Annotated in this window: 59 protein-coding genes and 1 pseudogene (1 of these 60 running past the window's edge); 37 read left to right on the forward strand and 23 right to left on the reverse strand. The window is 70.4% G+C overall.

Annotated elements, in window-relative coordinates; genetic code table 11:
• Positions 1–621, forward strand: a 621-nt coding sequence (locus ABT288_RS21405) for a magnesium transporter MgtE N-terminal domain-containing protein (RefSeq protein ID WP_351610021.1), incomplete at its 5' end; no start/stop codon positions are given.
• Positions 618–1,904, forward strand: a complete 1,287-nt coding sequence (locus ABT288_RS21410) for an NRAMP family divalent metal transporter (protein ID WP_351610024.1) — start codon at positions 618–620, stop codon at positions 1,902–1,904. The genes ABT288_RS21405 and ABT288_RS21410, both read left to right, overlap by 4 nt.
• Here the strand turns inward: ABT288_RS21410 and ABT288_RS21415 are convergent, their stop codons facing one another.
• Positions 1,905–2,378: a VOC family protein gene (locus ABT288_RS21415; RefSeq protein WP_351610027.1), complete on the reverse strand. Its 474-nt coding sequence runs from the start codon at positions 2,376–2,378 to the stop codon at positions 1,905–1,907.
• Positions 2,379–2,610: 232 nt separating this feature from the next.
• On the opposite strand from ABT288_RS21415, the gene ABT288_RS21420 reads away from it, so the two are divergent.
• A complete protein-coding gene (locus ABT288_RS21420) occupies positions 2,611–5,286 on the forward strand; it encodes a glycosyl hydrolase (protein WP_351610029.1) in 2,676 nt (891 codons plus the stop codon).
• Positions 5,287–5,439: 153 nt separating this feature from the next.
• Here the strand turns inward: ABT288_RS21420 and ABT288_RS21425 are convergent, their stop codons facing one another.
• The 3 genes from ABT288_RS21425 to ABT288_RS21435 form a co-directional block, all read right to left on the reverse strand.
• Positions 5,440–6,177, reverse strand: coding sequence for a polyprenol monophosphomannose synthase (locus ABT288_RS21425; RefSeq protein ID WP_351610032.1), 738 nt, complete (start codon positions 6,175–6,177; stop codon positions 5,440–5,442).
• Between the two features lie 94 nt (positions 6,178–6,271).
• Positions 6,272–7,036, reverse strand: a complete 765-nt coding sequence (locus tag ABT288_RS21430; RefSeq protein WP_351610034.1) for a hypothetical protein — start codon at positions 7,034–7,036, stop codon at positions 6,272–6,274.
• Positions 7,033–7,344 (reverse strand): PadR family transcriptional regulator, encoded by a 312-nt coding sequence (locus ABT288_RS21435; RefSeq protein WP_351610037.1) that lies wholly within the window; start codon positions 7,342–7,344, stop codon positions 7,033–7,035. The genes ABT288_RS21430 and ABT288_RS21435 overlap by 4 nt, the downstream gene beginning before the upstream one ends.
• Before the next feature lie 81 nt (positions 7,345–7,425).
• On the opposite strand from ABT288_RS21435, the gene ABT288_RS21440 reads away from it, so the two are divergent.
• Genes ABT288_RS21440 through ABT288_RS21450 form a run of 3 tightly spaced genes read left to right on the forward strand, consistent with a single transcriptional unit; the run spans position 7,426 to position 10,194 of the window.
• Positions 7,426–8,451 carry a hypothetical protein gene (locus ABT288_RS21440; RefSeq protein ID WP_351610039.1) on the forward strand — a complete coding sequence of 342 codons (1,026 nt, stop codon included), beginning with the start codon at positions 7,426–7,428 and terminating at the stop codon, positions 8,449–8,451.
• An 11-nt stretch (positions 8,452–8,462) separates the two neighbouring features.
• A complete protein-coding gene (locus ABT288_RS21445; RefSeq protein ID WP_351610190.1) occupies positions 8,463–9,410 on the forward strand; it encodes an ABC transporter ATP-binding protein in 948 nt (315 codons plus the stop codon).
• Positions 9,397–10,194, forward strand: coding sequence for a DUF2705 family protein (locus ABT288_RS21450; RefSeq protein ID WP_351610042.1), 798 nt, complete (start codon positions 9,397–9,399; stop codon positions 10,192–10,194). The genes ABT288_RS21445 and ABT288_RS21450 overlap by 14 nt, the downstream gene beginning before the upstream one ends.
• 58 nt (positions 10,195–10,252) lie before the next feature.
• Here the strand turns inward: ABT288_RS21450 and ABT288_RS21455 are convergent, their stop codons facing one another.
• On the reverse strand, positions 10,253–11,029 hold the full coding sequence (locus ABT288_RS21455; protein ID WP_351610045.1) for a methyltransferase domain-containing protein: 777 nt from the start codon (positions 11,027–11,029) through the stop codon (positions 10,253–10,255).
• A gap of 85 nt (positions 11,030–11,114) precedes the next feature.
• Complete coding sequence (locus ABT288_RS21460; RefSeq protein WP_351610047.1) at positions 11,115–11,621, reverse strand: NUDIX hydrolase; 507 nt, start codon at positions 11,619–11,621, stop codon at positions 11,115–11,117.
• 319 nt (positions 11,622–11,940) lie between these two features.
• Between ABT288_RS21460 and ABT288_RS21465 the strand changes: the two genes are divergently transcribed.
• The 6 genes from ABT288_RS21465 to ABT288_RS21490 all read left to right on the forward strand — a co-directional run bounded on the left by ABT288_RS21465 (position 11,941) and on the right by ABT288_RS21490 (position 17,192).
• Positions 11,941–12,096 carry a hypothetical protein gene (locus ABT288_RS21465; protein WP_351610050.1) on the forward strand — a complete coding sequence of 52 codons (156 nt, stop codon included), beginning with the start codon at positions 11,941–11,943 and terminating at the stop codon, positions 12,094–12,096.
• Positions 12,097–12,560: 464 nt separating this feature from the next.
• Complete coding sequence (locus tag ABT288_RS21470) at positions 12,561–13,754, forward strand: glycosyltransferase 87 family protein (protein ID WP_351610053.1); 1,194 nt, start codon at positions 12,561–12,563, stop codon at positions 13,752–13,754.
• 366 nt (positions 13,755–14,120) lie between these two features.
• On the forward strand, positions 14,121–14,468 hold the full coding sequence (locus ABT288_RS21475; protein ID WP_351610055.1) for a hypothetical protein: 348 nt from the start codon (positions 14,121–14,123) through the stop codon (positions 14,466–14,468).
• 78 nt (positions 14,469–14,546) lie between these two features.
• Positions 14,547–15,299, forward strand: a complete 753-nt coding sequence (locus tag ABT288_RS21480) for an ATP-binding cassette domain-containing protein (RefSeq protein WP_351610058.1) — start codon at positions 14,547–14,549, stop codon at positions 15,297–15,299.
• Positions 15,299–16,561: an ABC transporter permease gene (locus ABT288_RS21485; RefSeq protein WP_351610061.1), complete on the forward strand. Its 1,263-nt coding sequence runs from the start codon at positions 15,299–15,301 to the stop codon at positions 16,559–16,561. Before ABT288_RS21480 ends, ABT288_RS21485 begins: the two co-directional genes overlap by 1 nt.
• Positions 16,554–17,192, forward strand: a complete 639-nt coding sequence (locus tag ABT288_RS21490) for a hypothetical protein (protein ID WP_351610064.1) — start codon at positions 16,554–16,556, stop codon at positions 17,190–17,192. The genes ABT288_RS21485 and ABT288_RS21490 overlap by 8 nt, the downstream gene beginning before the upstream one ends.
• Before the next feature lie 124 nt (positions 17,193–17,316).
• Here ABT288_RS21490 and ABT288_RS21495 read toward each other — a convergent pair whose 3' ends face one another.
• The 3 genes and pseudogenes from ABT288_RS21495 to ABT288_RS21505 form a co-directional block, all read right to left on the reverse strand.
• A complete protein-coding gene (locus ABT288_RS21495; RefSeq protein ID WP_351610067.1) occupies positions 17,317–17,628 on the reverse strand; it encodes a hypothetical protein in 312 nt (103 codons plus the stop codon).
• A gap of 480 nt (positions 17,629–18,108) precedes the next feature.
• Positions 18,109–18,666, reverse strand: a pseudogene (locus tag ABT288_RS21500) (serine hydrolase); the annotation flags it as partial.
• Between the two features lie 171 nt (positions 18,667–18,837).
• The gene (locus ABT288_RS21505) at positions 18,838–19,275 is read right to left on the reverse strand and encodes a hypothetical protein (protein WP_003974483.1); all 438 of its coding nucleotides are present in this window, start codon (positions 19,273–19,275) and stop codon (positions 18,838–18,840) included.
• Between the two features lie 572 nt (positions 19,276–19,847).
• Here ABT288_RS21505 and hemL point away from each other — a divergent pair.
• From hemL to ABT288_RS21545, 8 genes are all read left to right on the forward strand, one after another.
• Positions 19,848–21,164: a glutamate-1-semialdehyde 2,1-aminomutase gene (gene hemL / locus ABT288_RS21510; RefSeq protein WP_351610193.1), complete on the forward strand. Its 1,317-nt coding sequence runs from the start codon at positions 19,848–19,850 to the stop codon at positions 21,162–21,164.
• A 62-nt stretch (positions 21,165–21,226) separates the two neighbouring features.
• On the forward strand, positions 21,227–21,886 hold the full coding sequence (locus ABT288_RS21515) for a histidine phosphatase family protein (RefSeq protein ID WP_351610196.1): 660 nt from the start codon (positions 21,227–21,229) through the stop codon (positions 21,884–21,886).
• A gap of 157 nt (positions 21,887–22,043) precedes the next feature.
• A complete protein-coding gene (locus tag ABT288_RS21520; protein ID WP_351610070.1) occupies positions 22,044–23,312 on the forward strand; it encodes a polysaccharide deacetylase family protein in 1,269 nt (422 codons plus the stop codon).
• 139 nt (positions 23,313–23,451) lie between these two features.
• Positions 23,452–24,042 carry a TlpA family protein disulfide reductase gene (locus ABT288_RS21525; protein WP_351610073.1) on the forward strand — a complete coding sequence of 197 codons (591 nt, stop codon included), beginning with the start codon at positions 23,452–23,454 and terminating at the stop codon, positions 24,040–24,042.
• Between the two features lies 1 nt (position 24,043).
• Positions 24,044–24,814 (forward strand): cytochrome c biogenesis CcdA family protein, encoded by a 771-nt coding sequence (locus ABT288_RS21530; protein WP_351610075.1) that lies wholly within the window; start codon positions 24,044–24,046, stop codon positions 24,812–24,814.
• A 3-nt stretch (positions 24,815–24,817) separates the two neighbouring features.
• Positions 24,818–26,542 (forward strand): cytochrome c biogenesis protein ResB, encoded by a 1,725-nt coding sequence (gene resB, locus ABT288_RS21535; protein WP_351610078.1) that lies wholly within the window; start codon positions 24,818–24,820, stop codon positions 26,540–26,542.
• On the forward strand, positions 26,539–27,639 hold the full coding sequence (ccsB, locus tag ABT288_RS21540) for a c-type cytochrome biogenesis protein CcsB (RefSeq protein WP_351610081.1): 1,101 nt from the start codon (positions 26,539–26,541) through the stop codon (positions 27,637–27,639). Before resB ends, ccsB begins: the two co-directional genes overlap by 4 nt.
• A 25-nt stretch (positions 27,640–27,664) precedes the next feature.
• Positions 27,665–28,126 (forward strand): SRPBCC family protein, encoded by a 462-nt coding sequence (locus tag ABT288_RS21545; protein WP_351610084.1) that lies wholly within the window; start codon positions 27,665–27,667, stop codon positions 28,124–28,126.
• 33 nt (positions 28,127–28,159) lie between these two features.
• Here ABT288_RS21545 and ABT288_RS21550 read toward each other — a convergent pair whose 3' ends face one another.
• From ABT288_RS21550 to ABT288_RS21560, 3 genes are all read right to left on the reverse strand, one after another.
• Positions 28,160–29,575 carry a condensation domain-containing protein gene (locus tag ABT288_RS21550; RefSeq protein ID WP_351610086.1) on the reverse strand — a complete coding sequence of 472 codons (1,416 nt, stop codon included), beginning with the start codon at positions 29,573–29,575 and terminating at the stop codon, positions 28,160–28,162.
• Positions 29,576–29,721: 146 nt separating this feature from the next.
• Positions 29,722–30,687: an isopenicillin N synthase family dioxygenase gene (locus ABT288_RS21555; protein WP_351610089.1), complete on the reverse strand. Its 966-nt coding sequence runs from the start codon at positions 30,685–30,687 to the stop codon at positions 29,722–29,724.
• Positions 30,680–31,129, reverse strand: a complete 450-nt coding sequence (locus ABT288_RS21560) for a nucleoside deaminase (RefSeq protein WP_351610092.1) — start codon at positions 31,127–31,129, stop codon at positions 30,680–30,682. The genes ABT288_RS21555 and ABT288_RS21560 overlap by 8 nt, the downstream gene beginning before the upstream one ends.
• 206 nt (positions 31,130–31,335) lie before the next feature.
• Between ABT288_RS21560 and ABT288_RS21565 the strand changes: the two genes are divergently transcribed.
• The gene (locus ABT288_RS21565) at positions 31,336–33,090 is read left to right on the forward strand and encodes an outer membrane protein assembly factor BamB family protein (RefSeq protein ID WP_351610094.1); all 1,755 of its coding nucleotides are present in this window, start codon (positions 31,336–31,338) and stop codon (positions 33,088–33,090) included.
• 34 nt (positions 33,091–33,124) lie between these two features.
• Here the strand turns inward: ABT288_RS21565 and pqqE are convergent, their stop codons facing one another.
• The 4 genes from pqqE to ABT288_RS21585 form a co-directional block, all read right to left on the reverse strand.
• Complete coding sequence (gene pqqE, locus ABT288_RS21570; protein ID WP_351610096.1) at positions 33,125–34,516, reverse strand: pyrroloquinoline quinone biosynthesis protein PqqE; 1,392 nt, start codon at positions 34,514–34,516, stop codon at positions 33,125–33,127.
• Complete coding sequence (pqqC, locus tag ABT288_RS21575) at positions 34,513–35,202, reverse strand: pyrroloquinoline-quinone synthase PqqC (RefSeq protein ID WP_351610099.1); 690 nt, start codon at positions 35,200–35,202, stop codon at positions 34,513–34,515. The genes pqqE and pqqC overlap by 4 nt, the downstream gene beginning before the upstream one ends.
• A complete protein-coding gene (locus ABT288_RS21580; protein WP_351610100.1) occupies positions 35,187–35,345 on the reverse strand; it encodes a hypothetical protein in 159 nt (52 codons plus the stop codon). The genes pqqC and ABT288_RS21580 overlap by 16 nt, the downstream gene beginning before the upstream one ends.
• Before the next feature lie 467 nt (positions 35,346–35,812).
• Positions 35,813–36,787, reverse strand: a complete 975-nt coding sequence (locus ABT288_RS21585; RefSeq protein WP_351610102.1) for a quinone oxidoreductase family protein — start codon at positions 36,785–36,787, stop codon at positions 35,813–35,815.
• A gap of 55 nt (positions 36,788–36,842) precedes the next feature.
• Between ABT288_RS21585 and ABT288_RS21590 the strand changes: the two genes are divergently transcribed.
• Both ABT288_RS21590 and ABT288_RS21595 read left to right on the forward strand, forming a co-directional pair.
• Entirely contained in the window at positions 36,843–37,220 is a 378-nt protein-coding gene (locus ABT288_RS21590; RefSeq protein ID WP_351610105.1) for an ArsR/SmtB family transcription factor, read from the forward strand.
• A gap of 258 nt (positions 37,221–37,478) precedes the next feature.
• Positions 37,479–38,435: a DMT family transporter gene (locus ABT288_RS21595; protein ID WP_351610108.1), complete on the forward strand. Its 957-nt coding sequence runs from the start codon at positions 37,479–37,481 to the stop codon at positions 38,433–38,435.
• Here the strand turns inward: ABT288_RS21595 and ABT288_RS21600 are convergent.
• Positions 38,323–39,213 carry a LysR family transcriptional regulator gene (locus tag ABT288_RS21600; protein WP_351610110.1) on the reverse strand — a complete coding sequence of 297 codons (891 nt, stop codon included), beginning with the start codon at positions 39,211–39,213 and terminating at the stop codon, positions 38,323–38,325. The genes ABT288_RS21595 and ABT288_RS21600 overlap by 113 nt on opposite strands.
• Complete coding sequence (locus ABT288_RS21605; RefSeq protein ID WP_351610112.1) at positions 39,213–39,503, reverse strand: PLD nuclease N-terminal domain-containing protein; 291 nt, start codon at positions 39,501–39,503, stop codon at positions 39,213–39,215. The genes ABT288_RS21600 and ABT288_RS21605 overlap by 1 nt, the downstream gene beginning before the upstream one ends.
• A 75-nt stretch (positions 39,504–39,578) precedes the next feature.
• On the opposite strand from ABT288_RS21605, the gene ABT288_RS21610 reads away from it, so the two are divergent.
• From ABT288_RS21610 to ABT288_RS21650, 9 genes are all read left to right on the forward strand, one after another.
• Entirely contained in the window at positions 39,579–41,030 is a 1,452-nt protein-coding gene (locus ABT288_RS21610; RefSeq protein ID WP_351610115.1) for a menaquinone biosynthesis decarboxylase, read from the forward strand.
• Complete coding sequence (gene mqnP, locus ABT288_RS21615; RefSeq protein WP_351610118.1) at positions 41,027–41,929, forward strand: menaquinone biosynthesis prenyltransferase MqnP; 903 nt, start codon at positions 41,027–41,029, stop codon at positions 41,927–41,929. Before ABT288_RS21610 ends, mqnP begins: the two co-directional genes overlap by 4 nt.
• A 28-nt stretch (positions 41,930–41,957) precedes the next feature.
• Positions 41,958–42,629, forward strand: coding sequence for a UbiX family flavin prenyltransferase (locus ABT288_RS21620; protein WP_502972791.1), 672 nt, complete (start codon positions 41,958–41,960; stop codon positions 42,627–42,629).
• Positions 42,630–42,697: 68 nt separating this feature from the next.
• Positions 42,698–43,153 (forward strand): Lrp/AsnC family transcriptional regulator, encoded by a 456-nt coding sequence (locus ABT288_RS21625; RefSeq protein WP_351610121.1) that lies wholly within the window; start codon positions 42,698–42,700, stop codon positions 43,151–43,153.
• A gap of 41 nt (positions 43,154–43,194) precedes the next feature.
• Complete coding sequence (gene mqnE / locus ABT288_RS21630; protein WP_351610123.1) at positions 43,195–44,358, forward strand: aminofutalosine synthase MqnE; 1,164 nt, start codon at positions 43,195–43,197, stop codon at positions 44,356–44,358.
• 27 nt (positions 44,359–44,385) lie between these two features.
• The gene (locus tag ABT288_RS21635; protein ID WP_351610126.1) at positions 44,386–45,045 is read left to right on the forward strand and encodes a UdgX family uracil-DNA binding protein; all 660 of its coding nucleotides are present in this window, start codon (positions 44,386–44,388) and stop codon (positions 45,043–45,045) included.
• 16 nt (positions 45,046–45,061) lie between these two features.
• Positions 45,062–45,586 (forward strand): GNAT family N-acetyltransferase, encoded by a 525-nt coding sequence (locus ABT288_RS21640; protein WP_351610128.1) that lies wholly within the window; start codon positions 45,062–45,064, stop codon positions 45,584–45,586.
• Between the two features lie 75 nt (positions 45,587–45,661).
• On the forward strand, positions 45,662–45,970 hold the full coding sequence (locus ABT288_RS21645) for a DUF4229 domain-containing protein (protein ID WP_351610131.1): 309 nt from the start codon (positions 45,662–45,664) through the stop codon (positions 45,968–45,970).
• A 10-nt stretch (positions 45,971–45,980) separates the two neighbouring features.
• Positions 45,981–46,655: a TetR/AcrR family transcriptional regulator gene (locus ABT288_RS21650; protein WP_351610134.1), complete on the forward strand. Its 675-nt coding sequence runs from the start codon at positions 45,981–45,983 to the stop codon at positions 46,653–46,655.
• Between the two features lie 47 nt (positions 46,656–46,702).
• Here the strand turns inward: ABT288_RS21650 and ABT288_RS21655 are convergent, their stop codons facing one another.
• On the reverse strand, positions 46,703–47,515 hold the full coding sequence (locus ABT288_RS21655) for a MaoC/PaaZ C-terminal domain-containing protein (protein WP_351610137.1): 813 nt from the start codon (positions 47,513–47,515) through the stop codon (positions 46,703–46,705).
• Positions 47,516–47,857: 342 nt separating this feature from the next.
• On the opposite strand from ABT288_RS21655, the gene ABT288_RS21660 reads away from it, so the two are divergent.
• A complete protein-coding gene (locus ABT288_RS21660; protein ID WP_502972793.1) occupies positions 47,858–49,729 on the forward strand; it encodes an AMP-dependent synthetase/ligase in 1,872 nt (623 codons plus the stop codon).
• A 137-nt stretch (positions 49,730–49,866) separates the two neighbouring features.
• Positions 49,867–50,778: a LysR family transcriptional regulator gene (locus ABT288_RS21665; protein WP_351610141.1), complete on the forward strand. Its 912-nt coding sequence runs from the start codon at positions 49,867–49,869 to the stop codon at positions 50,776–50,778.
• Positions 50,779–50,804: 26 nt separating this feature from the next.
• On the opposite strand, the gene ABT288_RS21670 is transcribed toward ABT288_RS21665, so the two are convergent.
• The 3 genes from ABT288_RS21670 to ABT288_RS21680 all read right to left on the reverse strand — a co-directional run bounded on the left by ABT288_RS21670 (position 50,805) and on the right by ABT288_RS21680 (position 52,518).
• Positions 50,805–51,455 carry a class I SAM-dependent methyltransferase gene (locus ABT288_RS21670; protein WP_351610143.1) on the reverse strand — a complete coding sequence of 217 codons (651 nt, stop codon included), beginning with the start codon at positions 51,453–51,455 and terminating at the stop codon, positions 50,805–50,807.
• Between the two features lie 62 nt (positions 51,456–51,517).
• Positions 51,518–51,832 (reverse strand): AzlD domain-containing protein, encoded by a 315-nt coding sequence (locus ABT288_RS21675; protein ID WP_351610146.1) that lies wholly within the window; start codon positions 51,830–51,832, stop codon positions 51,518–51,520.
• Positions 51,829–52,518: an AzlC family ABC transporter permease gene (locus tag ABT288_RS21680; protein ID WP_351610148.1), complete on the reverse strand. Its 690-nt coding sequence runs from the start codon at positions 52,516–52,518 to the stop codon at positions 51,829–51,831. Before ABT288_RS21680 ends, ABT288_RS21675 begins: the two co-directional genes overlap by 4 nt.
• A 54-nt stretch (positions 52,519–52,572) precedes the next feature.
• Here ABT288_RS21680 and ABT288_RS21685 point away from each other — a divergent pair, with 54 nt between their 5' ends.
• Positions 52,573–53,163, forward strand: coding sequence for a helix-turn-helix domain-containing protein (locus ABT288_RS21685; protein ID WP_351610150.1), 591 nt, complete (start codon positions 52,573–52,575; stop codon positions 53,161–53,163).
• A gap of 131 nt (positions 53,164–53,294) precedes the next feature.
• On the opposite strand, the gene ABT288_RS21690 is transcribed toward ABT288_RS21685, so the two are convergent.
• Positions 53,295–53,498, reverse strand: coding sequence for a cold-shock protein (locus tag ABT288_RS21690; RefSeq protein ID WP_003992177.1), 204 nt, complete (start codon positions 53,496–53,498; stop codon positions 53,295–53,297).
• Positions 53,499–53,796: 298 nt separating this feature from the next.
• Between ABT288_RS21690 and ABT288_RS21695 the strand changes: the two genes are divergently transcribed.
• Entirely contained in the window at positions 53,797–54,645 is an 849-nt protein-coding gene (locus ABT288_RS21695) for a menaquinone biosynthetic enzyme MqnA/MqnD family protein (protein WP_351610153.1), read from the forward strand.
• A gap of 52 nt (positions 54,646–54,697) precedes the next feature.
• Positions 54,698–54,929, forward strand: partial view of a protein kinase domain-containing protein gene (locus ABT288_RS21700; protein WP_351610154.1) — the beginning only. It continues 1,586 nt past the right edge of the window; 232 of the gene's 1,818 nt are visible here — the first part of the coding sequence; the start codon lies at positions 54,698–54,700; its stop codon lies off the right edge, out of view.

The following is a 54,929-nucleotide window of genomic DNA, read 5'->3' on the forward strand; positions in this document are numbered from 1 at the left end:
GAGATGGAACCGCACGAGCTGGAGAACCTGCTGCGCGAGGCCCAGCCGGAGCACGCCGCCCGCCTCGTCGACGAGATGGAGCCCGACGAGGCCACGGACGCCCTGCGCGACCTCACCCGTGAGGAGCGCGAGGCCCTGCTGGCACGGATGCCGAAGGACGAGGCGGCGGAACTGCGCCGGCTGCTGACCCACCGGGAGGGCACGGCGGGCGGTGCCATGACCACGCTGCTGATCACCGCCCGGCAGGACGAGACCGTCGCCGAGGTACGCGGACGGCTGGCCGAGCAGCACGAGCACCGCACCGAGATCGACGCGGTCACCGTCGTGGACGGCACGGACCGGCTGCTGTGCGACATCCCGCTCTTCGACGTCGCGGTGGCCGAGGACACGACCCCGATCGCCGACCTGGTCGCCTGGCGGGCCCAGTTCGGCCCCCCGGAGACCGTGCAGGCCGACACCTCCGTGGCGGAGGCCGCCGACCACCTGGTGGCGGCCCGCGCCTCCTCACTCCTGGTGGTCGACGACAGCGACCGCCCGATCGGCCGGATCCTGGCCGACGACCTGCTCGACGCGATGCTGCCCGAACGCGGGCGCCTGCACTTCAGGAGGTTCCTGCAGTGACCCGTGACCTCGACACCGCCACCGCGGCCCCGCAGACCCCCGCGCGCCGCACCGGCTGGCGGCGCATCACCGTGATCGCGGCGGTCGCGGGCCCGGGCCTGGTCGCCGCGAACGCCGGCAACGACGCCGCCGGCATCGCCACCTATGCCTCCGCAGGCTCCCAATTCACCTACGGCACCCTCTTCTTCATGGTCCTGGTCACCATCGCCCTGGTGATGGTGCAGGAGATGGCCGTCCGCCTCGGCGCCCACACCGGCAAGGGCCTGGGCGCCCTGATCCGCGAGCAGTTCAGCCTGCGCCTGACCGCACTGGCCGTCTTCTGCCTGCTGCTGGCCAACACGGGCCTGGTCGTGTCGGAGTTCGCCGGCATCGGCGCGGCCTTCGAACTCCTCGGCGTACCGAAGTGGGCGGTCATCCCGCCGGCCGCGGTCCTGCTGTGGGCGCTGGTGCTGTTCGGCTCCTACCACTGGGCCGAACGCATCTTCCTCATCATGTCGTTGGCGTTCTTCGCCTACCCCGTCGCGATGATCCTCGGCCACCCCGACTGGGGCGCGGTCGGCCACCACCTGGTCGTCCCGCACATCGAGCCGAGCAAGGGTTTCATCCTGCTGGCGGTCGCGTTGATCGGTACGACGGTCAGCCCGTACATGCAGTTCTACGCCGCCGCAGGCGTCGTCGACCGAGGCGCCAAGCCCGCCGACTACCCGCTCATCCGCGCCGACGCCATCCTCGGTGCCGTCTTCGCCTGTGTCATCAGCCTGACCATCATCATCGCCACGGCGTCCGCGATCGGCGGCACCGGCCCGCTGGACTCCGCGGCCCAGGCCGCCGAGGCCCTCAAGCCGGTGGCGGGCCAGGGCGCGGAGCTGCTGTTCGCGCTCGGCCTGATGGGCGCCTCCGCTCTCGCGGGCGCCGTCGTCCCGCTCTCGGCCAGCTACGCCATAGGAGAGGCAGCGGGTGTGGAACGCTCGGTCTCCCGCAGCTTCCGTGACGCGCCCTTGTTCCTGGGCCTGTTCACCGCCCAGATCGTGCTCGGCGCCACGGTGGCGATGACCCCGGTCGACGTCATCCAGCTGCTGATCGGCACCCAGGTGCTGCAGGGCCTGATCAGTCCCGTCGTCCTGGTCTACCTCCTGGTGCTGACCAACCGCCGCTCGGTCCTGGGGGCGGCCGCCAACGGGCCGCGCTACCGCATCGCCGCCACCGCCGTGGTCGTCGGCGTCGCCGCCATGTCCACCATCCTGCTCGTCCAGACGGTCCTGGGCTGGTTCGGCCTCGCCTGATCATCGTTCAGCGGGAGAGCCGAAGAGTTCCCGGGCCCGGCGGGCCACCTCGGCCGGCGTCAAATCCTCCAGGTGGGTGAGGAAGACCCAGACGTGGCCGTAGGGGTCCTTCAGTACGGTCGTGCGGTCGCCGTGGAACTGGTCGGCCGGGGGCTGCAGGAGCTCCGCACCGGCCGCGGCCGCCCGGTGCGCGAGCGCATCGACGTCCTCGACGAAGACGTGCAGGCCCACGGTGGTGCCGCCCACGGCGGTCGGTGCGCTGAAGAGGGGGCCCTCGGCGTCGCCCAGCATGATGGTGGCGCCCTGGATGCGGACCTCGGCGTGCACGATGCGTCCGTCCGGGCCGCCGAGGCGGAACAGCTCCTCCGCACCGAATGCCCGGGTGTAGAAGCCGATCGCGTCCGCGGCGCCGTCGACCATGATGTGGGCGACGACGGCGTTGCGGTACGTCTCGGGAACGGCGGTCACGGTCATGGGAACTGCCTCCTTTGCGGCTGATGCCGATGACCATGAACGTAGAAGCTGAACCGCACGTGAGGTCAAGCGTGGGTAAGCGCATGCAGGGAGCGGGAGTTCGGGTTCATGTGAGGCGGAAGGTAAACAACCCGCCATTTTTCCTGTGAGCCCTTTGTGTGGCTGTTGTGGTCACGCCAAGATCCCCCTGCGCCGGGACACCCCCATGCTCCCGTCGCAGGGAGGAGAGGGCATGTTGCCCCCGAAGCACCAGCGACGGTTCATCACCTGTACCGTCGCGGCCGCCGCGTTCGGACTGGTGACCACCCAGTCGTTCGCGGCGTCGAGCGACACCAGGCCCCGGCCCTGGCAGGCAGGCCACCAGGCCGCCATGGGCCGGCAGCACATCAAGGCGGTGCACGCGGGCCATGGCATGTCCGCGTTCGCCGCGGAGGGCGGCGATGACGGCGGCGGTGACGAGGCGGAGAACTCCGCCGAGTCGACGGCCCAGTTCACCGAGGCGCGCACCGCGCCCGGCGTGGTCGCGCCCGGCGCCTACGGGGCGGCCTGGCAGCAGCTGCAGTCGATGAAGCACACGAGCGGCAGCTGGGACCACGTCACCAAGAAGCCTTACAACTCCGACGATCCCCGCTACCGCGATGTGAACTCCAACTCCAGTGGTGGCGCGGGTGACGTGACCGGCCGGATCACCGGGATCGCGGCCGATGACCAGGGCTATGTGTACGCGGGCGGCGCGAACGGCGGGGTCTTCCGCTCCACGACCGGCGGCGGGCAGTGGAAGCCGATCTCCGACAGGCTGCCGTCCCTGTCGACGGGCACCCTGGCCCTCGACCAGCAGCAGCGGCTCTGGTATGCGACGGGCGAGTCCAATACCGGGGCGACGTCGTTCGTGGGGACGGGCGTGTACGTCCTCAAAGACCCGCGTCACGGGCAGTTCCAGCCCGGTGACCGTGTGGGCGGCGCCGAGCTGGAGTCCACCGTCATTCATGCGCTGCGTTTCGCCGGCACCACGGTGTGGGCGGCGACCAGTACCGGTGTCTGGTCGCACTCCACGGCCACCCTGTCCGGGCCGTGGAAGCATGAGTTCGCCCCCAACCCGGACTATCTGCCGGGTGGTGCGAAGGCGGACGACCCCAGTGCGCCGTACAAGAACATCGCCAACGACATCGCCGTCGACCCCAAGGACCCTTCCAAGGTTCTGCTCGCGGTGGGCTGGCGTGGTGGTGACACCTACAACGGGCTGTACGCCAAGCAGGGCGACGGCAGCTGGAAGCCGGTCAGCGGTCTTGGTGACCTGCCGACCAGCAGTGCCGATGTCGGCAACATGACGTTCGCGGCCGCGGCCGACGGCTCGCGTCTGTACGCCATCGACCAGTCGCCGGCGCAGATGGCCGCCAACCCCGACAGCGGGCTCAAGGGCGTGTATGTGTCGAAGAGCGGCTCGCCGTTCGGGCCGTGGACGCTGATCGCGGACTACACCAAGCTGAAGGCGTCCGGGTCCGCGCTGCAGAGCGCGGGTTACATGCCGGGCATCCAGTCCTGGTACAACCAGTTCCTCCAGGTCGACCCGGCCAATGCCGACCATGTCTACCTCGGTCTGGAAGAGGTCTTCGAGACCAAGAACGGCGGCCAGAGCTGGACGACCCCGGGCCCGTACTGGAACTTCCCCTTCCCCTGCTGGAGCATCGACCCGGCCAAGCAGACCGGTGACTGCTCGCCCACCACCCACTCCGACCAGCACGCGGTCGCGATCGGCAGCTACCGGGGCAAGACCTGGGCCTATGTCGGCAACGACGGCGGCATCTACCGGCGCCCGCTGGGCGGCGCCGTCGACTCCGGCGGCCACGCCAAGGACTGGCAGTCCCTGAGCGACGGCACCCTCGACACCCTGCAGTACTACTCGGTGGGTGTGGGTGAGGACCTCACCTATGGTGGCGTCTCGGTGACCGGTGGCCTGCAGGACAACGGCCAGTCGATCCTGCGCGGCCGGGACAAGGTCATGGGCTCGAACTTCGGCGGTGACGGCGGCGACACCATCGCGGATCCCGCCAATGGCTGCAACATCGCCGCCGAGTACGTGTACCTGGACATGTGGGTGACGCAGAACTGCGGCGTGAACGACGGCTCGTGGTCGACGGACCCGTCGAAGGCCACCGAGTACGAGGTCGCCCCGCCCGACAAGGATCAGGGTGGCGCGGGCGCCCGCTTCATCGCGCCGATCGCCGCCGACGCCAAGGACACCAACACCTGGATCGCCGGTGGCCGGCACGTGTGGGTGAACACCAAGGGCTTCGCCATTCGCTCCGGCAAGGAATGGGCGAACGCCTACGACCTCGGCGAGGGCCATGTGGCCACGGCCGTCGCGTCTTCGGGCGGCACCGTGTACGTCGGCTGGTGCGGGCCCTGCAACAACCAGGGCTTCACCCGGGGCATCGCGGTCGGCAACGCCGACGGCACCGGCTGGCACCAGCTCAGCCTCCCGGTCGACGGCACCATCCCGAACCGCTACATCTCCGGCTTCGAAGTCGACCCGGCCGATGCCCAGCACGTCTACGTCGCGGTCAACGGCTTCTCCCGCAGGTGGACCGAGGGCCCCGGCGCGGGCGTGGGCCACGTCTTCGAGTCCAAGGACGGCGGCGCGAGCTGGACGGACATCTCCGCCAACCTGCCCGACGTCCCCGCCGACACGGTCAAGCTCCTCCCGAACGGCGGCCTCGCCCTCGGCACCGACCTGGCCACCTTCTACCGCCCCGCCGGCGCCACCAAGTGGCTCGTCCTGGGCCACAACCTGCCCACCACGGCCGTGATGCAGCTGCGCCTCGGCCCCGACGGCAAGCTGTACGCCGCCACACACGGACGCGGCATCCGCTCCTTCGACGTACGGCACCTCAAAGCCCGTAGGGACTGATCCGGCCTCGTACGCCCCGTCCTGCGACAACGGCCGGTGCGAACCCCGCTCCCGGGGTCGCACCGGCCGTATGCCGTTCGGGATCACTGCACCGGATACGCGGTGCGCTTACCGACGGCGACGACGCGGCCCCGGTTCATGCGCCACGAGGTCTCAGTTCAAGGTGCTGCCGAAGCGGAGCTTCCATGGAGTGAGTGCGGATTCGAGCTGTACGCGCAGGCTCATCTTCGATGTCCCCTGCACGCGTTCCTCGAAGCGGATGGGCACTTCGAGGATGGTCAGCCCCTGTTTGACGGTGCGGTGGTTCATCTCGACCTGGAAGGAGTAGCCGTTGCTGCGGATCGACGGCAGGTCGATCGCTCGCAGTGTCCCGGCCCGCCATGCCTTGAATCCGGCGGTGGCGTCCTTCACGTGCAGCCGCAGGATCGCGTTGACGTAGAGGTTGGCCCAGACGGACAGGGCCTTGCGGTGCCAGGGCCAGTCGGTGGCGGTCGAGCCGCCCGCCACGTAGCGGGACCCGACTACCACGGCGGCGTCCTTCGTCAGGAGGGTGTCGACCATGGCCGGGATCGCCGAGGCCGGATGCGAGAGGTCGGCGTCCATCTGGACCACGACGTCGGCACCCTCGTCCAGCGCACGGGTCATTCCGGCGAGGTAGGCGCGGCCGAGTCCGTCTTTGGCGGTGCGGTGCAGCACGCCGACGGTATCCGGTGACCGGGCGGCGAGGCTGTCGGCGACCTCGCCGGTGCCGTCGGGTGAGTTGTCGTCGACCACGAGCAGATGCAGGTCCGGCACCGGCAGGTCCGCGAGCAGGCCGGCAAGGACGGGCAGGTTGTCCCGCTCGTTGTAGGTCGGCACGACGACAACGACCTTCGGCGGCACGGCGGTCATCGGCAACTCCTGGGTCCGGGGTCAGGGGTGGGGAACGGTTCAGCGGTACCGGCACTCGGCGCTCGCGGAGCGCCGGCACTCCAGTGGCTGGGGCCTATGCCCTCTTCTGCCGTAGGTCGTGGCCGGTGCTGATGGCCATGGCGGCCAGGAGGCCCAGTGCGGTGCTCTCGGCCAGGGAGCCGGGGCTGACGGCGGTGCGGGCGGCGGCGAGGAGGTTCTGGCTCGCCGCGAGCGTCAGTCCGGTGCCGATGCACAGAAGGGCCGCGGACAGCCGGCGTGTGGTCGGCAGGGTGGCGGTGCGGGAGATACGGGCGACGAGGACACACAGGCGGAGTGCGACGAATCCGAGCGTGAGCCAGTAGGAGGTGACCGCGGCGGCCTCGGCGAAGCCTGTGAGGTGTTCGGCCCTGCCGCTCCATGCCGTCAGGCACAGGGCGACGACCGCGGCGGTCGGGGCGGCCAGGGTGCGGACCACCACGGCAGTCAGGCCGCGGAGGGCAGCGCCGTGCATCGGTGGGAGCGGCGCTGCGAGGGCGATGCCCAGCAGGAGCGGGGCGAGCCACAGGCTGTCCGCGGGGTGACGGATGTCGGCCGTGAGAGTGGTGGAGGGTTCGGCCGAGCGCAGCAGCAGGCCGGTGGCCGCGGTGAGCGCGAACAGGGCCACGGTCAGCACACGGCGGGTCTGTCCGCTGGACGTCTCGGGCCAGTCGCCGGGGTGGAGCCACAGCCGCGCGGCCCCCGCGAGGGTGTCGGGCCAGGAGCGGATGCCGGAGGCGGACACCTCGTGTCGGATGTCCTCGCCCCATCGCTCGCGCACGGCCGGTGGGTAGAGCCGGGTCAGGAGCGTGGCCGCGGTCATGCCGGGGTGATCCCGAGCGCGCGCAGGCCGGCGGCGGAGATCCGGGCCATCTGCTGGAGTTGGGCGCGCAGTTGCTCGCGGCCGGCGTCGGTGATCCGCATGGTGCGGTGGCGCTCCTGGGTTCCGGCCGTGTCGTCCGCGGGCTGGATCAGCCCGCGCCCCTCCAGGCGGGACAGCGCGCCGTAGAGGCTGCCGGGGCCGAGTCTGCGGCCGGTGAGTTCCTCGATCGCGGTGTTGATCGCGTATCCGTGCCGCGGGCCGTCCGCGAGGACGGTGAGCACGAGCATCTGGGCGTCGTTGCTGTGCATGGGTCTCCTTGCCTCCGATCCACATACTACGAGCCGCGATACTACTTGTCACGTAGTACGAGGCGCGTACTATGGCGGGCCATGGAAGACGTGAAGGAGGACGGCCGGGCTTCCTCGGCCGTGGTCTGGGCGAGCCTCGGCGCGGCCGGTGTGTTCGAGGCGTTGACGGTGCTGGAGACCCAGGACAAGACGGTCAGGGCGGCAAGCCCGTGGCAGGACGACCCGTACGACGTGGTGGTGTCCCTGGCTCAGTTTGCGGTGCCGATGCCCGCCCTGGTGATCGCGTTACGGCTGCTCGTGTGGCGGGCGCCGGGCGGCGCGGACCGGGTGCGGCAGACGGTGCGTGCGGCGGGGGCGATGGTCACGCTGGTCGGGCTCACGGTGGTGTCCGAGTGGGCCGCGGTCATCGCCAGGACGCCTGCCTCATCCTCGGGGACATGGGCATCGGTGCTGATCGGCGGGCTGGTCGTCAACTCCGTACTCACCATGGCCATTGCGGTGTTGCTCGTGCGAGGCCACCGAGGGCAGGGCTCGGCCGGCCCATGGCGGCATGACTGGCTCGGCGACGCCGTCTTCGTCTGCCGGCGGATTCCCGTACTGCGGCGCTGGGTCGGTCCGGACGCCGCGGACCGGGTGCGCCGCCGGGCGATGACGGTGTTCGTCGCGCTGAGCACGCTGGCCGCGGCGGCCATCACCGGCGCACAGGCCATCGGCGAACGCTGGACGGACCCGCTGCTCATCGCCTGGTTTCTGATCGTCGTGGCGACGTCCAACCTCGCCTTCTGCGTGATCAGCAACGCGGTCGCGGGATTCATCGCCCGGCCGGCGCGCCCCCGGACCCGCCGTATCGCCGAGGCATCGGCCGTCGCCGGATGCGTCGCGATCAGTGCGGCGACGGCGTTCCGCGACGCACTGTGGCCGGTGTTCGGGACGGGATCGCTGACGTCCGTGCCGGCTTTGGCCGCCCTCACACTCGGCGCGGGTCTGGCCACCTCTCTGGTCACGGCCGCGCTCCTGCTCGCCTGCTTCCCGTACGACTCCTCCGGCTCGCGCCGCCGCTTCGGCGCGGTCGCCACCCACCTTCGACGACCGGACAAGCACCGGTGAAAGGCGTGACGATGCACCTGTCCACACCGCAGGAACAGGCAACACCTGCGATCTGCGCCCGCGAGCTGTCCAAACGGTACGGCCGCAGGCAGGCCGTCAGCGGGCTCAGCCTCACCGTGCAAGCCGGCCAGATCTGCGCGCTGCTCGGCCCGAACGGGGCGGGCAAGACCTCCACGATGCGGATGCTGGTCGGCCTGTCGTCCCCGGACACCGGCAGCGCGCGCCTCCTGGGCGAGCCGGTCGGACTGGGCGCGGACGTGCTGCGTCGCGTCGGCGTGCTCATCGACGGCCCGGCGTTCGTGCCGCACCTCACCGGCCGGGCCAACCTGCGGCTCCTGTGGTCGGCGACACGACGGGCATGGCCGCCCCCCGCTCTGGACGACGCCCTGGATCTCGCCGGGCTCGGCGAGGCGCTCGACCGCAAGGTCAAGGGCTATTCGATGGGGATGAAGCAGCGGCTGATGCTGGCCCAGGCCCTGATGCGGAAGCCGGACGTGCTGATCCTGGACGAGCCGGCCAACGGCCTGGACCCCGGCGAGGTCCGGGCCCTGCGCGAGTACCTGGGGGAGCTGGCCCGACGAGGGGCCGCCGTACTCGTCTCCAGCCACCAGCTCGCCGAGGTGCAGCAACTGGCCACCCACGTCGGCGTGATGAACCACGGCCGGCTGATCGCCGCAGGACCGATGGACGAACTGCTCGGCGCCGCCGGCACCTACCGCCTCCAGGTCGACGACACCGAGCAGGCTGCCGCCGTACTGCGCGCACTGCCCGGCGTCGCGACGGTTACGACGCAGCGGGACGAGATGGTCGTCACCGCGCCCGGCGTGCACTCCCGCGACCTGGTACGCGCGCTGGTCACGGAGGGCATCGGCGTCACGTCCGTGCAGCAGGAGAGCAAGTCCCTGGAAGAGGCGTTCCTGACCATGACCGAAGGAGCCGGCGAGCATGCTGCGCGTTGAACTGACCACCCAACTGCTGCGGATCCGCACGCTCGTCGTGCTCGCCTGTCTGGCCGCCGTCCCCGTGCTGTCCGGCTTTTCGTACGCATCCAAGGCGGGGCATCGCAACGGCCGCCAGACCGGCCTGTTCGGCGCCTCCCCCTACTCCGCGCTCAACCACGCCATGGCGAGCATGGCGTTCATCGAACCGCTGCTCCTCCCGATCATGGTGGCCTTGCCGGCCGCCGCGATCGCCTCGTCCGACCGGGAGTGGGGAACCCTGCGCTACCTGTACGTCGCGCCCGTGAGCCGAGCACGCCTGCTGGCGGCCAAGCTCGCAGCGCTGGCCGGTGTGACCGCGATCGCCACCCTGTGTGTGCTGACGGCCGGACTGCTCGCCGGCGTTGCCATCTACGGCTGGCACCCGTTCCACATCGTCGGCGCTCCGAATCTCACCGGCGGCGAGACGGCCACCCGCGTCCTGTCGGCGACCGGCTACTGCCTGCTGTGCATGCTGAGCATCGCAACGATCGCGTTCACCCTGGGACTTCTCCTGCCCCGCGGACTCGAGGCCCTCGGCGCCGTCGTCGCCTTCGTGATCGCAGCCGGCATCCTCAACGGCTCGCACGCCCTGCACGCCGTGCAAATCGTCCTGCCCATGCACTACTGGCGGGACTGGACCCACCTCTTCGACCCCTCAGGGACCGCCCACCTCGGCACCGGCATCGTGGCACAGGTGGCCACGATCACCCTGGCCACCTGCGCCGCCGTCCTCGTGCTCGTCCGACGGGACCCCGCGGCATGACACCCGCTCCGCCCCCGATGCCCGAGCTCCGCGACGAGCACGGCCATGCGACGGGGGACTACGTCTCGGCCACGACGATGTAGAACGTCACCGCCGCGAGAAAGGGGCCCCGCGTGAGATGGCCCAGCCAGGCTTCCGCCGCCCAGTCGCTGAAGTAGCCGGCCTCGACCGCGCGCCGGGTGGTGCGTTCCAGGCCGAGGATCTTGTCCGCGACCTGGACGTCCCGGAAGACAGGTGTGACAGGGATGACCGTGGGCACCCTGAAGCCGCTCTCGGTCGCAAGGCGCGCCAGTTGCCGGCCGATCCCCGCGTTGCGGACGACCCGTTCGGCCACATGTCGGGTGTAGGCACGCGTCAGGTCGCTGTCCGGATGGTCGACGGCCAGGGTTTCCCAGTCGGGCTCGCCCATGACGAGCCGCCCGCCCGGCCGCAGGACCCGGCGGATCTCACCGAGCGCGGCCAGCGGATCGGCGACGTGCTGCAGGACCCGGTCGGTGCGGGCGCGGTCGGCGGTGTGGCCGGGCATCGGCAGGTCGTGGATGTCCGCGTGCCGGACGTCCACCACGGCCTCGCCGGCGGTGCGGGCCCGCGCGGCGTCCACCATGTTCCGGTCGTGGTCGACGCCGACGACAGCGCCGGCCGGGGTGACTGCCCGGGCGAGCGCCTCAAGGTCGGTACCGGGGCCGCAGCCGAGGTCGAGCACCCGGTGTCCGGCACGCAGGTCGAGTTCGTCGAGCATCCGCCGCTTGTAGGAGCGGCCGAGATCGCTCGTGGCGAGCCGGTCGAGATAGCTGACGGGATCGGGCCTGTCCGTCTCGAACGCAGATGATGACATGCGTCCCAGTCAACCAACTGCCCGGCCGACTATACGGGTTGTATCGCGACAAATATGGCTCGGCCGCTCAAACCGTACCGATGCGCTACTCCGGATCAGTGTCTTCGTTGAAATTCCCCAAATGCACAGGGGCTCGATCAAGGCCGACGGCCGACAGCGCATCGGGCAGGAGAGAAGCCATCCTCTTCGGCCGGACGGTCTCCGCAGTGGTGGCGAGTTCCGCTGCCGACCACCAGCGGTGCCCGTAACGAGCCTCCTGCGTCCGGACGTTCATCCGGCGGACCTCATCGGCCGTGACGCGGACAAGGCGGTATTCCTCGTACTGGTCGAAGACACGGCCGTCCACGCTGAAGATCGCCTGCCGGGTCCAGACAACGGGGCCCAGGCGCCCAACGGGGAGAGACAGCGCCGTCTCCTCCCAGACTTCACGCACGGCAGCCTGGGGATAGCTCTCGCCGTCCTCGACGCCACCACCGACGGTGAACCACCATCGCGCCCCCGGCCTGCGCGGATCACGGCCGCACAGCAGGAGCAGACGATCGTCGCCGTCCACCAGGAGAACACGGGAAGTCCACCGCTGCGTCAGCGTCATGAACCCCGATGCTATCCACGGATCACATGATGTGAAGAAGGACCCGATCCGGCATCCTGCGTCTGCGGCAGTGATGTGCGTTGACCTGCGAAAACTCCTCTCGGTAGTTCTCATGGGTCAACGCCGTTTCCCAGGCTCATGTGCCCTGGATGTGCCCTGGGGCGCAGGTGCGCCGGAAGTGCAGTCCGGCCATCGATGCGTGCGAGCTCGTGAAGGTTGGTAGGCAGGCCGTGTGAGGCACATCGCAGAGGCCGGCGTGGGCTTTACTGCCCCAGTGTGACATGATCACGTCTCTAACGCCGCCGCTGACCACGGCGGTTTGAACATCAAAAACGGGAACCTTCACGTCATGCGTATATGTGCAGCGATCTCTGCTTCCCCTGCGTTCTCTTTGACTGCTGTGCCGGCTTTCGCCGCCGGCGATGATGCCGCCGTGCAGGCTGCCGCTGTCGTGCAGGAGATCGTCGGCATCTGATGCCCGAGCCTGGTACGCCAGCTGGGGCACCATTGATCGTTCTTCATCTTCAACGCGCAGGTCACCGCAGCTGATGTAAGTCGGCGATCTTGCGCTCGCGCTGCGCACGGGCAGCTGCCTGCGCTCGAGATCGTCGGCCGGCGGGCGACCTCGGCGTTGGTCAGTACGAGCAGGGCGCGCAGAAGCGCGGTCGCCTAATACGCAGACAGGTGGAGCTCGGTGAGTACGCACCGAGTCGCGGGTCCCGTATACGCGCCGTGTATACACTGAATGGATAGCTACACCGTGATCACCACCTTCCCCCCACTCGGCCGCCCCGGATCCGGTACGCGTCGACAGCGGCACCGTGCGGTCGACCTCGACGTCCGCATCCGGCGTAGGGCCGGCGCGTGATGTCAACTGCCGTTCGCGCACAGGAGTCGGGCAGCGCCGGCAAGTTGCCGCGCGTCGGACGACGTTGGGACGTGCCACTGCTGGTGTTCTGCGCCCTGTCCGCACTCGTGGTGGGCCTGCTATCGCCTGCCGACACCTCGCAGGAAGCATGGGGGCTGGCCGCCGCGTTGGGGTACGGATGTGCCGCACTCGTCGCGGTGCGGTCGTCCGAGCCGTGGGCACCGGCTCCCGCTGTGATCGCGGTCGTCGGTGCGGTCGTGGTGCCGCTGCTGTACCTGACGGTGATCAGCAAGGAGCAGATGGAAGTCGGCGTCGTGGAGCGGGCGGCCGACCTGATGTTCGCCTCCGGAAGCCCGTATCACCCCACACCGCACGTGGTGCGAGACTTCAATCCCTACCTTCCCGGCATGGCGCTCTTCGGCGCACCGCACATGTTGTTCGGGGACAGCCCGCTCACCAGCGCCCGGTTGTGGTTCCTCATCGGCTTCCTCGCGGCCGTGGCGGGTGCGATACGGGTGCTGACCAACGGTCGGGACGTAGACGCCGGTCGGGTTGGCATCCAGCGCGGAGTCACCGGTATGACGGGCATGTTGTGGCTGTTCGCCTGTCCCGTGGTCGCGCTGCCGCTCACGATCGGTGGTGTGGACCCGCCGGTCATCGGGTTGCTGTGCGTGGCCTTCGCCTTCACGCAGCGGGGCGATGCCGGACGGGCCGGGCTGGCCCTGGGCGCGGCGGCCGCGCTGAAGTGGACCGCCTGGCCGGCCATCCCGGTGCTCGTCGCCGTGCTGGCGGTGCGCGGCGGACGGCGTGCCGCGGTCAAGTGCGCGGCGGGAGCCGTGGGGATCGCCCTGCTCGCCGTCCTGCCCGCGGCCCTGGCAGACAGCGGTGCCTTCTACCGCAACGTCGTGCTCTACCCGCTGGGCCTCGGTCCCACGGCATCGTCCGCGCAGAGTCCCTTGTTGGGGCATCTGATCGCCGCGCTGGTCCCGCACGGCAAGGCCGTCACGATGGCGCTCATCGCGCTGAGCGCCGCGGGTGTGGGCCTCTCGCTCCTGATCCGCCCACCACGCAGCGCCGTGGCCGGTGCCGACCGGCTGGCTCTCGGCCTGATCCTGGCGATAGTGCTGTCTCCTGCCACCCGCATCGGCTACGCCATCTACCCGATCGTCTTGCTCACTTGGCCTCGCTTTGCCGCCGCCCTGTCGGCGGGCGTGCCGGAGGAGCAGCTGCGCGGGGCGGACCGGGCGGCCGACCAGAGGGCCTGACGGGGCGCACCGATGCGTCCGCTTCCCCGCCGTACTCATCCGCCGGCCTTGGGGCGCCGGCATACAACGTCGACGGCGGGATTGGGAGTTGATCGCGGGTGCGAGGCGCATCTGGGCGATCAAGCGGAAGTTGAGGGGACCGCCGGCGTCACGAATTCAACACAAGTACCCAAGGTAGAACGTTGGCTTCTGTGCGGCGCTGTTGCAAAATCAAGAACTTAGTGTGATCATGACAAATGCGTGAAGGACGCTTCACCGAGCCTTCACGGTCAACTGTCGATGGCGGATCAGCATGGTTGGGGCCGCAGCGGGGCAACGCTGCGGCCCCGCCCCCGCCATCGGTCTGCACATCAGGAGGAGACAGTGATGACGGAGCACACTCAGCCCGCAAGACGGGCGCGGAACACCATAGCGCGCGTCGCCGCGCTCGCGGGCGTGGCGGTCGCGGCCGTCGCCCTGGCCACGCCGTCCGCGATGGCGAGCGGCACGAGTCCCAAACTCAACGGCTGCTACTCCACCTGGGGAAGTACCGGATCGGTGGGTCACTGCGTCAAGGTGACGGAGGCCGGTCAGTACAAGAACCACGGCGTGTGCACCTTCGGCAGCGAGGAATCGCTCTGGACGAGCTTCGGGTACGGGGAGTCCAACCCGAAGTGGGGCGGAGTCGAGTGCACGTTCAACATCTCGAAGTCTTACATCATGTTCACGGACTGATGCGTCTCGGCAGGCAGAGGTGATGTGACCGGGTGCCGCCCTCGGGTGGCACCCGGTCACACACGTGAAAGGAACAATGTGGAACCGATCGCGTCGCTGTCGGGAATCGCTCAGGGCTACGGCCGGCATCAGGTGATCACTGGACTCGACTGGGATCTCGGCGTGGGTGTCTATGGACTTCTGGGCCCCAACGGTGCGGGAAAGACAACGCTTCTCCGCACCCTCGCCACGGTTGCGCCTCCTCAGGAGGGAAGCCTGGAGATCTGCGGCAGGAAGGTGAACTCCGAGCGGTCGGCGAGGGCGGCGCGTCCTATGATCGGCTATCTGCCTCAGGAATTCGGATATTATCCGACCTTTTCGGTCTACGACTTCGTCAGGTACAGCGCGTGGCTGCGCGGGGTTCCCGACGGTGAGGCGCACGGCGCGGCTGTGAAGGCAATCGCATCCGTCCTTCTCGACGGGCGGGCGCAGGCCAAGATGAAGTCTCTCTCCGGTGGCATGCTGCGGCGCGCCGGCATCGCCGCCGCCATCGTCGGCTCGCCGAGACTGTTGCTCCTGGACGAGCCGACCGTCGGGCTGGACCCGGAACAGCGCTTGCAGTTCCGCGAGCTGATCAGATCGCTGACGGACTCGGCGATCGTGCTGAGTACACACCTCGTCGAGGATGTGGCGGCTGTCTGCGACCAGGTCGTCGTCATGCAGTCCGGAAGGTTCCTCTTCCGCGGCACACCCGAGGCCCTCGCGGGCAACACCCGATCGGGAGTGGCGGGCGACAGCCCGTTGGAGCGCGGCTACATGGCGGCCTTGTCGGGGCAGGGGGAGCTTTCCTGATGCGTATCCTCTGGATGGAACTGCGGCGTTCTCCCCTGCGATGGTGGTTCCCCGTCCTCGTCGCCCTGGACGTGGCGGTTCTTTTCGGACGGGCTCAATGGTGGATCGGCGTCTGGCCCCAGGCCAGCGCGGCGGCCCAGATACCCGCCTTCTACCTCGGCCCCTTCCTGGCCGCCTACGCCGCTTGGGCCTCTGGCCGGATTCATCGACTCGGCTTCGAGGACCAGCACACGGCGGGAACCAGGCCCAGATGGCAGGTCGAGGGAGCGCACATCGCGGCGGTCGTCGTTTACGGTGGCGTCGCCTACGGCGTGGGCGCCTTGGTTGCCGCCGCGGTCAGCCACCACGACGCCGGACCCGGATTCCTGTGGCCCAGTTACCTGCTGCTCGGGGCGGCGCTCATCCTTCTGTGCATCGCTGTCGGCCACCTCGCCGGGCGCTGGTTCCCGTCCGCTTTCGCCACCCCGGTCATCTGCGGTCTGGCCTGCTTCGTGATGGTGACGATGAACGGCGGCCCGATGAAGGCGGGCCTGTTCGTGCTCTCCGGCGCCCCTGCCGTGGAAGTGACTCCGGGGCGTCTTGCCATTCGATGGGGTCTGGCGCTCTCCGCGGTGGCCGTCGCGGTTCTCACTCCACGCGTACTGCCCGGATACACCGGCGAACGCGGAAAGGTGATCGCCAGGCTGCCGGCCATGGGCACCTCGGCGCTGGCCGTCGCATGCCTGGCAGGCGTGCTCACGGCAGGACCCGTGCAGACGGCGCGAGCGACTCCGGATGCTCCGCTGTGCACGCGCACCGAGCCGAAGATCTGCGTGTGGCCCGAAGAACGCATGTACCTGCCGCGACTGGAAGCGATGGCAAGGCGCATATCCGCGCTTCCTCCGGTCATCAAATCCCCCTCGGCGTTCTACGAGGAAGGACTGAGGGGCGACAAGGCACAGGACATCGACTTCTCGATCTTCGAGGGATCCATGTGGGAGGCGGCCGACAGCATGTCCATCGCCATCTCCCGGACCTCCACGCCGCCCTTCTGCCACGCGGTGGACAGCACGAACGAAGACCGGCGCATGCAGGCGTACTTCGAGCTCGACTCCTGGCTCGCAGCCCGGATCTCGGGCGCCGGGCAGCCGGCCGACATGCACGGGGGACCGCCCGGTGTCGACCAGGCAGCGATCGCAAGGCTGATCAAGCAGCCCGAGCCGGCACAGGAGGACTGGGCGAAGAAGCAGATCAAGGCAGTCGAGGGTACGCGCTGTGCCTGATCTCCGTGAGTCCTGGATCCGCTACCTGCAGGCTCATCGCTTCCGCGGAATCGCCGTGGGCTGGGCGCTGGTGATCGCGTGCGACGTGGCCTTCGGAGCCACCCGCCTCGACTTCCCCTTCAGCGGCAGCGGATCCTCCAGCACCCCTCTGAGACACGAGATCCCCCTCGCCCTGGCCGTGATCGCCGTAGGCGGCCTCGGCAGCGCCATGGATTCCCTGGAGGAGGCGGCGGCGAAGGGCTTCAGACGATTCGAGATCACCTACCTCGTCGGAGCCGTCACAGCGGCGGCGCTGCTGCTCGTCGCGGCCGAGGCACTCGTCAGCCCCATGGACACCGTGCTGCTTCTCGTCCGAGGCCTGCTGATCTGGGTCGGGCTCGCCCTGCTGTCCGGGCGGGCATGGGGATGGAGGTTTTCCTGGATTCTTCCCCTGGTCACCCTGTTCCCTCTGACCTACTGGCAGGTCGACGGCCTGGGGGGTTACCGGTGGTGGGACTGGACGGATCAGCCCGGACACTCGACTCCCTGCTGGGGGATCGCCATGGGCAGCCTGCTTGCGGGCAGCGTCGCGATGGCGCTGACTCCGTGGCGCGTCACCCGATTGCGGCGCGTATTTCGGCGGAGCAGGTAGCAGGCAGGGGGAATTCAATGCGGCACACACGAATGCTCTGATTGTCTGCGCGTGCGCTAACTGGACGCGCTGCAGGGGTGCCCCGAGTCGGGACACCCCTGCAGCGCTCGCCTAGCGTCGCCTCTTACGAGTCAATCTTGAAGTTGATCCAGGACTTGTTGGCGGAGAATGTGCACTCCACGTAGCCCCAACTGGGCTTGGAGTTGCCGTAGTGGAACAGGTACCAGATCGACGTGTCTCCGGAGAGGCTGCAGTCGATCTCGTTCTGGAAGTCACCGGTACGCGCAACCGACTGGCAGTGTCCGTTGGACCCGGTGTTGCCCCAGGTGGAATAGCAGCCGTACGTCTTGGGGCTCGTGCCGCTGGCCAGCGCGGTTGGGGCGGCGACGGTGACGGCTGCCGCGGCCAGGCCCGCGATCGCAAACGCTCGCACCATCGTCTTTCGTGCCCGCGGCGCGGATTGAGTGAGCTCCGCCATATTCATTTCTCCTGATGTGCAGACCGGTGACGGGGTGGGATAGCGGCGTTGCCCCGCCGTAACCCCAACTGTTCTCCCGTTACCGGTGGTTGACTGAAATGCGCGAGCAATGAAACACAGGACACTCGCGCTCACTGTCATGATCTCATCAGAAATTTAATCACGCAACGACTATGGTGCGAAAAGGGCCGGATATTGGTCAGAAACGGTGCGTGCTCTGGGGTGCTGATCCCTGCGTGAGTGAACTGGCGGGGGATGCACGGCGATTGTAGCCGTCGAGGCAGGAGGCTCTTCGGCTGCGGGCGGTGGAGTCCTCAAGGACACAGCGTGTGCGGGTTCAAGAGCGCGATCGACTACGGAACGAGTACTGAGCCGGCCTCATCGCGGGACCGGCCGCATGGGAGGGACTCCACAATTCGAGGGGAATGACAGGTTGCTTCAGGCGAACGCAAGCGCGCAGAAGGTGTTGCGGACGTCGGTCAGGGGCCGGCGGTCGCGGGTGTAGTAGAGCTTGTTGGTCAGCAGTACTGCCCATCGTTCCTGCTGGGGCGAGATCCACATGCCGGTGCCGGTGAAGCCGTAGTGGACCCAGATGCCGTCGGCGAGGTGCGTGCCAGGGGCGGGGTGCCAGAACAGGCCGCGTACAGGATCCAGGGTGCCGGTCTGGACGCTCAGCGACTGCCTGGTCCAGGCGGGGCCGAATCCGGCTCGCCCCAGGCCGGTCGAGGCGTCCAGCATGTAGCGCAGGAAGACGGCGAGGTCGTCGAGGGTGGTGAAGGCGCCGGCGATGCCACACATGCCCAGTGGCTGCCAGGTCCGCTCTGTGGCGAGCTGGTCGAGGTGCTGGCCGGAAAGGTGCTCAGCGAGGTATCCGAGGACGAGGGCGGCGCGGTCGGTGTACTCGACGGCCTCGCCGGGCGGGCGGTGCAGGGCCTCGTGAAGGACCCCGTCTCGGACGTCCTGGGGATCGGTGCCGTAGAGGTTGGCGATCGACGACGCTTTCACGGAAACGGAAGCCGAGGCGGAAGACGATGGCGACCCGCCCGCCGCTCAGGGCACATCAGTGCCCCCAGCGAAACCAATGTGCCCGGGCCGCCTGACGGCCCCTCTCCGGCACTGAAAAGGGCGAGGCCCGAAGACCCCGCCCAAACCCCACGAAGCCCCAGCTCAGGGCCACACCAAGCAATACGGCTGATGCCCCGCCTCATGCAACCGATGGCTGAAGTCCTGCCACTCGTGCAGCAACTGGTACACATTGAACGCATCCCGTGGCCCGCCCCGGTCCGGGACCGTCGACCAGATGAAGGCCGCCGCGCCGACCGCTTCCTCGCCGATGCCGCGCAGGGGGTCGACGACGGTCATGGGGAGCTTGACGACGGCGTAGTCGGGGTGGAGGACGACCAGTTCCAGGGGCGGGACCTTGTGCAGGGGGACGCCCTCGATGCCGGTCAGCACCATGGCGGCCATCGTCTCCGGCTTGATCTTGGTGAACATGCCGTTCATGCCCAGCTCGTCGCCGCCGAGTTCCTCGGGGCGCATCGAGATGGGGACGCGAGCCGCGGTCGCACCGTCCGGCGCGCCGAAGTATTTGTATGTCACCCCCACTCGACCACCATTTCTGCTCCCCGCCCTCAGGCGGTCGACCCGCTGGTCGAGCCGACGGTCCGCCGGCCGGTCGAGCTGGCTCTCCAGCTGCCGGTCGGTCCGCCGGTCGTACCGCTCGGGCTCACCCGGTACACCCTGTGTGTGACGTGCGTCGCTCTGCCGTGCCTCGGTCGATTCCTCCGCGTCGCGCCGGTGCCTTCCCCGCCGGGCACGTCGAGGACCCAGGTCATCAGTCCCCTCGCCCAGTCCGCCACCGCGATGCATATCTCCACCCGACTGCTTTTCTAGGACGCGTGGCCCCCGCCGCGCAACCCGATCATCGTGTCAGTGACCTCCCCCACGCCCGCCCGCCGAAACGTGCGGTGGAACAACAGTCCACGGGTTCTTGTCCGGCCTCTGATCATTACGTGCGTAAGAGCTGTGTGTATCAGGTCTCAGTCTCGCAGATGGCGCCCCCGCGGTGCTGCGGACCGGAGGCCGGCCGCCTCGCGGCCCGGCCGCGGCCTACCCTGAGGAGGTCACCCACATCACCGGAGTCCGAGAAGCCGGAGAAGCCGCACGCCATGAGTGCCCTGAGCGAAACGCCCTATCCCTACGACGCGCCCGCCTCCCAGGCGCTCTTCGACCGCGCCTGTGCCGTCACGCCCGGCGGTGTGAACTCCCCGGTGCGCGCCTTCCGCGCCGTCGGCGGCACGCCCCGTTTCATGGTGTCCGGCCGCGGCCCGTACCTGACCGATGCGGACGGCCGGGAGTATGTCGACCTCGTCTGTTCCTGGGGGCCCATGATCCTCGGGCACGCGCACCCCGAGGTCATCGCCGCCGTGCAGGAGGCCGTCGCGCGCGGTACGTCCTTCGGCACGCCCGGTGAGGGCGAGGTCGCGCTCGCCGAGGAGATCGTCGCCCGCGTCGAGCCCATCGAGCAGGTCCGGCTGGTCAGCAGCGGGACCGAGGCGACCATGAGCGCCATCCGGCTCGCCCGTGGGTTCACCGGGCGGTCCAAGGTGATCAAGTTCGCCGGGTGCTACCACGGGCACGTGGACGCCCTGCTCGCCGCCGCCGGCTCCGGGGTCGCGACGTTCGCGCTGCCCGACACCCCCGGTGTCACCGGCGCCCAGGCCGGCGACACGATCGTGCTGCCGTACAACGATCTCGAGGCCGTGCAGGAGGCCTTCCACCGGCACCCCGGCGAGATCGCGTGCGTGATCACCGAGGCCTCGCCGGGCAACATGGGGGTCGTGCCGCCGGAGCCCGGGTTCAACCAGGGGCTCAGGGACGCCTGCCACAAGAACGGCGCCCTCTACATCTCCGACGAGGTGATGACCGGCTTCCGGACCAGCCGCGCCGGGTGGTACGGCGTCGACGGGGTCGAGCCCGATCTGATGACCTTCGGGAAGGTGATGGGGGGTGGGTTCCCCGCCGCCGCCTTCGGCGGGCGGGCCGACGTCATGGCCCACCTCGCGCCCGCCGGGCCGGTCTACCAGGCCGGCACGCTCTCCGGTAACCCCGTCGCCACCGCCGCCGGGCTCGCCCAGCTGCGGCTGCTGGACGACGCCGCGTACGACACGGTGAACGCGGTGTCCGCGCAGATCCAGGCCCTCGTCACCGAGGCGCTGAACAAGGAGGGCGTGGCGCACCGGGTGCAGACCGCCTCCAACATGTTCTCGGTGTTCTTCACCGACCGGCAGGTGCGCGACTACGAGGACGCCAAGCGACAGGAGTCCTTCCGCTTCACCGCGTTCTTCCACTCGCTGCTGTCGAACGGCGTCTACCTGCCGCCGTCGTCCTTCGAGTCCTGGTTCGTGTCCACGGCCCACGACGAGCGGGCCGTCCAGAAGATCGCCGACGCCCTTCCGGCGGCGGCCCGGGCGGCTGCGGAGGCCACCGCGTGAGCAACAGCATCAGCAGCAGCGACAACAGCGGCCGGGACAAGGACGTCACCGTCGTCCACCTCATGCGGCACGGTGAGGTCGAGAACCCGACCGGGATTCTGTACGGGCGGCTGCCCGGCTACCACCTGTCCGAGCTGGGCCGGCAGATGGCCGACCGGGTCGCCGAGCACCTCGCCTCGCGGGACGTGACGTACGTCTGCGCCTCACCGCTGGAGCGGGCGCAGGAGACGGCCACCCCGATCGCCAAGGCGCACGGTCTCGACCTGGACACCGACGAGCGGCTCATCGAGGCCGGCAACGTCTTCCAGGGCAAGACCTTCGGCGTCGGTGACGGCGCGCTGCAGCGGCCGGGGAACTGGAAGCACCTGGTCAACCCGTTCCGGCCGTCCTGGGGGGAGCCGTACGTCGACCAGGTCGTGCGGATGACGGGCGCGCTGAACGCGGCCAAGGACCAGGCGCGCGGGCACGAGGCGGTGCTGGTCAGCCATCAGCTGCCGATCTGGATCGTGCGGTCCTATGTCGAGCGGCGCCGGTTGTGGCACGATCCGCGCAAGCGGCAGTGCACGCTGGCCTCTCTCACGTCCTTCACCTACCTCGGCGACAAGATCGTGTCGGTCGGTTACAGCGAGCCCGCCATCGATCTCGTCCCGGCTCATCTGCGGGCCGGTGCCAAGCCGCAGAAGGGCAAGGGCACCGCTCAGGGGAAGGCCTTCGGGGCCTGAGGACGTCTGACCGCGGTTTCCTGACGGTCCGTTTGACGTAACTTAGGGTGTCTTTTCCGCAACTATTGCGAAAAACATAAGAATTATCGGAACCTCCCCGATCGTCGTGCCCTCTGAATGGGTGACCATCAGATGGCGCGATGAATCGGGGATTTCCATGCGCACCGACTCCCGGACCCTCTCCCGCCGGGGAATACTCGGCCTCGGCGCGGGTGCCGCTGCCGCCGCCACCCTCGCCGGCTGTGGGAGCCACACGTCATCGGACGGCGCCGGGCAGTCGAACGGTTCCGGTGACGGGAAGAACGGCCAGGACGGCGGCGCGAACGGCGCGCCGCAGGGCCGGCTCATCGGGGACGGCTCCACGTCGTACACCGGCAAGCAGCCGCACCAGCCGGCCGCGCCCGAGCCGCTGCAGCCCGGCCAGACCCCGCCGCAGTTCGTGATCTTCTCCTGGGACGGTGCCGGCGAGGTCGGCAACGGGCTCTTCCCGCGCTTCCTGGACCTCGCCAAGGAGCACGGCGCGAGCATGACCTTCTTCCTCTCGGGTCTCTACCTGCTGCCCGAGTCGAAGAAGCGCCTGTACCAGCCGCCGAACAACCGGGTCGGCGCCTCCGACATCGGCTACCTCAACGACGAGCACATCAAGGCGACGCTGACCAACGTCCGCCGGGCCTGGCTGGAAGGCCACGAGATCGGCACCCACTTCAACGGGCACTTCTGCGGCGATGCCCACACCTCGGTCAAGTGGTGGACGCCCCAGCAGTGGCACAGCGAGATCAAGCAGGCCAAGTCCTTTGTGAAGAACTGGAAGACCAACACCGGCTTCACCGACATGCCGGCCCTGCCGTTCGACTACGAGAAGGAACTGGTCGGCGGCCGTACGCCCTGTCTGCTCAACCAGGAGAACCTGCTGCCCACCGCCCGTGAACTGGGCTGGCGTTACGACGCCTCCTCGCCCGGCGGTCTGCAGATGTGGCCGGTGAAGAAGCACGGGCTGTGGGACCTGCCGCTCCAGGAGATCCCCTTCCCCGGCAAGAAGTTCCAGGTCCTCTCGATGGACTACAACATGATGTTCAACCAGTCGCAGAACTCGACCAAGGCGCCGGCCTACAACTACCCGGCCTGGCGCGAGCAGGCGGCCGGGGCGTACATCGCCGGCTTCAGGCGGGCATACTTCTCGAACCGGGCGCCGATGTTCATCGGCAACCACTTCGAGCACTGGAACGGCGGCATCTACATGGACGCCGTCGAGCAGGCCTTCAAGCACATCGCCCAGGCGAAGGAGAAGGGCGCCGACGTCCGGCTGGTCTCCTTCCGGCAGTTCGTCGACTGGATCGACGTGCAGAAGCCCGAGGTGCTCGCCAAGCTGCGCACGCTCGCTCCCGGGCAGGCGCCGGCCGGTGGCTGGAAGACCTTCCTCGCCTAGCCTCCCGCTCGCTCCCCGCAGCGCCCTCCCGCTCGGCCCCCTGTCGGAAATGTCCCGTGTAAATACGCCCTGAAATGCGGTTTTCCGCCCGGCAGGGGGGTGCCAGAGATCGCCGGAACGGACATGCGAAACTTTTCACATGAGTACCCGTAGCCGCGCCGTCCTGCTCAGCGCCGTGGCCGCCGTCGCGGCCCTGACCTTGTCCGCGTGCGGCAAGGGCGGCACCTCCGGCGGCGGTGGCAACATGGGCTTCGTCACCGGCCACAACGGCATCGACACCGTGCCGGCGGGCAAGCGCGCCGGCGCCCCGGACCTGTCCGGCCAGACCATCGACGGCAGGACCCTGGACGTCGCCGACTACAAGGGCCAGGTCGTCGTCATCAACGTCTGGGGCTCGTGGTGCGGGCCGTGCCGCGAGGAGGCCGAGTACTTCTCCAAGGTGTCGAAGCAGTACGACGGCAAGGGCGTGCAGTTCGTCGGCATCAACACCCGGGACACCAGCACCACCCCCGCGGTCGCCTTCGAGAAGGAGCACGGGATCAGCTACCCGAGCCTGTACGACCCCACGGGCAAGCTGATGCTCCGCTTCGAGAAGGGCACCCTCAACCCGCAGCTGATCCCCTCCACGCTCGTCATCGACAAGCACGGGAAGGTCGCCGCGCGGGCCCTGGAGGCGCTCGACGACACCGCCCTGCTGAAGATGCTCAAGCCGGTCCTCGCGGAGAAGTGACGTGAGCGCGCTCCTGACGCTGGCCGCGACGGGCCAGAACGAGACGGTGCGGAGCGGCGCCCTGCTGATCGCCCTGCCGGTCGCGCTGCTCGGCGGGCTCGTCTCCTTCTTCTCCCCCTGCGTCCTGCCCCTGGTCCCCGGCTACCTCTCCTATGTCACCGGCGTGGCCGGCACCGACCTGGCCGAGGCCAGACGCGGGCGGATGGCCACCGGTGCCCTCCTGTTCGTCCTCGGCTTCACCGCCGTGTTCGTCTCCGGCGGCGCGCTGTTCGGCTTCTTCGGCTCCACCCTGCAGGAGTACAAGGACACGCTGTCCAAGGTGCTCGGCGTGCTCATGGTCCTGCTGGGCGTCTTCTTCATGGGACTGATGCCCTGGCTGACCCAGCGCGAGTTCCGCTTCCACCGGCGTCCGGCGGCCGGTCTGATCGGCGCGCCCCTGCTCGGCGCCCTGTTCGGGGTCGGCTGGACCCCCTGCATCGGCCCGACCCTCGCCTCCGTCATCGCCCTGTCCTCCCAGCAGGCGAGCGCCGGCCGGGGCGCGATACTGACCGTCGCCTACTGCCTCGGCCTCGGCGTCCCCTTCGTGCTCACCGCGATCGCCTTCCGCAAGGCGCTCGGCGCGTTCGGCTGGGTCAAGCGCCATTACGTATGGGTGATGCGCATCGGCGGCACGATGATGATCGTGACCGGTGTGCTGCTGCTGACCGGCGCCTGGGACAGTCTGGTGCAGCAGATGCAGACCTGGTCCGACGGCTTCACTGTGGGGATCTGATCGATGAGCAAGACCGAAACCGACAAGAGCCGGGACCAGGCGGACGCGGACCAGGAGGACCTCGGCGCGGCCGGCTCCCAGCTGTCCACCGCCCCGCGCGAGGAGCTGTCCGCCGCCCCCGGCCTCGGCGTCATCGGCTGGGCCCGCTGGTTCTGGCGGCAGCTGACCTCCATGCGGGTCGCGCTGCTGCTGCTCCTGCTGCTCTCGCTCGGCGCGATCCCCGGCTCGCTCATCCCGCAGACCGGCGCCGACCTCAACAAGGTCGACGACTTCCGCAAGGCACACAAGACGCTCGCGCCGATCTACGACAAGCTCGGACTGTTCCACGTCTACAGCTCGGTGTGGTTCTCCGCGATCTACATCCTGCTGTTCGTCTCCCTCATCGGCTGCATCGTCCCGCGCACCTGGCAGTTCGTCGGCCAGCTGCGCGGCCGTCCGCCGGGCGCCCCCAAGCGGCTGACCCGGCTGCCCGCCTACACGACATGGCGTACGACCGCCGAGCCCGAGCAGGTCCGCGAGGCCGCGCTCGCCCTGCTGAAGAAGCGCCGCTTCCGCGCCCATGTCGCCGGGGACGCCGTCGCCGCCGAGAAGGGCTATCTGCGCGAGCTGGGCAACCTGGCCTTCCACATCGCCCTGATCGTGCTGCTGATCGCCTTCGCCTCCGGCCAGCTGTACAAGTCGGACGGCACCAAGCTGGTGGTCGAGGGCGACGGCTTCTCCAACGCGCTGTCGCAGTACGACGACTTCAAGTCCGGCAGCCTGTTCCAGAACGACGACCTCGTGCCGTTCAGCTTCGACCTGAAGGACTTCAGGGGCACCTACGAGGTCACCGGCCCCAACAGGGGCACGCCGCGCACCTTCGAAGCCAAGATCGACTACAGCCAGGGCGCGTACGGCAAGCAGAAGTCGACCACCATCCAGGTCAACCAGCCGCTGCACATCGGCGACGCCAAGGTCTACCTCGTCAGCCACGGCTACGCACCCGTCATCACCGTCCGCGACGGCAAGGGCGACGTCGTCTACCACGACGCCGTGCCGCTGCTGCCGCTCGACGGAAACGTCACCTCCAACGGTGTGATCAAGGTGATGGACGGCTACCGCGACGCGCAGGGCAGGAAGGACCAGCTCGGCTTCCAGGCCTTCTTCGTGCCGACCTTCGACCCGAAGAGCGGCACGATGCTCTCCCAGTTCCCGGCGCTGGTGAACCCGCTGCTCGCGGTGAACGCCTACCACGGTGACCTCGGCGTCAACTCCGGTATTCCGCAGAGTGTGTACCAGCTGGACAAGACGCACATGAAGGCGTTCAAGGACAGCAAGGGCCAGCTGCTGAAGAAGCTTCTCCAGCCGGGCGACACGCTCACGCTGCCGAACGGCGCCGGGTCGATCACCTTCGAGAAGGACATCAAGGAGTGGGCCGGCTTCGAGATCGTCCAGGAGCCCGGCAGCGGCTGGGCGCTGGGCGGTGCCCTCACCGCGATCTTCGGCCTGGCCGCCTCGCTGTTCATCCAGCGGCGCCGGGTGTGGGTGCGCGCGGTGCGCGGCGCCGACGGCGTGACGGTCGTCGAGATGGCCGGGCTGGGCCGCAGCGAGTCCGCCAAGGTGCCCGAGGAACTGGGCGACCTCGCCGGAATCCTCTACGACCAGGCGCCGGGGGCACCCGACCCCGACGACGACCCTTCAGAATCCCCCGACACCCCAGTCGTACCTGCCGAAGGGGCTGAGAAGTGACTCTCGCCGCCGCAACCGATCTCGCCGCCGCGACCAACGAACACCTGGCGAGCATCAGCAACACGCTGATCTACTCGTCGATGGCCGTCTACACCCTGGCCTTCTTCGCGTACATCGCCGAGTGGCTCTTCGGCAGCCGCAGCAAGGTGGCCCGTACGGCCGCCGCGCTGACGGCCCAGCCGGAGACCTCCGCGAAGGCCCCCGCCGTCACCGTCAAGCAGGCCGGCGGTACGGCCGTGCTGGAGCGGCCGAAGGTCGTGGTCCGCTCGGCCTCCGGCGCCCGTGATGTGCCGGACGGGCCGGGTGCGCACGGCGGGGACGCGCAGGGCGACCTCTACGGCCGCATCGCCGTCTCGCTCACCGTGCTCGCCTTCCTGGTGGAGCTGGCCGGTGTCGTCGCCCGCGCCGCCTCCGTGCAGCGGGCGCCGTGGGGCAACATGTACGAGTTCAACATCACCTTCTCCACGGTGGCCGTCGGCGTGTACCTCGCGCTGCTGGCGCTGAAGAAGAACGTGCGCTGGCTCGGGCTGTTCCTGATCACCACGGTCCTGCTGGACCTGGGCCTCGCGGTCACCGTCCTGTACACCGCGAGCGACCAGCTGGTGCCGGCGCTGCACTCGTACTGGCTGTACATCCACGTCTCCACCGCGATCTTCTGCGGCGCGGTGTTCTACGTCGGCGCGGTCGCCACGATCCTGTACCTGTTCAAGGACTCGTACGAGACCAAGCTGCAGACCGGCGGCAAGCCCGGTGCCTTCGCGACCTCGGTCCTGGAGCGCCTGCCCGCCTCCGCCTCGCTGGACAAGTTCGCCTACCGGGTCAACGCGGCGGTGTTCCCGCTGTGGACGTTCACGATCATCGCGGGCGCGATCTGGGCGGGCGACGCCTGGGGCCGCTACTGGAACTGGGACCCGAAGGAGACCTGGTCCTTCATCACCTGGGTCGCCTACGCCTGCTACCTGCACGCCCGGGCCACCGCCGGCTGGAAGGGCCGCAAGGCCGCCTACCTGGCGATGATCGCCTTCGGCTGCTGGCTGTTCAACTACTACGGCGTCAACATCTTCGTCAGCGGCAAGCACTCCTACGCGGGCGTGTGAGCCGAGGGTCGCCCACACTGGTGTCATGAGCGGTTCCATCGCACAGGGCACCAGCCAGACCCACGGGAACACGCACATACTCCACTTCCTGGTGCGGCTCCCGCGGCCCATGGAAGACGTCTGGCCGGCGGTGGCCACCCCCGAGGGACTCGGGGCGTGGTGCACCGCCGTCGACGTTCTGCAGCCCCGCCTCGACGGCGCGGTCACCCTGCGTGACCTGGGCTCCGGCCGGGTCACCGCCTGGGACGTGGACCGGGTCGCGGAGTACACCGTCGAGGGCGGCGGCCGGATCCGGTTCCATCTGGAGCGGGGCGGCGACGCGGAGAGCGTGCTGCGCTTCACCCACGAGTTCCAGGGCGAGGCGGCGTCGGAGTCGGACTGGCGCAACAGATTCGAACGCCTGATCGGCATCCTGGAGTCGTCCCGGCCTCTTCCGGGAAAGAAGCCGCCCGAGCCCTCGGAGCCCCTTCCCGGGCAGTTCACCTAGGGGGCGGCAGGTCACTCCTTCCCGGCGTCCGGCTCAGGACACCGCGGACAGGCTGCCGTGGGCCACCGAGGCGATGTGGTCGCGCAGCCGCTCGACGTACAGGCGCAGGTTCTTCGCCGCCACGTCCGTGTCCGGATACCGGCTCGCCAGCCACAGCCCCTCGTGCAGCCGGTTCACCCACACGCACACCTGGTCGCCGTACGACACCCGCAGCAGCGCGTGCGCCCGCTGCTCGGCCCAGCGTTCGGCGCCGGGGACGGCCCGGGTGTCGACGTAGGAGACGATCGAGTACAGGTCCGGCGAGGTCGGCCGGAAGTCCGCGCCGAGCAGGCTCAGCACCCGGGCCAGCGGCATCCGGGCGAGCGAGCGGTTGGCCTGCAGCTCCGCGCGCACCGCCCGCAGGGTCTCCGGGAAGCCCGTCGTACGGCCCACCGGGACCTCGATCGGGGCGCCGCCCACGTACCAGCCCACCGAGTCGCTCCAGCGCGACTTCACCCGGGTGTGGAACGGCACCACCGTCCGGTACACCGGCTGCCCGCCCAGCTCGTGCACGATCAGCCCGGTCGCGGCCAGCAGACCGACCAGGCTGCCGCCGTACGGCCTGCAGTACGCCTCGAACGCCGCCGCCTCGGCGGCGTCGGCCAGCGGCTCGCACAGCATCCGCTGCCGGGGCAGCGGGCCGCCCGGTTCCACTCCGAGGTCGACGGGGAAGCCGGGCAGCATGCCGTCGCAGCGCCGGATGAACTCGCGCCAGCGGCCGACGATGGCGTGCCGGGCGTCGATGCCGTCCGCGTCGGCCCGCTCCAGCTCGCAGAAGTCGACGTAACTGGCCGCCGGGGTGCGGGAGCCGGGGCCGGTGCCGGCCAGGCCCGCCGTGTACAGCTCGTGCACCTCGGCGGCGATCCGGGTCAGGGAGTAGGCGTCGACGTTGCTGTGGTCGAAGGCCATGTACACGCTGGCGCCGTCGTCCCGTACGACGGCCGTGTAGATCAGGTTCGGCCAGCGCAGCGCGTCCGCGACCGCGTCGAACCGGTGCTCGAGGCGCCGGACCAGCTCGTCCGCGTCCCGGAAGTCGCCTGCCTCCTCCCGGTGCAGGGACACGTCGGCGGCGTCCAGGGTGAAGCGGCGCAGTTCGTCTTCCGCGGGTCCCGCCCAGCGGAAGCCGCTGCGCAGCGTCTCGTGCCGTACCGTCCAGCCGCGCAGCGCCTCCTGCAGCACATCGAGGTCGACCGGGCCCGGCAGGTCGAAGGCGGTGCCGAGCCAGGTCGGCACGAACAGCCCGTCCTCCCGGACGCACCGGGCGGTCCTGATGTGCGACTCCTGGATGTACGCCGGGGGCCGGCAGTCGTCCGGGAGTGCCGTCGCCGCCGCCACCGTCGCCGGGCTCAGCGTCCATTCGACGAGCCGTCCCGGCCGGACCTCGCAGCGCTGGATGTCAGTGATTCGCACGCGTCTCCCATCGCAGAAAGGGGGCCCCTGGTCGCGGGCCCCCTTCAAGGGCCAATGCCACGGGACGCGAACGGGACATGCCCGGCGGGTTCGTTTCAGCGGAACGGGTGGCGGCCCGGACACGGGATTGACAGGGGTGGCCCGGTTCAGCCGACGGTGATCGAGTCCAGCTTCTCGCGCAGGTACACGTGCGAGTCGACCGGCGGGTACGTCACCCGGCCCACCGGCGCCGGCACGGACTCCACGACGGTGCCCGGGGTGCACTCGCCGAAGTACACGAGCGACATCAGCTCCTCGGCGGGCGCGTCGGCGGGCGGGGGCAGCACCCGGTGCCGCCCGGACCGCCACCGGTCGCCGGTCCAACGGGCCAGCAGATCACCGGTGTTGATGGTGAAGGCGTCCGGGTCGTACGGCGCGTCCTCCCAGCCGCCGGCGTCGGTGTACACCTGAAGCCCGCCCTTCCCGGCCTGCCGGTCGAGAATGGTCACGGTGCCGAAGTCGGTGTGCGGCCCGATCCGGAACTGCCCGGGCAGCGGCTCGCCGACGACGTCCGTCCCCGGATACCAGTTGATGTTGAAGCCGTACGTCGGACGGTCCATGTGCCGGGAGAAGAAGTCGGGTTCGAGTCCGAGCGCGTACCCGAGCAGTGACAGCAGCTCCTTCTCCAGGGCGGCCATGCGCGACAGGTAGGTCCTGCACAGCTCCCGGAGCTCCGGCACCTCGGCCGGCCATACGTTGGACGCGTACCACTCGGCGTTGACGACCGGGTCCTCGAAGGGCTCGTCCGTGGCGAAGGTCAGCGACTCCTTCAGGTCGGGCGGTGTCTCGGTACCCTCCGCGTACCCGTTGGCCTCGGCACCGGGCCCGAGCCAGCCCCGGCCGCCGACTTTCGCCTCGTACCGCCGCTTGACCTCGACGGGCAGCAGGAAGAACTCCCGCGCGGCCGCCCGGATCCCGGCCCGCAGCCCGGGCTCCACACCGTGCCTGGTGACCAGCAGGAACCCGGCGGTCTGCAGTGCCTGGTCGACGGTACGGGCGAGGGCGGCGCGGCTCCCGTCGTCGCCGTGGAGCCACGGCCGCAGATCAATGGTCGGAACGCGCGTGTCACTCACCGATGTCCTCGTTCCACAGCTCGGGGTTGTCCTTGACGAAGGCGCGCAGCACCGAGACGCACTCGGGGTCCTCCAGGACCAGGATCTCCACGCCGTGCTCGGCCAGCCACTCATGGCCGCCGTGGAAGGTGGTGGCCTCGCCGATCACCACCCGGGAGATACCGAACTGGCGGATCAGGCCGCTGCAGTACCAGCAGGGGGAGAGGGTGGTGACCATGGTGGTGCCACGGTACGTGCGCCGCCGTCCCGCCGCGCGGAAGGCGGCCGTCTCCGCGTGGGCGGAGGGGTCGCCGTCCTGGACCCGGCGGTTGCGGCCACGGCCGAGGAGGGTGCCGTCCGGGGCGTAGAGGGCGGCACCGATCGGGATCCCGCCCTCGGCCAGGCCGGCACGGGCCTCCGCTACGGCGGTGGCGAGCCAGACGCGGGCCTGTCGTTCGTCCATGGCCCCCACTGTGCTGGGCGGGAGGAGCGCGGGGCAACGCGGGGCGGGGGTGTCGAGGACCCTGCCGGTGTCCTCGCCCCGTGTCTGTTGCTCCCCGGGAATGAATCCCTCGTCGCGGCGAGAGCCGCCTGCCCGATCACCTGAGTGTGCGTCAAGACAATCGGTGTCGGCCGAGTTGAGCGGGACCCGAAACCAGGGCGGAGCACATGACACGACTCACGTCGCCTGCGAACCGACGAACCGGGGCAGGAGGACAGGGCAGACGGCGGCTGCTGCGGCTGAGAGCCACCGCCGCGGCGGGCCTGCTGCTGCTCGGACTCGCCTCCCAGGCACAGGCCATCGACTCCACCATCTCGGTGAACAACAGCCGCACGGGATGGGACGCGAACGAGCCGAACCTGTCGCCGGCCCAGGTGTCCTCGTCGAGCTTCGGACAGCGCTGGTCCACCGCGGTGAGCGGTGCGGTGGAGGGCCAACCGCTGGTCACCGGCAGGCATGTGATCGTCGCCACCGAGAACAACTACGTCTACGGCATCGACGCCGTCACCGGGCAGAAGAACTGGACCCGTCAGCTCGGCCCGACCTGGCCCACCTCGGCGGTCAACTGCAGCTCTCCCGCATCGAGCACGGGGATCACCTCGACTCCGGTTTACGACCATGCGTCCAACACCGTCTACCTCACCAGCAAGGTCAATGACGGCGCGGACGTGCAGCACCCGCACTGGTACTTCCACGCGTTGGACGCCTCCACCGGCGCCGAGCGCGCGGGCTGGCCGGTGCGGATCCAGGGCACGCCGACCAACAGCCCCGGCCATCCGTTCAACGCGTTCACCTCCCTGCAGCGTGCGGGGCTGCTCCTGCTGAACGGCTGGGTTTACGCGGGCTTCGGCTCCCTCTGCGACCACGCTCCGTACGTCGGCCAGGTGGTCGGGGTGAGGACCGCCAGCCGTCGTCTGACCCTGTGGTCCGCCGAGGCCGGCACCGACAACCAGGGGGCCGGTATCTGGCAGAGCGGCGGCGGCCTGGTCTCGGACGGCCCCGGCCGGATCTTCCTCAGCACCGGCAACGGCTTCGGGACGGGCTCCTCGCCGAGCCCCGGCCCGGGCAACAAGCCGCCCGGCCGCCTCGGCGAGTCGGTGGTCCGGCTCGGCGTGAACAGCGATGGCAGCCTCTCGGCGCGGGACTTCTTCAGCCCGGCCAACAACAAGACACTGGACGACCACGACAGGGACCTCGGCTCGGGCGGGCCGGTCGCGCTGCCCGGCAGTTTCGGCACCGCCGCGCACCCGCACCTGCTGGTGCAGGTCGGCAAGGACGGCCGGGTCTTCCTGCTGGACCGGAACAACCTGGGTGGCATGGGCCAGGGCCCGAACGGCACGGACAAACCGGTGAGCGTGGCCGGACCGTTCGAGGGCGTCTGGGGGCACCCCGGCGTCTGGGGCGGTGGCGGAGGCTACGTGTACACCGTGGCCGCCAATGGCGGTTCACCGCTGCGCGCGCTGAAGTTCAGGGTGAACAGTTCCGGCATTCCGACCCTGACCAGCGTGGGCACCAGCAACGAGGGATTCGGCTACGGCTCCGGTTCTCCCGTGGTCACCTCGAACGGAACGACCGGCGGCTCCGCGCTGGTCTGGGTGGTCTTCTCCGGCTCCGGCTCCACCACCGGTGGTGCACTACGGGTCTACGACGCGGTGCCCGTGAACGGCGTCATGCACCTGCGCCGCTCCTTCCCGATCGGCACGGCGTACGGCTTCGTGGTCCCCGCCACCGACGGCGGCCGGGTCTACGTGGGGACCTCGTCCGGCCACGTGGTGGCCTTCGGGGCCGCGGCCCCGCCCTCCGGCACGGCGGGCGCGGCCTCCGGCACGGCGGACCCGCCCGCCGGCACCGCGGGCCCGTCCTCCGGCACGCAGACAGGTGGCTGCCGCCCCTGTGGGGGTTCGGACCAGTACGGGTCCTGAGCCTCGCCGCCCGAGCCCCGGCCCCGGACGCACCTCAGCGGAAGCGTCTGGGGGCGGGGCCGGAGCCGGCGGCCGGGATCGGGTCGGTGACCAGGTGGTGGTGCGGCGAGAGGGGGCAGGCCGGGTCGGTGGCGGCCGGATCGCCGGTGAACTGGAAGGCCTGGCAGCGGCAGCCGCCGTGGTCCACCTCGCGCAGTGCGCAGCCGCGACACGGCTCCGGCATCCAGGCGGTGCCCCGGAACCGGTTGAAGGCGGGGGAGTCGTGCCAGATCGCCGCCAGATCCTCGGTGACCGCGCTGGGCACCGGCAGAGCGGGCAGCTGAGCGGCGGCGAGGCAGGGCAGCACGTCGCCGTCGGGCGCGACGACCAGCTGACGCTCTCCCCAGCCGTTCATGCACGGCTTCACCGCGCCGGTGTGGTGATCGGCGGCGACGAGCACGATCTCGGCCCGCCCGATGTGGCGTTCCCGGGCCGCGGCGACGTCCCGCTCGGCCTGCCGGACCTGTTCCCCGTTGGGCGCGAGGTGGGCGCGGTTGCGCCAGGCCCAGCCGTAGTACTGGGTGTGCGCGAGCTCGACCCGGTCGGCGCCCAGCGCCACCGCCTGGTCGGCGAGGTCGCCGAGCCGCGCCAGATTGCCCCGGTGCAGCACGGCGTTGACGGTCAGCGGCAGGCCGGCGCCGGTGAACCGCCGTGCCGCGGTGAGCTTTCGCTCGTGCGCGCTGAATCCGGCGACGGCGTCGGCGCGGCCCGCGTCGGCGTCCTGGAGTGACAGTTGCACATGGTCGAGGCCCGCGTCGGCGAGTTCGGCGGCCCGCCCGGCGGCCAGCGGGATGCCGCTGGTGACCAGGTTGGTGTAGAGACCCAGCCGACGGGCCCGGTCGACGAGGACCGTCAGATCGCGACGCAGCAGCGGTTCACCGCCGGTGAGGTGGACCTGGAGCACGCCCAGTTCCCGCGCCTGGTCGAGGATCCGCAGCCAATGCTCCGTCTGAAGTTCGTCGCGGTGGCGGGAGAGTTCGACCGGGTTGGAGCAGTAGAGGCACTGGAGCGGGCAGCGGTAGGTGAGTTCGGCGATCAGGCCGAGTGGAGCGGGCGTGCGTACGGCGGTGCCGGACGGGCCGGCGGCGGCGACGGGGCGGGCGGGTGCGCCGGTGCCGTCCAGGGCGAGCAGCCGCCGTTCGGCGAGATCGGCGAGCAGCGCGCCCACCTGCTCGCCGTCCACCCCGTCGTACTCGTCGCGGAGCCGGGCGGTGATCGCTCGCGCGCCCCGGCGTCCGTCGCAGTGCCGGAGTACGGCGGCCGCGCTGTCGTTGAGCATCAGCACGCCCTCGGGGTAGACCAGCGCGGCCTGGTTCCGGACCGGGTCGTGCACCAGCCGCACCCCCTTGCGCAGGCCGGGGATCACGGTGGAGCCGGCGGTGCTCACCGGGCGGCCCCGTAGTCGACCGCGTCCAGCATGGCGTTGAGGACCTCGCACTTGAAGGCCAGGGCGTCGATCGCGGCCTGCTGCTGCTCACCGGTGACACAGTGGTCCAGGACGAGCTCGAGGGTGCGGGCGCTGTCCTTCCGGGCGACCGGGATGCGGCGCTCGAAGTAGCCGTAGCCGGCCGGGTCGATCCACTCGTAGTGCCGGCGCCAGGCGGCGACGCGGGCAGCCATGTGGTCGGGCGAGAACATCTCGGTGAGCGCCGCTGCCACACCTTCGGTCCACGGTCTGGTCCGGCAGAAGTGCAGGTAGCCGTCGACGGCGAAGCGCACACCACGGGCGACGTGCCGCTCGTCGAGGACCTCGGCGCGGTCCAGGCCGACCGCCTCGGCGAGCACCAGCCAGTCGGCCAGCCCGCCGTCGGTGCCGCTTGTGCCGTCCTGCTGGCCGAGCCGCTCGGCCCAGACCCGGCGGACCTCCGGCAGTGGGCAGTTGGCGATGATCGCGGCGTTCTTGCGGGTGAGGCAGAGCTGGTAGTACCAGCGGTTGGCGACCCAGTGCCGCAACTCCGGCGGCGTGCAGCCACCGGAGTGCAGGCGCTGGTGGAACGGGTGGCTGTCCCAGTACCGTCCGCGCAGGTCGTACAGCCTGGCGGCGAACCGGTCGCGGGTCAGCGCTTGCGCCACGGGGCGGTCTGTCCGGCGTAGGCGGTGATCTCGGCGCCGGTGCGGTGGCATTCCACCACCGGGGCCGACCAGGCGGGTTTGGCTGCGACCCGCCGGACCGGGGGCGCGCTGGGGGCGGGTCGCCGTGTGCGGGTGGCGGTCACAGGTGCCTCCTTGGTGAGCGGGGCGGGAGCGGACCCGCGGGCCTGCCGGTGCGGGACCGTCCTTACGGCAGGACGCTACGAGCCCGCCCGCCCGGCCGCCGGTTCAGCGCCCCCGAACGGGTGACGGCCCAGGGCGCGAACACTGCGGGAGTACCGGGGCCGCGCGGCGACCGCCCGCCAGATCCGCTCCGGCGGCGCGCCGGTCGGCGTAGGAGGAGTGCAGCAGCAACGGGGACGCGAACGCGGGCCGGCAGGGCGGCACGGACGGCTCCGGCGGCGCGTCCGGCACCGGGAGCGGTGGCAGGAGCAGTGGAGGCAGCGGATCCGCAGTTCGGGGGGTTCCAGCACCACCGGAGGTTCCAGCGGCTCCGGCGGCTCCACCATATGTTCTGCAGCGGGTACGCCGCCGCCCCGATCCTGGGCCGGGTGGCCGCGAAGTTGCCTGAGGTGAGCGGCAGTTGGGGGGCTCAGTCGGCCACCCGCAGCAGCAGCTTGCCCGTGCTCGACCGTCCTCCCATCAGCCGGTGTGCCTCCGCCGCCCGGGCGAGCGGGAACTCGGCCGTCACCGGCAGGGTCACCGTGCCGTCGGCCGCCTTCGCGAACGCCCGCTCCGACAGCCGGCGCAGGGCGTCCGGCGCGGTCCGGGCCAGGTTCAGGATGGAGAAGCCGGAGACAGAGACGCCGAGCGGGTACAGCTCGGGCTGGCCCACGCTCCACGGCTCGGCGCCGCTCGCGTTGCCGTAGGAGACCAGGCGTCCGAAGGGCGCCAGCGAGGCCAGCCCCGCGCGCAGGGTGTCGCCGCCGACGGGGTCCAGCACCAGGTCGGCGCCGCGCCCCCCGGTCGCCGCGCGCACCGGTTCCTGGAAGGAGCCGACGAACACCTCGTCGTAGCCGTGGCTCTTGGCGTGGGCGGCCTTCGCGGCCGAGGAGACCACGCCGTACACCGCCCCGGCGCCCGCGGCCCGGGCGAGCTGCCCGACCGCCGTGCCGACCCCGCCGGCCGCGCCCTGGACGAGGACGGACTCGCCGGGCTGGAGCCGGCCGACGGTGTGGACGAGGGCGTAGGCCGTGGGCAGCACCGTCGGCAGGGTCGCGGCGGTGCGCAGGTCCAGGCCGGAGGGGACCGGGAAGGCGGTCGCCGCCCCGGCCACCGCCACCTCCGCGTACGCGCCTCCCTCGGTGAGCGCGACCACCTCCTGGCCGACGGCCAGGCCGGTGACGCCGGCGCCGAGCGCGCGGACGCGGCCGGAGACCTCCAGGCCGGGCACGTACGGCAGCGCGGGCACCCGGTAGCCCTCCGCGCGGGCCTTGAGGTCGGCGAAGTTCACGCCGGTGTAGGCCACGTCGATGCTCACCTGCCCGGGGCCGGGCTCCGGCACCTCGGCCGTCACCGGTCGCAGCACCTCGGGACCGCCGTACTCCTGGAACTCCACCGCGCGCATGCCACACCCCTGGCTCGAACCGACTGTTCAATCAAAAGCGAACACTCGCGAGTGTATGGTTTCCATCGAACACTCGGCAAGAGGAAGAGGGGAGCGTGGCGTGACCACCGGCAGTCACCGGGCCGCCCCGGAGCACACTCACCCCGACGACGTGCCCGTTCTCACGGCGCTCGCCGCCCTCGCCGACCCCGTGCGCCTCACCCTGGTCAGGGAGCTGGCAGGCTCCGCCGACTGGACCCGCAGCTGCGGCAGCTTCGATGTGCCGGTCGGCAAGGCCGCCCTCAGCCACCACTTCGCGGTGCTGCGCGGGGCCGGGCTGGTCGAGCAGCGCGACGAGGGCCCCCGACGGGTCAACCGGCTGCGCCGGGCCGAGTTCGACGCCCGCTTCCCGGGGCTGCTCGACCTCGTCCTGCGCGACGACCCGTTTTCCTGACGGCTCTTCACATCCCTTTTGCCGGCCTTCTCGCACCGACGACCCGCACGTACGGGCCAGGGCTCCGGCCGCCGCCGACGACCGCTCGCCGTACTCCAAGGTGACGACCCGGCGCCCCGACCCCCACGAGGTCGTGCTCCGGTACCCGGTGGCCGCCCTCCGGTGAACTGCGGGTATCGGCACCGCCGATGACCCCATCGGCAGCGCCCCGCACTGGCGCGTGGACCGGCACCGGGGGCCGTTCGTAGCGTCACTGCCATGACCTCAGAGACCAGGGGCACGGCCCAGCTGACCACCGCCATGATGCTCTCCGGCACCCTCGGCGTCTTCGTCGTGGAGTCGGGTGCCTCGCCCTTCGACGTCGTCTTCTTCCGCGTCCTGTTCGGCGCCCTCGCCCTCGGCGGCTATGCCGCCGCCCGCGGCTGGCTGCGCGACCACGGCTTCACCCGCCGCACCCTCGGACTCGCCGTGCTCGGCGGGGTGTTCATCGTCCTCAACTGGGTGCTGCTGTTCTCGTCGTACCAGAACACGTCCATCTCGGTGGCCACGGTCGTCTACCACACGCAGCCCTTCTACGTGGTCCTCCTCGGCGCCCTGCTGTTCCGCGAACGGCTCAGCGCCGCGAAGGCGGGCTGGATCGCGGTCGCCTTCGCCGGGCTGGTCCTCGTCTCGGGCGTCACCCCCGGCGACTTCACGAGCGGCGGCTCGTACCTGCTCGGCATCGGCCAGGCCCTCCTCGCCGCCCTGCTCTACGGCCTGTCCACCCTGGCCACCAAGCGGATCACCGGTGTCCGCCCGCACCTGATCGCCCTCGTCCAGGTCCTCGTCGGCATCCCGCTCCTGCTGCCCTTCGCGGACTTCGGCGCGATGAGCGGCACCGGCTGGAGGTGGGGCTGGCTCATCGGGCTCGGCCTGATCCACACCGGGGTGATGTACGTCCTCATGTACGCCGCCTACGCCCAGCTGCCCACCGCGAAGATCGCCGTCCTGGCCTTCGTCTACCCGGCCGTGGCGATGCTGATGGACTGGCTGGTCTACGGCCACCACATCGGGCTCGTCCAGACGCTGGGCGTCCCGCTGATCGTGACGGCGAGCCTGAAGGTCACCCTGGCCCGTCCTGCTCGGCGACCAGCCGCCGCGCCTGCTCCGCGAACAGCCGGGCGTGCGCCGGAAGCCGCTTCCCGGCCCGCCACGCCAGCTGCGTGCGAAGCGTGAACGGCGGCTCCCAGTCCAGCCGTACCAGAGAGCCCTCCGCGAGTTCGGCGGCGACCGTCACCTCGGGCAGCAGCGCGATCCCGAGGCCGGCCGCCGCCGCGCGCTTGGTGGCCTCGATCGTGCCGAACTCCATGAACTCCACGTCCCCGAAGGACCTCAGCTCCCGCTCGAACAGGTCCCGGTAGGCGCAGCCGGGCTCGGTGGCCAGCAGGGGCTGGTCCGTCAGGCCGGCGGTCGTCACGGGGGAGGTGCTCAGTGCGTGCCCGGGCGCCGCGACCAGCGCCAGCGGCTCCACCGCGAGCACGGCGCTCTCCAGCCCCGGGTGCTCGGTCTCCTCCTCCATCAGGAACCCCACGTCGTAGGTGCCCTGACGCAGCGCCTGCCGGGTCTCGTCGCCGATGGTGGTGCGCAGCGCGAGCCGCACCCTGGGGTGGCGGTGGTGGAAGTACTCCAGCAGCGGCGGCAGCCGGTAGGAGGTGAGCGACTCCATGGTCCCGACGGTGAGGGTGCCGGAGGGCTCCTCCGGCTCGACGACCGCCGCCCGGGCCTCCTCCGCCAGCTCGATGATCTGCCGGGCGTACGGCAGCAGCCGCTCACCGGCCTCGGTGAGCCGGATCCGGCCGCCGAGCCGGTCGAACAGCTCGATGCCGAGGGAGGACTCCAGGGTGCGGATCTGACCGGTCACGCTGGACTGGGCGTACGACAGCTCGGCCGCGGCCCGGGTGAAGCTCAGCACCGTGGCGACCTTCTCGAAGGTGACGAGCAGCCGGAGTTCCATCAGCCCTGCTCGGGGTCGTCCCTGTTCAGGGACTTGAGGAACTCGGGGTTGTCGTCGGGGGCGACCCACTGCCCGGGCGTGGCGCCGCCGCCCGCCGGGGCCGTCTGCCGCGCCCTGCCGGTGATCAGCCAGGCCACCGGCCCGACCAGCACCTCGCCGAAGAGCAGGATGATGACCACCCACACCACCTTCGGCAGATGCCGCACCTCTTCCTCCGGGGTGTTCAGGCAGTCCACGAAGGCGTAGATCCACAGGGCCAGGACCAGCAGGAACGGCAGATACCTGAGCATGGTGTGCGATCCCCCGACGAAGTGAGACGGCCCCGGTGACCGGGCCAGGGTAACGGGTGGCAGATACTGGGACACATGGCTTACGACGATCTTCGCTCCCTGCTGCGGGCGCTGGAGCGCGAGGGCGACCTCAAGCGCATCAAGGCCGAGGTCGACCCGTATCTGGAAGTCGGGGAGATCGTCGACCGGGTGCAGAAGTCCGGCGGCCCCGCCCTGCTCTTCGAGAACGTGAAGGGCTCGGCGATGCCGCTCGCCATGAACGTCTTCGGCACCGACCGCCGCCTGCTGAAGGCGCTGGGCCTGAAGTCGTACGGCGAGATCTCCGAGAAGATCGGCGGCCTGCTGCGGCCCGAGCTGCCGCACGGCTTCGTCGGCGTGCGCGAGGCCTTCGGCAAGCTCGGCGCGATGACCCACGTGCCGCCGAGGAAGGTCAAGGAGGCGCCGGTGCAGGAGGTCGTCCTGCACGGTGACGAGGTGGACCTCGACCGGCTCCCGGCGCTGTTCACCTGGCCGAAGGACGGCGGCTCCTTCTTCAACCTGGGGCTCACGCACACCAAGGACCCGGAGACGGGCATCCGCAACCTCGGGCTGTACCGCCTGCAGCGCCACGACCGGCGCACCATCGGCATGCACTGGCAGATCCACAAGGACAGCCGCAACCACTACCAGGTGGCGGCGCGGCGCGGTGAGCGCCTGCCGGTGGCCATCGCCTTCGGGTGTCCGCCCGCCGTGACGTACGCCTCCACGGCCCCCCTCCCCGGTGACATCGACGAATACCTCTTCGCCGGGTTCATCGCGGGCAGGCGGATCGAGATGGTCGACTGCAAGACCGTCCCGCTCCAGGTGCCGGCGAACGCCGAGGTCGTCCTCGAGGGCTGGCTGGAGCCGGGCGAGATGCTGCCCGAGGGCCCCTTCGGCGACCACACCGGCTTCTACACCCCGCAGGAGCCGTTCCCCGCGCTGAAGATCGACTGCGTCACGATGCGGAAGCGCCCGCTGCTGCAGTCGATCGTGGTCGGCCGCCCGCCGACGGAGGACGGCCCCCTGGGCCGCGCCACGGAGCGTTTCTTCCTCCCGCTGCTGAAGATCATCGTCCCGGACATCGTGGACTACCACCTGCCCGAGGCCGGCGGCTTCCACAACTGCGCGATCGTCTCGATCGACAAGAAGTACCCCAAGCACGCGCAGAAGGTGATGCACGCGATCTGGGGCGCGCACATGATGTCCCTGACCAAGCTGATCGTGGTCGTGGACGCCGACTGCGACGTGCACGATCTGCACGAGGTCGCCTGGCGGGCCCTCGGCAACACCGACTACGCCCGTGACCTCACCGTTGCCGAAGGCCCCGTCGACCATCTCGACCACGCCTCCTACCAGCAGTTCTGGGGCGGCAAGGCTGGGATCGACGCGACGAAGAAGTGGCCCGAGGAGGGCTACACCCGCGACGGGGGCTGGCCGGACATGGTCCTGTCGGACCCGGCTACGGCGGCCCTGGTGGACCGCCGCTGGAAGGAGTACGGCCTGTGAGCACCGCTTCCGCCGCGATCCCCCAGCCGGGACGCACGAAGGCCTTCCTGCGCCTGGTGATGATCGAGCACTCGGTCTTCGCGCTGCCCTTCGCCTACATCGCCTCGCTCACGGCGATGTACGAGTGGGACAGGAACATCCACTGGGGCCGGCTGCTGCTGGTCACCGTCTGCATGGTCGGCCTGCGCACGTTCGCGATGGCGGTCAACCGGATCATCGACCGCGAGATCGACGCCCGGAACCCCCGTACGGCCCACCGCGAGCTGGTCACCGGGGCCATGTCGGTCCGGCACGCCTGGACCGGCGCCCTGATCGCCCTGGTGATCTTCCTCGGCGCGGCCGCCCTGCTGAACCCGCTGTGCCTGGCCCTGGCGCCGGTGGCGGTGATCCCCATGGTGGTCTACCCCTACGGCAAACGGTTCACGAACTTTCCCCAGGCGATCCTGGGCCTCGCCCAGGCGATGGGGCCGGTGGGCGGCTGGCTCGCCGTCTCCGGCACCTGGAACTGGCAGGCGGTGATCCTCGGCCTCGCCGTCGGCATCTGGATCGGCGGCTTCGACCTGATCTACGCCTGCCAGGACGTCGAGACCGACCGGGAGATCGGCGTCATGTCGGTACCGGCCCGCTTCGGCATCCCGGCCGCCATCCGGGGCGCGCGGGCCTGCCACACGATCACGACGGCCCTGTTCGTCTGGTACGGCGTCGTCACCGGCGCGGGTGCTTTCTTCTGGCTCGGCCTGCTGATCGTCGCGGGTGCGTTCCTCTACGAGCACTCGATCGTCCGGCCGCACGACCTCTCCCGCCTGAACAGGGCGTTCTTCAGCGTCAACGGATTCATCGGCATCGCCCTGTTCGTATGCGCCCTGCTCGACCTGCTGGTGCGGGGGCTGACCGTCTGACGGTCCGGTCCGCCGGTACGCTCAAAGTGTGAACGCAGGAGAATCGCAGCGCGTGCCTTGGATCGTGGGGGTGTCCGGTGCTTCCGGGACGCCGTATGCGGCGGCCGTGCTGCGCGCACTTCTGGCGGCGGGGGAGGCGGTCGACCTGGTGGTCAGCCGGGCCTCGCGGCTGACCCTGCTGGACGAGACCGGCATCTCGTTCCGGGACGCCCACTGGCAGGACGACCTGCGGGAATGGCTGGCCCGGGGCGCCGACGGCAAGCCCGGGACCTTCGACGTGGACATCAGCGGGGTGCGGTACTGGAGCGCGGGCGACCTCGCGGCCGGGCCGTCCTCGGGCTCGTACCCGGCGAAGGGGATGCTGATCGTGCCCGCCTCGACGGCCTGTGTCGCGGGCGTCGCGCTGGGCCTGTCCAAGGATCTGCTGCAGCGGGCGGCGAGCGTCACCCTCAAGGAGCGCCGTCCCCTGGTCGTGGCGGTGCGCGAGACCCCGCTGAACGGCCAGACCCTGAGGCATCTCGTGGCGCTGGACGACACCGGCGCGAGCGTCGTACCGGCCTCGCCCGCCTTCTACGCGGGCGCCACCCACATCCAGGACCTGGTGGACTTCGTCGCCGGGCGGGTGCTGGACGCGGCGGGCGTCGGGCACGGCCTGTACCGGCGCTGGAAGGGCGAACTGGGTGGCGGCACGGACCAGTAGCGCACATCGCAGTACGGCTCATCACTTCAGGAACTCTTCAGACCTCTTCAGCGGAAGGCTTCGATCGCATGGACGCGGTGGACAGGCAGCTCATCCAGGCCCTGAGGGAGAACGGCCGGGCCTCGTACGCGGAGCTGGGGCGCCTTGTCGGCCTGTCGGGCCCCAGCGTCACCGACCGCATCAACCGTCTCGAGGCGGCCGGTGTCATCACCGGCTACCGCGCCACGGTGAACGCGGCCTCCCTCGGCCTCGGCGTCATCGCGCTGATCGGCATCTCGCTCTCCGACGCCGCCGACCACGAGGACGTCGCCCAGCGGCTGCGGGACCTCCCGGAGATCGAGGACTGCTGGTTCATCGCCGGTGACGACTCCTTCATGCTCAAGGTGCGCGCGACGGACGTGGACGGCCTGGAGAAGATCATCCGCCGGCTGTCCGGCACCAAGGGCGTCTCCCGGACCCGTACCACCATCGTGCTCTCCACCAAGTGGGAGAACCGGGTCGGGGAACTGCCCGAAGAGGTCTAGGGATACCGTGGGGCGAGCTGTCGTAGAAAGGGCGTGTTGGCATGGACGTCGGGCTCAAGCGCGAGCTGGAGGAGAAGGTCCGCTCCGGTGAGCGGCTGACCCGCGAGGACGGCATCGCGCTGTACGAGTCGGACGACCTGGCGTGGCTCGGCGGCCTCGCCCACGAGGTGCGCACCCGCAAGAACGGCGACGTCGTGCACTTCAACGTCAACCGGCACCTCAACATGACCAACGTGTGCACGGCCTCCTGCGCCTACTGCTCCTTCCAGCGCAAGCCGGGGGAGAAGGACGCGTACACGATGCGCATCGAGGAGGCCGTGAAGCTCGCCAGGACGATGGAGTCGGAGAACCTCACCGAGCTGCACATCGTCAACGGCCTGCACCCGAACCTGCCGTGGCGCTACTACCCGCGCTCCCTGCGCGAGCTGAAGGCCGCCCTGCCGAACGTCTCCCTGAAAGCCTTCACGGCGACGGAGATCCACCACTTCGAGACGATCAGCGGTCTGTCCGCCTCGGAGATCCTGGACGAGCTGATCGACGCGGGCCTGGAGTCGCTGACCGGCGGCGGCGCGGAGATCTTCGACTGGGAGGTCCGGCAGCACATCGTGGACCACCGCACCCACTGGGAGGACTGGTCCCGCATCCACCGCCTGGCGCACGAGAAGGGTCTGAAGACCCCGTGCACCATGCTGTACGGCCACATCGAGGAGCCCCGCCACCGCGTCGACCACGTCCTGCGCCTGCGCGAGCTGCAGGACGAGACGAACGGCTTCCAGGTCTTCATCCCGCTGCGCTACCAGCACGACTTCGTGGACATGAAGGACGGCAAGATCCGCAACCGCCTTCAGGCCCGCACCCAGATGGCGACCGGCGCGGAGGCCCTGAAGACCTTCGCGGTGTCGAGGCTGCTGTTCGACAACGTCCCGCACGTGAAGGTCTTCTGGGTGATGCACGGCGTGCAGACCGCCCAGCTGGCCCTCCAGCACGGCGCGGACGACATGGACGGCTCGGTCGTGGAGTACAAGATCACCCACGATGCGGACAACTTCGGCACGCCGAACAAGCTGACCCGCGAGGACCTGCTGGAACTGATCCGCGACGCGGGCTTCCGCCCGGTGGAGCGGAACACCCGGTACGAGATCATCCGCGAGTACGACGGCCCGGACCCGGCGCGCCGGGAGTCTCCTCAGCCGATGCGGGTCTGACTCCGCGGCGGGGGGTACCCGGTGGGCATGGCTGTCACGAAGGCCCCCGAGGACGCCTACACGGCGGAGCCCTTCGTTCCGGAGGGTGCCGGTCTCACCGCCCTGCGCAGGGCCGCGGCCGACTGCCGGGGCTGCCCCCTGCACGAGAACGCCACGCAGACGGTGTTCGGCGCCGGAAACCCGCACGCGCGCGTGATGCTCGTCGGTGAGCAACCCGGCGACCAGGAGGACCGGCAGGGCAAACCCTTCGTCGGGCCTGCGGGCCGGATGCTGGACAAGGCGCTCGCGGAGGCCGGTATCGATCCCGGCGACGCCTACGTGACCAACGCCGTCAAGCACTTCAAGTTCACCCGGGCCGAGCCGCGCAAGCGCCGTATCCACAAGGCGCCGAGCCTCAGGGAGATGACCGCCTGCGGCCCCTGGCTCGCGGCGGAGCTGGCGCTGGTCGAGCCCGAGCTGATCGTGGTGCTGGGCGCGACGGCCGGGAAGGCGCTGCTGGGGTCGTCGTTCCGGGTGGGCGAGGTGCGCGGGACCGTGCTGGAGCGGGAGATCCACGGGCGCCCCGAGCGGCTGGTGCCGACCGTGCACCCGTCGTCGGTGCTGCGGGCACAGGACGACGAGGACAGGAAGGCCGCGTACCAGGGGCTCGTCGCCGATCTGAAAGTGGCTGCACGCGCCCTGGGGTAATAGATACAGTGGCCCTATGCCACTTACTTTCACGTTGGACCCCGCCATCACCCCGGCCCTGCGCGACGGCATCCTCGACCTGTGGACGGACGTCTCCAACGCGGGCGGCGCCGTGGGCTTCGTGCCGCCGGTGAGCCGGGAGGACGTCCGGCCGGAGCTGGTGAAGCACTTCGTGGGCATGGCCGAGGGGCGGCACCGACTGCTCGTCGGCCGCGACGAGACGGGCGAGCCGGCCGCCACCGCCTTCTTCGCCTTCAACACCCACCGGCTCCAGACCCACTGGGTGTGGCTGTACACGGTGATGGTCCACCCCAAGCACCAGGGGCAGGGGTACGGCCGTGACCTGCTGGCGGCCGCCGCGGACGCGGCCCGCACCTTCGACGGCGTCGACGCGATCCGGCTGACCTGCCGGGGCGGCCTCGGCCTGGAGCGGTTCTACGGCTCCTGCGGATACAAGGAGGTCGGCCGCATACCCGGCGCCATCCGGGTGGCGCCCGGTGACGACCGCGACGACATCATCATGCTGCAGCCCCTCCGCTGACCCCGCTGCAAGATCCCTTCGTGTCCGTGCTTCACTGGACGATGACCCCTTTTGGAATCGGACGACTGGATTGAGATGCTCCGCTACACACTGATGCGTCTCGGCATCTTCGCCGGCTGCCTCGTGGTCGTCTGGGGAGCCGTCTACTCCGGGATCTTCCCGCGAGGCTTCGGCAGCTCCAACGGCCTGTGGGTGCTGCTGCTCGCCCTGATCCTGTCGGCGCCGATCAGCTGGGTGGTGCTGCGCAGGGAGCGGGACCGGGCCTCGGTGCAGATCGTGACCAGGGTCGACCGGATGAAGGCCAACCTGGAGGCCAACCGCAGCCAGGAGGACGGCGCCGACGACGCCGCGAGGACGCCGGGCGAGGCGGCCGCGTCCAACTAGTCTTGCCCTCATGGGTGGGGCGAAGACCAAGCGAATGCCGCGTGCGGTGCGGGAGCAGCAGATGCTCGACGCCGCCGTACGAGTTTTCGGGCAACGCGGCTACATGGGCGCCTCCATGGACGAGATAGCCGAGCTCGCCGGCGTCTCCAAGCCCCTGGTCTACCTGTACCTGAACTCCAAGGAAGACCTCTTCACCGCCTGCATCCGGCGCGAGGCCACCGCCCTCACGGAGGCCGTCCGCGCCGGGGTGCGCACGGACCTGCCCGCCGACCGCCAGCTGTGGGACGGCCTGAAGGCGTTCTTCGCGCACACCGCCGAGCACCCCGACGCCTGGTCCGTGCTGCACCTGCAGGCCCGTACCCACGGGGAGCTGTTCGCGGCCGAGACCGCCGCAATGCGCAAGGAGATCGTCGCGTTCGTGACCCGCCTGGTCGCGATTGCGGCCCGCGAGGCCCACCGCGACCCCGACCTGCCGGAACGCGAGGTTGCCGGCCTCGCCGAGGCCCTGGTGGGCGCGGCGGAGTCCCTGGCGACGTGGGCCAACAGCACAGAGGGCGCTACCGCCCGGCAGGCGGCGACCACCCTGATGAACTTCGCGTGGTCGGGCTTGGGAAATCTGATGCGGGGCAACTCATGGACACCGCCGACGGAGCCAACCCAGGGGCGCGGGGAACTGCGCGAGTAACCCACGACGGACCCGCACTCGGCAACGGCGATGCACCCTTACGGCGCCTAGCTCACCTCACCCCGCAGATGCAGTCGCCCTCCCTCACCCCGCAACTCGTACCGCCCGGCACCGTCGGCCCCGAAAGCCACCGTCCCCGGCAACAACACCGGCGCCAGAAACCGCGCCCACACCTTGGCAGAACCGCTCGTGCCGTGGGCGGCTACGCAGCGGGCCACCGTCCACATGCCGTGCGCGACGGCCCGCGGGAAGCCGAAGAGGCGGGCGGTGAGCGGGTACAGGTGGATGGGGTTGCGGTCGCCGGAGGCGGCGCCGTACCGCCGGCCCACGTCCCCGGCGAGCCGCCACTGGGCGACGACGGGCAGCGGGGCCGGCCGCTCTTCCCGGGGTTCGGCGGGCCGCCGGTCGGTGCGATGCCGCGCGAGGTACGTGCTCCGCGACTCCCACACGACCTCCCCGCCGGCCCCCATCGCGGTGACCACCGTGGCCTCCGTGCCGCGCCGGTGCGGGGCCAGTCCCTCGATGTGCACGGCGAGTTCGTACTCCCCGGTCGCAGGAAGGGAGGTGTGCCGGGTGATCTCGATCGAGGTGTGGACGAGACCCGGCAGCGGCAGCGGGAAGGCCCCGTCGCTCATCAGCCGCATGGCCAGGGGGAAGCCGAGGACGTGCGGATAGGTGACGGGGAGCGCGCTGTCACCGGTGGGAAAGCCGCACACCCGCTCGTACGCGGCCAGCCGGTCCTGGTCGACCCGTACACCGGGCAGCACCAGCCGCTCGCGCGGGAAGTCCGCCTCCGGAGAAGGCCGTTTGAAGGGGGAGCGCAACACGCCGCCCGTGAGACGCAGCAACTCACCCGTCATGCCCAGCCCCCAAGTGCTTACTCTGGAGTAAGGTTACCGCCGGTAAGTCTACGGTACGCGCCCCAACCGGGAGGCCACGGACGAACATGAGCCGCCGTCACATAGCCGCCGAGGCTGCACATCCCCGGCCCCGGACCACCCCCGAACCCGCACAATCCCCTCACGGTGGCCCCGTACGATCACCTGCCTAACCAGCGGTAACCCCTTTCTCCGTATCCATGGGGGACCACCGCAGGTACACGCACGCCAGAGGAGCCGCCCGTGTCCACCCCCTTCCCGAACGCCCCCGTCTCCTCCGGCGCCCTCGTCTCCGCCACCGACTACGACGGCCGCCCGGTCCTCGTGGAGCCCTGGGTCCAGCGCCTGGACGGCGCCGTACGGGAGGTGTCCGTACCGCCGTTCGCGCCCCCGGTGAAACACGGCTCGCTCGCGGACCTGCCGTTCGACAACGCCGAGGCCGCCCCCGCCCAGACCGTGCTCAGCCGCCGGCTGCCCGACGGCCGCTGGGCGGACGTGACGGCCGCGCACTTCGCCGGACAGGTCCTCGCCGTGGCCAAGGGGCTGATCGCCGAAGGCCTGGTGCCGGGCGACCGACTCGCCGTCATGGCCCGTACGACGTACGAGTGGACGCTCCTCGACTTCGCCGCCTGGGCCGCCGGCCTGGTCACCGTGCCGATCTACCCGACCGCGTCCGTCTTCCAGACCCGGTGGATCCTGCAGGACTCCGGCGCGGTCGCCCTGATCACCGAGACCGCGGCCCAGGCCTCCGCCCTCGGCCCCGAACTCCAGCACCTGCCCGACCTGCGCCATCTGTGGGTGGTGGACAAGGACCACGTGACCCGGCTCGCCGAGGCCGGCGTGCAGGTGCCGGACGGTGAAGTGGCCGTACGGCGCGGCATGCTCGGCCCCGACACCCTCGCCACCCTCATCTACACCTCCGGCACCACCGGCCGCCCCAAGGGCTGCGCCCTCTCCCACTGCAACTTCTTCGCCGAGGTCGACAACGCCATCGAGCTGCTCCACCCGGTCTTCAAGGGCCAGGACGAGGAGCCGTCCGTCCTCCTCTTCCTGCCGATGTCCCATGTCTTCGGGCGCATGGTGGCCATCGCCTGCGTCCGGGCCCGCGTCCGCCTCGGCCACGCGCCCAGCCTGGCCGCCGAGGACCTCCTCCCGGACCTCGCCGCCTTCAGGCCGACCTGCCTGCTGACCATCCCCTACATGCTGGAGAAGGTCTACAACTCGGCCCGCGCGAAGGCCGAGTCGGGCGGTCGGGTCGCCGCCTTCGACCGGGCCGCGGCGGTCGCCGTCCGCTACGGCGAGGCGCTGGAGTCCCGGCAGACCGGCACCGGCGGCGGGCCGAGCCGCTCCCTGAAGACGGCCCGCGCCTTCCACGACCCGCTGGTCTACCGCAAGATCCGGGCCGCCATGGGCGGTCGCGTCCGGTACGCCATCTGCGGCGGCTCCCCGCTCGGCCGGCGCCTGGCCGCCTTCTACGCCGGCGCCGGCATCGAGATCTTCGAGGGCTACGGCCTGACCGAGACCACCGCGGCCACCACCGTCACCCCACCCCTCAAACCCCGCCTGGGCACGGTCGGCTGGCCGCTGCCCGGCACCCGCGTCCGCATCGCCGCCGACGGGGAGATCCTCGTCTCCGGCGACCATGTCCTGCGCGGCTACTGGGATCCGCAGGCCGGGGGAGTCGTGCCCGCGACCCGGGACGGCTGGCTGTCCACCGGCGACATCGGCGAACTGGACGACGAGGGCTACCTCACCATCACCGGCCGCAAGAAGGAACTGCTGATCACGGCGGGCGGCAAGTCGGTGGCCCCGGCCCCGATGGAGAACTGGCTGCGCCAGCACCCGCTGATCTCCCAGGTGATGCTGGTCGGCGACGCCCGCCCGTACGTGGCCGCGCTGATCACCCTCGACGTCGACGGCATCACCCACTGGCGGCAGATGATCGGCAAGCATCCGGTGCCGCCGGAACTCCTCGTCGGCGACCCGGAGTTGGACGCCGTCCTGCAGCGCGCGATCGACGAGGCCAACAAGCTGGTCTCCCGCCCGGAGTCCATCCGCCGGTTCGCCGTACTGCCCGTGGACTTCACCGAGGAGGCCGGCCACCTGACCCCGTCGATGAAGCTGCGCCGGGAGCAGATCATGACCGACTTCGCGAGCGAGGTGGAGGGCCTGTACGGCCCCACCACCGGCCCCTGAAGGTCGGCACCCGCTCCTCGCGCGCGAAGCGGGTTGCCGCCTGGGTCGGCCGTGGCCCGGTACCGATCCTCGTACGGTCCCTGATTCGAGTCAATCCTTGGGTTTCCTCGCCAACCCCAAGTGTTAACTTGGGAGTTGTGACCCTCGACGACCTGCGCGTGTTCGTGGCCGTGTGCCGCGCCGACAGCCTCAGTTCCGTCGCCAGGGACCTCGGCTGCACCCAGTCCGCCGTCAGTCAGCACGTGAAGCGGCTGGAGCGGGAGACGGGTGTCGCGCTGGTGGAACGGCAACCGCGGGGCGTGGTCCCCACGCAGGCCGGACGCATACTGGAGGCCGCCGCGGCCGAGGGGATCTCCGGACTCGACCTCGCCGTGCGGCAACTGCGCGATCTGGTCGACGGCCACAGCGGACACGTCCGCGTCGCCACCGGTGCCACCACCGTCCGGCACTTCATGTCCCAGGCGGTGGTCGCCTTCCGCCGCCGCCACCCCGAGGTCAACCTGGAGTTCCGTACGGTCAGTTCGGGGCGCGGCACCTTCGACGCCCTGGCCGACGGCACCCTCGACCTGGCCTGGATCACCGTCGGCTCTCCCGTCCGGGGCATCGAGCAGCGGACGGTCGCGGAACTGCCCTGGGTGCTCGCCGTCGGCGCGGACGACCCCCTCGCCGGTCGGTCCCGTCTCGACGCGGCCGACCTGACCGGGATCCGCCTGATCCGGCTGCCCCCGAACTCCACCTCCGCCGTCCACCTGGACGCGGCCTGCGCCGAGCTGGGCATCCGCTTCACCTACGACACGAGCGTGGCCGACTGGGACACGGCACTGCTGCTGGCCGAGCTGGGGGTGGGCCGGGCGGTGGTCCCCGCCGTACCGGGCCTTCCGGTGCGGGGGGAGGGCGCACTACGGCTCGTCCCGCTGCCCGCCCTGCGCCCCCTGCCCGTCGGCTGGGCCGTCCGCCGCTGGGACTCCCTCAGCCCTCCGGCACGGGCCTTCGCGCACACGGTCGCGGAGTTCCGGGGCGGGGCCACCGCGAACGCTGCCGCGGGCTGAGCGGGAGTCCGGGCCGGACCGTCCGGTCAGGCTTTCTTCTGGGCGAGCAGGAACGCCTGCGGTGCCGACTCCGCCAGCGCGGCGTCCTGTCCGCGAACGGTGCTGGCGTGGAGGGCGAAACCGCCGTCGGTCAGCAGTTCCGTCATGAACTCGGGGCGGCGTCGCTCGAAGTCCAGCGTCACCGGATGCCCCCACGGCTCAGCCAGACGCAGCGCCTCGTCGCCCGCCTGGAACGCGAGCAGGAGACGGCCGCCGGGCGCCAGCACGCGGTGGAACTCGGCGAACAGCGCGGGCAGTTCGTCCACAGGTGTGTGGATGCTGGAGTACCAGGAGACGGCCCCGGCGAGCGCCCCGTCGGCACAGGGCAACTCCAGCATCGACCCCTGCTCGAACCGCAGAGCGGGATACTCGCGGCGGGCGATGGCGAGCATCGACTCGGAGAGGTCGAGCCCGAAGACGGTCAGGCCCAGGCTCGCGAGGTGGGCCGTGACCGCGCCGGGCCCGCAGCCGAGGTCGGCCACCGGCCCGGCCGGGCCGACGAGTTCGGCGAACGCGGCGAGCAGCGCCCGCTCCAGCGGCCTGTCGGCGAGCGGGTTCCGGAAGTGGTCGGCGTAGTCCTCTGCAACGGTGTCGTAGAAGGTGCGGGTGGCGGTGAGGAAGTCGGTCCTGTCGGTCATGGGAGGGGACCGTACCGGCCCGCACCGACAGGCCCCTTGGGCTGCCGCCGTTCGGTCAGGGCCTAGGCCACCCCGGCGAGCCGCAGCAGCGCGGTCGTCGCCGCCGCGCCGAGCACCACCACCACGAACGGCGCCCGGCGCCGGGCGAGGACGGCGCCGGCCAGGACTCCGGCGGGGCGGGCCCAGCCCGCGAAGCCGCCGGACTCCGTCAGCGCACCGGTGGCCAGCAGGGCGACGAGCAGCACGACCGCCCCGGCCGAGGCCAGCTCCTGCGCCCGGGCCGGTATCTCGACCCGCCCGTGCAGCACCGGCCCCACCAGCCGGAAGGCGTAGGTGCCCACAGCCAGCGGGAGGATCACGACGACGGCGGCGTTCATACGGCGGCCTCCACGGGCTGCCGGCGGTGCAGCAAGAGCCCCGCCAGAGCGAGCAGCACCGGCACCCCGGCAGGTACGGCGGGCGTCACCGCGAGGGCGACGACCGCGCCGAGCAGGGCACACCGCCGTACCGTCGCGTCCGCCCGCAGCTGGGGCAGCACCAGGGCCACCAGTACGGCGGGAAAGGCGGCGTCGAGGCCGTACCGGGCCGTGTCGCCCAGCGCGCCCCCGGCGAGCGCGCCCGCCAGCACGCCGGTGTTCCACACGGCGAACAGACCGACCCCGGAGATCCAGAACGCCCTCCGCTGCCGTACGGGGTCGGACTGGGCGAGGGCGAAGGCCACCGTCTCGTCGGTGACCAGGTGCGCGCCGAGCAGACGGCTCGCACGGCCGGTACCGATGATGTCCGCCACCGCCAGGCCGAACGCGGCCGTACGGGTGTTGAGCAACAGCCCCGTCGCCGCGGCGGCGACCGGCCCGCCCCCGGCGAGCAACACCGCCACCGCGCTGAACTGGGCCGAGCCCGCGTACACCACCAGGGACATCACCACGGGCACCCACACCGGAAGCCCGCCCGCGACCGAGACGGCGCCGAAGGAGACGCCGACGATGCCGCTGGCGAGCCAGACGAGCGAGCTGTCACGCACCAGGGACATGTCATCGGTTGTTCGCTGTACCGAACGCATGTTTTCTACACTGGAACAAAGATCGGCTGTCCGTCAAGCCGAACGATCGTACCGATGGAGCGAACAAACATGGCCGAGCCGTCTCCCCGGACCCCCGCCCGGCTCCCGCTGGAGTGGATCGCGGCATCGCTCAAGCGCGAGCGCGCCCGCAGCGGCCTGTCCCTGTCCGAGCTGGCCAAACGCGCCGGCATCGCGAAGTCCACGCTCTCCCAGCTGGAGGCGGCGAGCGGGAACCCGAACGTGGAGACGCTCTGGGCACTCGCGGTCGCACTGGGGGTGCCGTTCAGCGCGCTGGTCGAACCGCCCGCGCCGCAGGTCCAGGTGATCCGCGCCGGCGAGGGCCCGGAGGTCGCCTCGGAGCAGGCGAACTACGTCGCGACGCTGCTGTCCGCGAGCCCTCCCGGGGCCCGGCGGGACATCTACCGTCTGCGCGCCGAGCCCGGGGCGGCCCGCACGTCTCAGCCGCACATTCCCGGCACGGTCGAGCATCTGATCGTCGGCTCGGGCCGGGTGAAGGCGGGTCCGGCGGGGGAGGAGGCCGAACTCGGTCCCGGCGATTACATGACCTATCGGGGTGATGTTCCGCACTCGTACGAGGCGCTGGAATCGGGCACGGCCTTCGTCCTCGTCATGCAGCACACGTAACAGCGGGCGGCCCACGCCGAGAATTCGCCCAGAATTCACACGCGGCGTCGGCCGCAAAGGCAGGAGCCCCGTCGCCGGAACGGCGCGGGGCTCCTTGGGTACTTCTCTCAGGTTCTGCGATCAGGCAGAGATCAGACGGGGGTGACGTTCTCCGCCTGCGGACCCTTCGGGCCCTGCGTCACGTCAAAGCTCACCTGCTGGTTCTCCTCGAGGGAGCGGAAGCCGGAGGCGTTGATCGCGGAGTAGTGAACGAAGACGTCGGGGCCGCCGCCCTCCTGGGCGATGAAGCCAAAGCCCTTTTCGGCGTTGAACCACTTCACGGTTCCGGTAGCCATAAGCCCTCCTTGGGCTCACAAAGGGTTGCCCTGCTCCAGAACCTGCAAGTGTGAAACGGTGCTGCACAACTGCATTTGTCTGAAAACGACGAGAGCCCGCGGTCACATGCTCCGCAGGCTCTGTACTGCAAGGGAAACCAAACTGCAACTTGCGGCGAGCCTAGCACGCGGGCGCCCGAAAGCAATAGAGGTCAAGATCACGTCACCCGGATGTTTGAACATCCGCTGGGCCATTTGACGGCGTGGCGACGGTGGGGCCGGTCCCGGCACCGTAGCGCACGGGGTCTAGTGTCGCGATGTGGACAATGCTCGCACCCGGCCGCGCGTCGGCCACATCCAGTTCCTGAACTGCCTGCCCCTGTACTGGGGGCTCGCGAGAACCGGCACACTCCTCGACTTCGAGCTCACCAAGGACACCCCGGAGAAGCTCAGCGAGCAGCTCGTGCGCGGCGATCTCGACATCGGCCCCGTCACCCTGGTCGAGTTCCTGCGCAACGCCGACGACCTGGTCGCCTTCCCGGACATCGCCGTCGGCTGCGACGGCCCGGTGATGTCCTGCGTGATCGTCTCGCAGGTCCCGCTCGACCGTCTGCACGGCGCACGCGTCGCCCTCGGCTCGACCTCCCGCACCTCGGTCCGCCTCGCCCAGCTCCTGCTCGCCGAGCGCTACGACGTGGCGCCCGACTACTACACCTGCCCGCCCGACCTCAGCCTGATGATGCAGGAGGCGGAGGCCGCCGTCCTCATCGGCGACGCGGCGCTGCGCGCGAACCTGCTCGACGGCCCCCGCTACGGCCTCGAGGTGCACGACCTCGGCGCGCTCTGGAAGGAGTGGACCGGCCTGCCGTTCGTCTTCGCGGTCTGGGCGGCCCGCCGCGACTACGCCGACCGCGAGCCGGACATCACCCGCCAGGTCCACGAGGCCTTCCTCGCCTCCCGCAACCTCTCCCTGGAGGAGGTCGGCAAGGTCGCCGAACAGGCTGCCCGCTGGGAGGACTTCGACGAGGCGACCCTGGCCCAGTACTTCACCACCCTCGACTTCAGCTTCGGCACCCCGCAACTCGCGGCCGTCGCCGAGTTCGCCCGCCGCGTCGGCCCGACGACCGGCTTCCCGGCGGATGTGAAGGTGGACCTGCTGCGGCCGTGAGCAGGCGTGACTAGGCTGCTCACCACTGGATGTGGGGTGGGGGGAGCGCGTCATGCAGCCGCTGGACGGGGACGAGCCGGCCACCGTCGGGCCCTACCGGCTGCTCGGCCGGCTCGGCGCCGGTGGCATGGGCCGGGTCTACCTCGGCCGCAGCGCGGGCGGCCGTACCGTCGCCGTGAAGATCGTGCACCCGCACTTCGCGCTGGACGAGGAGTTCCGCGCCCGCTTCCGGCGCGAGGTGGCCGCCGCCCGCCGGGTCGGCGGCGCCTGGACCGCCCCGGTCC

Origin of the sequence: Streptomyces sp. NPDC001093 (assembly GCF_040298985.1) — a bacterium.
Classification (GTDB): domain Bacteria; phylum Actinomycetota; class Actinomycetes; order Streptomycetales; family Streptomycetaceae; genus Streptomyces.

Bases quoted from the DNA above. Each gene is read 5' to 3' on its own strand.
- ABT288_RS21415 (WP_351610027.1), bottom strand. From the start codon at position 2,378: ATGACCGTGACCGCCGTTCCCGAGACGTACCGCAACGCCGTCGTCGCC.
- ABT288_RS21420 (WP_351610029.1), top strand. From the start codon at position 2,611: ATGTTGCCCCCGAAGCACCAGCGACGGTTCATCACCTGTACCGTCGCG.
- ABT288_RS21425 (WP_351610032.1), bottom strand. From the start codon at position 6,177: ATGACCGCCGTGCCGCCGAAGGTCGTTGTCGTCGTGCCGACCTACAAC.
- ABT288_RS21430 (WP_351610034.1), bottom strand. From the start codon at position 7,036: ATGACCGCGGCCACGCTCCTGACCCGGCTCTACCCACCGGCCGTGCGC.
- ABT288_RS21435 (WP_351610037.1), bottom strand. From the start codon at position 7,344: ATGCACAGCAACGACGCCCAGATGCTCGTGCTCACCGTCCTCGCGGAC.
- ABT288_RS21440 (WP_351610039.1), top strand. From the start codon at position 7,426: ATGGAAGACGTGAAGGAGGACGGCCGGGCTTCCTCGGCCGTGGTCTGG.
- ABT288_RS21445 (WP_351610190.1), top strand. From the start codon at position 8,463: ATGCACCTGTCCACACCGCAGGAACAGGCAACACCTGCGATCTGCGCC.
- ABT288_RS21450 (WP_351610042.1), top strand. From the start codon at position 9,397: ATGCTGCGCGTTGAACTGACCACCCAACTGCTGCGGATCCGCACGCTC.
- ABT288_RS21455 (WP_351610045.1), bottom strand. From the start codon at position 11,029: ATGTCATCATCTGCGTTCGAGACGGACAGGCCCGATCCCGTCAGCTAT.
- ABT288_RS21460 (WP_351610047.1), bottom strand. From the start codon at position 11,621: ATGACGCTGACGCAGCGGTGGACTTCCCGTGTTCTCCTGGTGGACGGC.
- ABT288_RS21475 (WP_351610055.1), top strand. From the start codon at position 14,121: ATGACGGAGCACACTCAGCCCGCAAGACGGGCGCGGAACACCATAGCG.
- ABT288_RS21485 (WP_351610061.1), top strand. From the start codon at position 15,299: ATGCGTATCCTCTGGATGGAACTGCGGCGTTCTCCCCTGCGATGGTGG.
- ABT288_RS21495 (WP_351610067.1), bottom strand. From the start codon at position 17,628: ATGGTGCGAGCGTTTGCGATCGCGGGCCTGGCCGCGGCAGCCGTCACC.
- ABT288_RS21515 (WP_351610196.1), top strand. From the start codon at position 21,227: ATGCGGCACGGTGAGGTCGAGAACCCGACCGGGATTCTGTACGGGCGG.
- ABT288_RS21520 (WP_351610070.1), top strand. From the start codon at position 22,044: ATGCGCACCGACTCCCGGACCCTCTCCCGCCGGGGAATACTCGGCCTC.
- ABT288_RS21525 (WP_351610073.1), top strand. From the start codon at position 23,452: ATGAGTACCCGTAGCCGCGCCGTCCTGCTCAGCGCCGTGGCCGCCGTC.
- resB (WP_351610078.1), top strand. From the start codon at position 24,818: ATGAGCAAGACCGAAACCGACAAGAGCCGGGACCAGGCGGACGCGGAC.
- ABT288_RS21545 (WP_351610084.1), top strand. From the start codon at position 27,665: ATGAGCGGTTCCATCGCACAGGGCACCAGCCAGACCCACGGGAACACG.
- ABT288_RS21560 (WP_351610092.1), bottom strand. From the start codon at position 31,129: ATGGACGAACGACAGGCCCGCGTCTGGCTCGCCACCGCCGTAGCGGAG.
- ABT288_RS21565 (WP_351610094.1), top strand. From the start codon at position 31,336: ATGACACGACTCACGTCGCCTGCGAACCGACGAACCGGGGCAGGAGGA.
- ABT288_RS21585 (WP_351610102.1), bottom strand. From the start codon at position 36,787: ATGCGCGCGGTGGAGTTCCAGGAGTACGGCGGTCCCGAGGTGCTGCGA.
- ABT288_RS21590 (WP_351610105.1), top strand. From the start codon at position 36,843: ATGGTTTCCATCGAACACTCGGCAAGAGGAAGAGGGGAGCGTGGCGTG.
- ABT288_RS21595 (WP_351610108.1), top strand. From the start codon at position 37,479: ATGACCTCAGAGACCAGGGGCACGGCCCAGCTGACCACCGCCATGATG.
- ABT288_RS21600 (WP_351610110.1), bottom strand. From the start codon at position 39,213: ATGGAACTCCGGCTGCTCGTCACCTTCGAGAAGGTCGCCACGGTGCTG.
- ABT288_RS21605 (WP_351610112.1), bottom strand. From the start codon at position 39,503: ATGCTCAGGTATCTGCCGTTCCTGCTGGTCCTGGCCCTGTGGATCTAC.
- ABT288_RS21610 (WP_351610115.1), top strand. From the start codon at position 39,579: ATGGCTTACGACGATCTTCGCTCCCTGCTGCGGGCGCTGGAGCGCGAG.
- ABT288_RS21625 (WP_351610121.1), top strand. From the start codon at position 42,698: ATGGACGCGGTGGACAGGCAGCTCATCCAGGCCCTGAGGGAGAACGGC.
- mqnE (WP_351610123.1), top strand. From the start codon at position 43,195: ATGGACGTCGGGCTCAAGCGCGAGCTGGAGGAGAAGGTCCGCTCCGGT.
- ABT288_RS21635 (WP_351610126.1), top strand. From the start codon at position 44,386: ATGGCTGTCACGAAGGCCCCCGAGGACGCCTACACGGCGGAGCCCTTC.
- ABT288_RS21640 (WP_351610128.1), top strand. From the start codon at position 45,062: ATGCCACTTACTTTCACGTTGGACCCCGCCATCACCCCGGCCCTGCGC.
- ABT288_RS21645 (WP_351610131.1), top strand. From the start codon at position 45,662: ATGCTCCGCTACACACTGATGCGTCTCGGCATCTTCGCCGGCTGCCTC.
- ABT288_RS21650 (WP_351610134.1), top strand. From the start codon at position 45,981: ATGGGTGGGGCGAAGACCAAGCGAATGCCGCGTGCGGTGCGGGAGCAG.
- ABT288_RS21655 (WP_351610137.1), bottom strand. From the start codon at position 47,515: ATGACGGGTGAGTTGCTGCGTCTCACGGGCGGCGTGTTGCGCTCCCCC.
- ABT288_RS21670 (WP_351610143.1), bottom strand. From the start codon at position 51,455: ATGACCGACAGGACCGACTTCCTCACCGCCACCCGCACCTTCTACGAC.
- ABT288_RS21675 (WP_351610146.1), bottom strand. From the start codon at position 51,832: ATGAACGCCGCCGTCGTCGTGATCCTCCCGCTGGCTGTGGGCACCTAC.
- ABT288_RS21680 (WP_351610148.1), bottom strand. From the start codon at position 52,518: ATGCGTTCGGTACAGCGAACAACCGATGACATGTCCCTGGTGCGTGAC.
- ABT288_RS21685 (WP_351610150.1), top strand. From the start codon at position 52,573: ATGGAGCGAACAAACATGGCCGAGCCGTCTCCCCGGACCCCCGCCCGG.
- ABT288_RS21690 (WP_003992177.1), bottom strand. From the start codon at position 53,498: ATGGCTACCGGAACCGTGAAGTGGTTCAACGCCGAAAAGGGCTTTGGC.